Origin of the sequence: Nonomuraea spiralis (assembly GCF_014648435.1) — a bacterium.
GTDB classification, from domain to species: Bacteria; Actinomycetota; Actinomycetes; order Streptosporangiales; family Streptosporangiaceae; genus Nonomuraea; species Nonomuraea spiralis.
The window spans coordinates 1-57671 of the sequence record NZ_BMRC01000021.1; the positions used below are offsets into that span (position 1 = coordinate 1).

Below are 57671 nucleotides of genomic sequence, written 5' to 3' on the forward strand. Positions count from 1 at the left end.
TTGTCGACCTGGCTGGAGACGGCCTTGTCGGCGACTGCCGCGGCCAGGGAGGCGGGGTCTGCCGCCGCGCGGGGGGCGCCGGTGCCTTGCTGGGCCGGGGGGACGCCGGGTGGGGCGGCGCTCGCGGGTGAGGGCTGCAGCGTCAGGGTCGCGGCTGTGGCCAGGCCGGCGACCGCCGCGAGTAAGGCTGTGCGTTTCACGCTGTGGTGCTCCTTTCGGCGGGCTCCCTCGGGCCGTTGCCGCCTTTGGGCGGGTGTGGGCCACCACACGGTCAGGGGTCTCCTGGGTCGTGGGGTGTGAGGGAAATGTGGGGGGTGATAAAGGGTGACGGGAGAGCAAGCGGACCGTTTCGCCTTGTTGCCGCCAGACGCTAAGCGTTTGCTGACGGCTCGAAAATACGTATGTTCATCGGTAGGCATACCGACATTTCCGTTACGGCTGGTCACACCTCCGCACGTGCGGCGAGTACTCACGGTGTTGGACAATCGGACACGTGCAGTTCGGCATCCTGGGCCCGTTGGAGGTACGGCCGACCGGCGGCGACCCGATCGCCGTGGGCGGTCCCCGACCGCGTGCCCTGCTCGCCCTGCTGCTGCTGGAGGCCGGTCGTACGGTCGCCGTCGACCGGCTCATCGACGCCCAGTACGGCGAGAGCCCACCGGCGGGCGCGGCCAACGCCGTACAGGCGCAGATCTCCCGGCTGAGGCGCAACCTGCCCGACGGCCTGATCGAGTTCCACGGCGCGGGCTACCGGCTGGCGGTCCCGCCCGAGGACGTCGACGCCCACCGGTTCGAGCGGCTGGCCCGCGAGGGCCGGCGGCTGCTCGTGGCCGGCCGGCACGCGGCGGCGGCGGCCACGCTCGGTGAGTGCCTGGACCTGTGGCGCGGCCCGGCGCTCGCGGACGTGCGCGAGGCGGCGTACGCGCCCGGACAGGCCGACCGGCTGGAGGAGCTGCGCCTGGCCGCCCGCGAGGACCTGTACGAGGCCGACCTCCACCTGCCCGAGGCCGAGCCCGCGGCGGGGCTGCGCGAGCTGGTCGCCGCCCACCCGCTGCGGGAACGCCCGCGCGCGCTGCTGATGCGCGCCCTGCACGCGGCCGGGCGGCAGGCCGAGGCGCTGGCGGTCTACGACGAGGCGCGGCGGCTGCTCGCCGACGAGCTGGGGGCCGACCCCTCGCCCGAGTTGTCGGCACTGCACCTGGCGATCCTGCGGGGCGAGGAGCGGCGCGCGCACGCCACGCGGTCCGCGCCGCCGCCCCAGCTCACCACGTTCGTGGGCCGCGAGGAGGAGCTGGCCCGGCTGGCCGCGCTGCGCGAGGCGCGGCTGGTCACGATCACCGGGCCGGGCGGCACCGGCAAGACCCGCCTGGCCGTCGAGGCCGCCACCCGCGACGGGGGCACGCAGGTGTGCTTCGCGGACCTGTCACCGGCCGGCACGGAGGAGCAGGTGCCGCTGCTGGTGCTGGCCGCGCTCGGGCTGCGCGAGTCGGCGCTCGGCCCGTCCGTCCCCGGCCTGCCCGACTACACCGAACGGCTGGTCGCCGCCCTGGCCGAGCAGGACCTGCTGCTCGTCCTGGACAACTGCGAGCACGTCGTCGCCGAGGCCGCCACGCTGGCCCGCCGCCTCCTGGCCGGCTGTCCCGGCGTGCGTGTCCTGGCCACCAGCAGGGAGCCGCTGGGCATCACCGGCGAGCACCTGGTCCCGCTCCCGCCGCTCGCCACCCCGCCGCCGGGCACCGCCGCCGGCGACGCGCTCGCCTACCCGGCGGTCAGGCTGTTCGCCGATCGGGCCGCCGCCGTACGGCCGGGGCTGGAGCTCGACCTCGACGCGACGCTGAGCATCTGCGCGGCGCTCGACGGCCTGCCGCTGGCCATCGAGCTGGCCGCGGCCCGGGTGCGCACGTTCGCCGTCGCGGAGATCGCCGCGCGGCTGGCCGATCACGGCCGGTTCCGGCTGCTGTCGCGCGGCGACCGTACGGCGGCCGCCCGGCACCGGACGCTGCACGCGGTGGTGGAGTGGAGCTGGGACCTGCTGGACGCCGAGGAGCAGGTGCTGGCCAGGCGGTTCTCGGTGTTCGCGGGCGGCGCGCGCCTGGAGGCGGTCGAGCGGGTGTGCGGCGAGGACAGCGCGGTGCTCCTGGCCGACCTGGTGGACAAGTCGCTGGTCGAGACCGCCGGAGACCGCTACCGGATGCTCGACACCATCCGGCTGTTCTGCGCCGAGCGGCTGGCCGAGGCCGGCGAGGAGGAGCGGATGCGCGCCGCGCACGCCGCCTGGCACCTTGAGCACGCCCAGCGCGCCGAACCCCACCTCTACCGCGCCGAGCAACTCGAATGGCTGGCCCGCCTCGGGGCCGAGGACGCCGATCTCCAGGCCGCGCTGCGCTGGGACGTCGAGCACGACCCGCCGGCGGCGCTGCGGCTGATCTCCGCCCTGGCCATGTACTGGTACCTGAGCGGGCGCAGGGGTCAGGCCGTCCAGCCCGCCAGGCGGCTGCTCGACGCGATCGGCCACGAGCCGCCGCCGGACCTGACCGACGAGTACCTGCTCGCCGTCCTGCACGCCGTCCCCGGGACCGAGTCACCGCACTGGAGGCGGGCCGTCGAGATCACGACGGAGCCGGACCGGCCGGTACGGCACCCGTTCGCCGCCGCGCTGTGGGGCATGACGGCGGGCCCGCCCGAGCGGAGCGCGGACCGGCCGCGGCGACGCGAGCTCGGCGGCGACCCGTGGAGCCGGACGCTCGGCCGGCTCAGCGAGGCGCTGCTCGAGCTGCTGGACGGCGGGATCGTGACGGCCGAGCGGGAGCTGGAGATCGTGCTGGCGGAGTTCGGCGCGCTGGGCGAACGCTGGGGGAAGGCGCAGGGGCTCGACTGGCTGGCGGTGATCGCGGGCTGGCGCGGCGAGTGGGCGCGGGCGATGGAGTTGTGGGCGGAGGCGCTGGGACTGCTCGACGAGCTCGGGGCACTGGACGAGCTGGTGGACGTGCTGTTCCGGCGGGCCGACGCCCGGCTGCGCGCGGGCGACACGGCGGCGGCCAGGGCCGACTTCCTGCGCGCCCGCGAGCTGGCCCGCGAGCTGGGCCGTCCGGAGCTGACGGCGGCCGTGCTCGTACGGCTGGGTGACCTGGCCAGGATCGAGGGGGATCTCGGCGAGGCCGGCGAGCGGCTGCGGGACGCGCTGGCCGTCACCACCCAGGGCGCCCCGGCGGCCGGGGGCACGGGGGCGCAGCTGTCCACGGCGCTGGGCCGGCTGGCCCAGGCCAGGGGCGAGGCGGCCGAGGCCGCGGCCCTGCACCGGGATGCGGTGGCCGCCGTGCTGCACTCGCCGGTCAGCAGCGACCTCGCCGACGCCGTCGAGGGCCTGGCCGGGGCCGCCCTGCTCGACGACCCGCCGGAACGGGCGGCGCTGCTGCTCGGCATCGGGGTGGCGCTGCGCGGCATGGCGGTGACCGGCGACCGGGACGTCGCCGCGACGGCCGCCGCCGCCACGGCCGCGCTCGGCCCGGAGCGCTTCGCCGCCCTGTACGCCCGCGGCGCCGCGATGACCAGGGACGAGGCCCAGTCCACGCTCCTCACCTGACGGGCGTCCCGGGGACTGTCAGCCGGTCGTCGCCGGGTTGTCAGCGCTCCCGGCGAGGCTTGCCGGCATGAGAAGCACCCTGAAGAACAGCAACGTCCTCATCTCCGGCGCCAGCATCGGCGGCCCCGCGCTGGCCTACTGGCTCGCCCGCCACGGCTGCAACGTCACCGTCGTCGAGAAGGCGCCGGCCCTGCGCGAGGGCGGCCAGGCGGTGGACTTCAAGGGCGAGACCCACCACACGGTCCTGACCCGGATGGGCATCCTGGACGACGTGCGCCGCCTCCAGACCGGCGGCGCCGACCAGCAGTTCGTGGACGCCTCCGGCCGTACGCTCGCGGTCATGCCCGGCGAGTTCAGCGGCGGCGACATCGAGATCCGCCGCGGCGACCTGGCCCGGCTGCTGTACGAGCGCACCGCCTCCTCCTGCGAGTACGTCTTCGGCGACTCCATCACCTCGCTCACCGAGACCCCGGGCGGCGTGCACGTCACCTTCGAACGTTCGGCGCCCCGCACGTTCGACCTGGTCGTGGGCGCGGACGGGATCCACTCCAACGTCCGCAGGCTCGCCATCGGCCCCGAGTCCGACTGCGTGGACTTCCTCGGCCACTACTACGCGCTGGTGGAGCTGGACGCCGACTTCGGCCCCGACGGCCGGATCTACAACGAGCCCGGCAGGATGGTCGCGGTCGGCGGGCCGAAGGCGCCGGCGTTCTTCGTGTTCGCCTCCCCGCAGCTCGACTACGACCGCTACGACGTCGAGCAGCAGAAGGCGATCCTGACGCGGGCGTACGCCGGGATGGGCTGGCGCACGCCGCAGGTCCTCGACGCGGTGCGCGGCGCCAAGGACGTCTACCTCGACTCGATCAGCAGGGTGAGCATCGACCGGTACGCCCAGGGCCGAGTGGCGCTGCTGGGCGACGCGGCGTACGGCAACACGCTGGGCGGCTTCGGCACCGGGCTGGCGGTGGTGGGCGCGTACGTGCTGGCGGGCGAACTGGCCGCGGCGGGCGGCGACCACCGCGTGGCCTTCGCCGAGTACGAGCGCCAGATGCGCGGCTACGCCAAGGTCGCGAAGAGCGGCAACGCGGGCCCTTTCCTGGCTCCCAGCACCCCCGCCCGGATCCGCATGCGCAACTGGACCTTCAAGTTCGGCTTCCTGCTCAGCCTGATGTTGAAGCTGACCGACAGGTTCGCCACGGACATCAAGCTCAAGAACTACTGAACGGTCACCCGGCCCACACCCGCGTCGAGGCGGATCCGGGGCGGGCCGTCCACCAGGGGGATGTCGTCCCCGTCGCCGAGCCGCCAGTCCTGGACGGGCACCAGACCGGGCCCGATCAGCTCGAACCCCTCGAACAACCGCAACACCTCGCCATGGGGGCGGAACGCGCCCTGGGCGGGCGTGCCGGCCGTGGAGAGGGTGAGCTGGGCGATGGCCTCGGGAGAGCTCTCGGCCATCGCGTGGGAGAGCACCAGATGGCTGCCGGGCACCATGTGCTTCCTGAACGCGGCCACGATGCCGTGCGGGTCCTCGGCGTCCATGACGAAGTGCAGCACGCCGACCATCAGCACGCAGACCGGCTGCTCGAAGTCGATCAGGCCGGTCACGTGCGGGTCGGCGAGGATGTCGGCGGGCTTGCGCAGGTCGGCCTGGATGCTGGCGACGCCCGGCTGGTCGGCGAGCATCACCTGGGCGTGCAGGCGCACCACCGGGTCGTGGTCCACGTAGATCACCCGGCAGGCGGGGCTCACCCGGCGGACGGTCTTGTGGATGCTGGGCGAGGTGGGGATGCCGGTGCCGAGGTCGATGAACTGGCGCACGCCCTGGCGGGCGACGTGGCGCACCGCCTCGATCTGGAAACGACGGTTGGCCCTGGCGACGGCGCGGGCCTCGGGCGCTACGGCCAGCAGCTTCTCGGCGACCGCGCGATCGACGGCGACGTTGTCCTTGCCGCCGAGCAAGTAGTCGTACACCCGGGCGGAACTTGGGACATTTGGGTCTACTCCGGGAGGAACACGTTCTAGCTCAGACATGGCAACCCATTTCCTCGCCTACCGCTGTTCGCTGGTCATACTACTCGGTAACTTCCGGCGCGACCGGGAAGTTCCGGCGGTCCGACACAACAGAACGCGTTCTACTTCGCCGCGTAGCCGCATGAGCGGGGGTCTTCGAACTCGGGATCGAGCTCGATCCTGCTCAGGATGGTCGCGTCGTCGCGGACCTCGGCCCACTGGTTGGAGAACCCGGTGAGCTGGAGCACGAGGTTGGCCTCGCCGCGGTCGTGCACCCCCTCGGCCCCCCCGCGTCATCCAGCCCACCAGCGCGGCGCCCACCCCGGCGGCCAGCCACGGCTGCTCCCGTCCCCGGTTCAGTACGCGCCCGGCCGCGCCGGCGGTCTCCGGCCCGGCGGTCTCGGAGTGCGCGGCGGGCAACGTCTGAAATGTCATGGCACAAGAGGATGCATCAGGCCGGGAGCGGCGTCATCCGCCGGGCGGGGCGAAGCGGCCCAGCAGCGTGGCCGCCTCGGCGAAGCCGGCCACCACGTCGGCGGCCGTACGCCGCTCGCGCACCATCCCGACGGCCTCGCCCGCGTAGACGCAGGCGGTGTCGAAGTCGCCGTCGCGGCGGGCGGCGGCGATCAGCTCCGCGGCCTCCTCGTCGGCGGCCAGTTCCGCCTCGCGGCCGGCCCAGCGGTCGAAGAAGGTGTTGCGCAGCGCCCGGCCGCCGTACTCCGCGGGCCAGTCCAGGCGCTGGGCCACGTCGAAGACGCGGCCGTAGGCGGTGTCGGTCTCCGTCGCGGCCAGCACGCGGGCCGCCGCGGGGCCGGACAGCGCCGTCTCCGCGCACCCCATGAACGCCGTGCCGACCCACGCCCCCTCGGCCCCCGCCGCCAGCACGGCGGCCAGCCCGCGCGCGGTCGCGATGCCGCCCGCCGCCAGCACCGGGATCCGCACCGCGTCGAGCACGCTCTGGAGCAGCGGCAGCGTGCCCACCTCGGCGCGCCCGTGGCCGCCCGCCTCCGACCCGCGCGCGACGACCGCGTCCACGCCGGCCTGCTCGGCCGCGCGGGCCTCGTCCGTGGTGCCCGCCTGCGTGACGACCGTGACGCCGGCCTGCCGCAACTCCTCCACGTACCTCTGGTACGGCCCGAAGCTCACGGAGACCAGCGGCGGCCGGGCCGCGAGCACGGCCTCGAACTGGCCGGGATTGCCGGGCAGCGCCCAGGCCATGAGCCCGATCCCGTACGGCCGCCCGCCACGCGCGGCGACGGCGGCCTCGGCCTCGATCCAGGAGGCGGGGGTGGCCGAGGAGACCCCGATCATGCCGAGCGCGCCGGCCGCGGAGACGGCGGCGGCCAGCCGGCCCGCGCTCACTCCCGCCATGGGGGCACTCACCAGGGGCACCGTCAGCCCGAACCGCTCGGTCAGCCACGTACGCACGCCGCTCCCCTTCCGCCTCACCCGCTACGGCCAGTCTCGCACCACGACGTCCAAGAGCGTGGCGCGAGGGGGACAACGCAGGATCCGTACGAAAGTAGGGCCGGTTGACCGATGCGCCGGAGGCGGGTGCTTGTGCATCCTGGTGGGGACGGGTCCGGCGCGTGGCCTGTTGTGAACCTCGAAGGGAGTCACCAGCACATGGACAGCGCTGCAGCCCGCCCGACCGTGGTCCTGGACAACGGGGTCGTCGGCCGGATCATGCTGGCCCACCGGTCACGGCGCGATCTGGTGCTCGTGCTCGGCATGGACGGCACCCTGCTGAGCTGCGACCTCGACGGCATCGCCTGCGTGGTCGGCGGCAAGCCGCTGTGCCGCGACGGCTGACCTCCGCGCGGGAGGCGGGTGGTCAGGACCGGGCCACCAGGGCGGCCAGCTCGCCGACGGCGGTGAAGTCGTTGGTGAGCCGGTTCTTGGTGAGGGCGACGGCGGTGCCGGACGCGGTGTCGGCCCACGCGTAGCTGCCGCCCGCCCCGCCGACGCCGAACGCCGTCGCGCTCTCCTGCGGCGAGGCCCCGGGCAGCCCGATCGTGAAGCCGAGGCCCCATGTCGAGGGCATGCCGAAGACCTCGTCCGGGCCGCTGAAGGCCACCGCGGTCGCCTCACGCAGCCGTTCCGGGGAGATCAGCCGGACGCCGTCCACCTCGCCGAGCAGGGCCGCGTACATGCGGGCGATCGCCCTGGCCGAGGTCTTGCCGCCGGCCGGGATGTCGGCGGTCAGGTAGTCGGGCCGGCTGCCGAGCGCGGCGGTCGGCATCAGCTCCATCGGGCCGGCCTTGAACATCGGCAGGTCGGCCGGCATGTCGCCGAACGCCGACGGGTCCATGGGCACGTCCTCCAGCGTGGCCAGGCGGTGCTGCTCCTCCTGGGGCATGCCGAAGTAGAGCTCGCGGGCCACGCCCAGCGGGCCGGAGACCTCCTCCAGCAACACCTGCGAGATGCGCTTGCCGGTGGCCCTGCGGACGATCTCGCCGACCAGGAAGCCGAAGGTGTAGGCGTGGTAGCCCATCTTCGTGCCCGGCTCCCACCACAACTCGGCGTTCTCCAGCGCGGCGACCATCTTGTCCCAGTCGCAGACGTCCTCGGGCGTGGTGTCGAGCGGCACCCCGGGCACGCCGGCCGTGTGGCTCAGCACGTGGCGGACGGTCACGCCCTCCTTGCCGTTCCTCGCGAACTCCGGCCACAGCTCGGCGACGGGGGTGTCGTAGCCGTACAGGCCGCGCTCGGCCAGCAGGTGGGCGACGGCCGAGGTCGCGCCCTTGCCGATGGAGAAGTTGTAGAACGGCGTGTCGGAGGTGACCGGCCGGCCGGTCGCCGGGTCGGCCACGCCCGCCACCACATCCACGATCTGGACGCCGTCCCGGTAGACGGCCACCTGGAGCCCGCGCTCGGCGCCCGACTCGACGAGCCGGTCGGCGTTCTCCTGCACCTGCTTCTGAAGGTCACTCATGTCGAAACTCCTGCCCGGTTCTGGAACTGGACGGTACAGTACTCAGATCAGTACGGAACTGTCCAGTACTGTGGGAACAAGTGATCGAAAAGGTGGCGCCAATGGCGGCGGAAGAGGACGGGCGTACCGCACGCAAGCGCAGGCAGATCCTGGACGCGGCGCACGCGGTGTTCCTGCGCAACGGCTACGTGGGCGCCAGCATGGACGAGGTGGCCGCGATCGCCTCGGTCTCGAAGCAGACCGTCTACAAACACTTCAGTGACAAGGAACAACTCTTCACCACGATCATCCTCGACACGACCGACCAGATCGCGGGCCTGGCCAAGCTCGTCACCGCGTCCCTGGAGGACGGCCATGACCTGGACGAGGGCCTGCGCAAGCTCGCCCGCGCGTTCCTCGGCGCGATCATGCAGCCCGACGTGCTGCGGCTGCGGCGGCTGATCATCGCCGAGGCCGACCGTTTCCCCGACCTCGGCCGCACCTGGTACCAGCAGGGGTTCGAGCGGTCGCTCCAGACCCTGGCCACGGCCTTCGGGCGCCTGGCCGGGCACGGCCTGCGGCCCATGGACGACCCGCAGCTCGCCGCCGACCACTTCGTCGGGCTGCTGTTGTGGATCCCGGTGAACAAGGTCATGTTCTCGGGCGGCGGCGACCACTACACCGAGGCCGACCTCGGCCGGATCGCCGACACCGCGGCCGAGGCGTTCCTGCGGGCCTACGGCGGCTAACCGGCCAGATACTGCTTGAGCCCGGCGGCCAGCGAACCGGCCATGCGCTCGCGGAACTCGCCGTCGGACATCTTGGCGGCGTCCCCTGGGTTGGCCATGTTGCCGCACTCGATGAACACCGCCGGGCGGGTGGACAGGTTGAGCCCGCCCAGGTCGGTGCGGGTCTGCAGGCCCTGCTCGCCGACATAGGTGGCGTACGGCATGCCGGTGCCGTCGCGGAAGGCGTTCCGGACGGCCACGCCCAGCTTCCTGGACGGCTTGATGATCGCGTCGTTGTGACCGGGCACCAGCCCCGGCAGGATCACATGGAAGCCCCGGCCGCTCGGTGCCGCGCCGTCGGCGTGGATGGACAGGACGGCGTCCGCCCGCGCCTTGTTGCCGATGGCCGCCCGCACGTCGATGCAGGGGCCGACGCCGGTGTCGTCCGGCCTGGTCAGCACCACCTTGGCGCCCATGCCTTCGAGTATCGGCTTCAGGCGGCGCGCGACGTCCCAGGTGAAGGCGTGCTCCGGGTAGCCGGCGGCGGTCCGGGTGCCGGCGGTGTTGCAGGGCTTGCGCCCGGTGATGATGTCGACCGGGCGGCTGATCTCCTTGGGGTGGGAGGCGTTGCCCCCGTTGTGCCCCGGGTCGAGTACGACGATCTTCCCGGCCAGCGCGCGCGTCCCCTGCGACGGCGACAGGGAGGTCACGACCACCCCCTGGGTGGCCCGTACGCCGCCGCCGCCGCAGGCCGCCGACAACACGGCCAGGGCGGTCAGCGTCACGGGGACGACCAGGTGAACGCGCATGCGACCGACCGTAACCGGGACGGGCCCGGCGACCTCGCCACCCGCTCTGGCCTGCGAGAACAATGACCTGGATTTGGATCTCACCGGACGGGCGCCGCGCCGCCGGGCTCGGCTAGTCCCGGTCCCAGTCCGCGCCGGGCACCGGCGGCTCGTCCCGCTTGCGGATCAGGTACGGCGGCATGACCAGGGCGTGCAGGCCCGTCGAGAGCAGGGTGTCGATCGACTGCTCGGGCGTCTCGGTCAGCGGGTGGCCGGGGCCGTTGAGCGAGGTGTTGATCAGCGCCGGGGAGCCGGTGGTCTCGTGCCACCTGGTCAGCAGGGCGTGCAGGAACGGCGTGGCGGACTCCTCCACGGTCTGGAGCCTCGCCGTACCGTCCACGTGGGTCACGCCCGGCAGGCTCGAGCGGTGCTCGGGGCGCACGTCGGCGGAGTACTGCATGAACGGGGCCGGGCGGTCGATGTCGAACAGGCGCCCGGCGTGCTCGGCCAGCACCAGCGGGGCCAGCGGGCGGAACCACTCGCGGCCCTTGACCTCGAAGTTGACGTAGTCCTGCATGTCCGGCCTGGCCGGGTCGGCGATGATGCTGCGGTTGCCGAGCGCGCGCGGGCCCGACTCGCTGCGGCCCTGGTGCAGGGCCACGACCCGGCCGCTCTCCAGCAGCGACACCATCGCGCCGACCAGGTCGTCCGGCTGCTCGGCCACCAGGCCGTCGGGCAGGCTGCGGACGGCGGCGGTGATCTCGTTCTCGTCCGGGTCGGGGCCGAGGAAGTCGTCGGTCCAGCGGAAGCCGCTCTCGACGCCGAGGCATTCGATCAGGCCGTAGAGTGCGCAGCCCACGGCGGTGCCGCCGGCGTGCGGGCTGGGCGGGATGAACACCTCGCGGAACGGCGACTCGCGGACGATCCTGCCGTTGGCCGAGCAGTTGAGCGCGGCGCCGCCGGCGAAGGCCAGCCGGTCGAGGCCGGTCTGCCCGTGCAGCCAGGCGACGACCTGGGCGAGGGCGTTCTCGTAGACGCGCTGGCCGGCCGCCGCCAGGTCGGCCGCGCGGGCGAAGCGCTCGCCGCCCGGCTCGTAGAGGTAGGCGTCCCGCTGGGCGAACGTCTCGATCCACTCCTCGGGGATGAACACCTCGTGCCCGCGTACGTCGAGGTCGGGCAGGCCGTACACGTACGGGTCGCCGAAGGGGGCCAGGCCCGTCACCCTGCCCTCGTTGCCCTCGCCCTCGGGCCACAGCAGTTTGGTCAGCAGCGCGTAGAAGCAGCCGAGTCCGGCCGGGCGGGCCCAGTCGCCGTCCCAGAGCTGCTTGGCCAGGCACTCGATCTCGCCGCCGCGTTCGCACCGGTAGAAGGAGGCGACCTCCACCATGTCGTCCCTGGTGCCCTTCGGCAGCCGTACCGGCTCGGTGAAGTCCCGTACCCGGCTGCCCTGGGCGTCGATCACCAGGCCCGCCGCCCGCTCGAACGGCGAGGGCGGGAACGCGCTGTAGACGTGGCTGAGATGGTGCGAGACCTGGACGACGCGGGCGCCCTCCTTGAGGCTCAGGGTCTCGCGCAGCTCTTCCTCGTAGGCGTCCTTGTGCTCCATCTCGGTGTCGGAGGAGTATCCCTCCACCACGAGGTCCACGGGCTCCTTGAGCAGCGGCATCTCGGGCAGGTACAGGTCCGGCAGGTCACCGAGACGACCCCAGTGGTGCTTGCGCCGGCTGATGCGTTCCTTCTGCAGGCTGTACATGCCCGACACACCCGCAGCGACGGCAACAGAACCATCCTGAGTACGATTTATACCGACAACGATGGGAACGTCCGCCATTTCTGGTGCCTCCTGCGCTGTGATCATCGGCACCAGTACCCGGGCTTCGGACAAGACCATCCCTCAACCGCGTAACGGACACGTCAGCGGCAGAGCGTGTCCGTCGCCGGACGCCGGCCGGTGACCAGGAACTCCGTCACCGTCCTGTCGCCGCAGGCGTTGCCGTTGGCGAGGTAGCTGCCGTGGCCGCCGGCGTCCACGCTGACCATCCGCGCCCGGTCGCCGAAGGCGGCCCGCAGCTTCAGCGCGCCGCTGTGCGGCGTGGAGGGGTCACGCAGGTTCTGCACCAGCAGCACGTTGGACGGCCCCTTGGCGGTCACCCGTACGGGCCGCTCAGCCGGCCGGTACGGCCAGAAGGCGCACGGCCCGAGGTTGACCGGCATGCCCGCCGTGAGCGGGTAGTCCACCCGGTTCCGGTCCACCAGCCGCTGGTGCCGGACCGTCGAGGCGGGCCACTCCACGTCGTTGCACATGGTGGCCCCGGCCACTGCGGCGGTGTTCTGCAGCGCGGCGGGCGGCGGCGAGGTGGGGGCGGGCAGCGTCGCGCCGGTCAGCGCGGCCTTCATCAGGGCGGCCAGCCCCGGGAATCCGGCGTCGGAGTAGAACGCGGTGAGCATGGTCTCGCGCAGCGTGTTGCCGTCGAGCCGGGCGGGGTTGGCGCCGGGCCAGGGCAGCGGCTCGCGGTCCAGGCGGGCGGCCAGGTCCAGCACGGTACGCCGGACCTCGGCCGGGTCGGCGCCGAGCCCGTACTCGGCGTCGCGGCCGGCGGCGAAGCGGGCGAAGTCGGGGAACCTGTCCTCGACGCCGACCGCGTAGTTGGCCAGCCATCCCCTGGCGACCTTGGTGGGGTCGGGGTCGTCGTTGCTGTCCAGGACGACCCGGTCGGTGTGCTCGGGGAACATCGTGGCGTACGCGGCTCCGGCGTAGGTGCCGTACGAGACGCCCCAGTAGGAGAGCTTCTGCTCGCCGAGCGCGCGCCTGATGGCGTCGATGTCCCTGGCCGCGTTGCGGGTGGTGATGTGGCGCAGCATTGGGCCGCCGTTGCGCGCGCACGCCTCGGCGAGCCGGTGCGACCAGGCCACGTTCTCGCTGATGTCGCCGTCGGCCGCCGGGTAGGGCTTGAGCTTGGTGAGAGTGGTGTCGGCGTCGGTGAGCCCGCAGGTGACGGGGGCGCTGCGGCCGACGCCGCGCGGGTCGAAGCCGACGATGTCGTAGCGGTCGAGCACCTCGGCGGGCAGGCGGCTCACCATGGTGCTGGGACGCGACAGGCCGGGGCTGCCGGGGCCGCCGGGGATGAGCAGCAGCACACCCCTGCGCAGGCCGGGCCGCGCGGTGCGGATCCGGGAGACGGCCATGGAGAACGTGTCACCCGCCGGGGCGGCGTGGTCGACCGGGACCTGGAGGGTCGCGCACTCCTGCCGGGCGTCCAGGCCGGACATCCCGGCGCAGGTCCCCCATTCCACGGTCGGGGTGGGGGCCGCGGTCGGGGCGGTCGGGGCGGGGGTGAAGGTGAGCAGGGCGGCGAGCGCGAGGGCGGAGTTCATGGCGACAAGCCTGCCGTCCGGAGCGATCACCCCACCATGGACGTGATCATCGATCGACCGTGATCTCCTCATGAACCGGACAGAACTTGTGGGCCCGGCGAGCGGTCAAACCCTGTATGACGAAGCACACATTCGCGGCGGTGACCCTCGCGGCGGGCCTCACGCTGGCCGGGATCGCCTCCCCCGCGCTCGCCGCCCCCTCGTTCGGCCCCTACGGGTACGGCGGGATCACGCTGGGCATGAGCGCCAAGGCCGCCCAGGCCACCGGGAAGATCGTTCGCAAGCCCGCCCCCGGCTCGGACGCCTGCTCCGGCTGGGACCTCAAGGCCCACAGGACGAGCCGCGACGCGGTCGGCCTGTACATCTCCAAGAACGTCGGCGTCGCGATGATCTTCGCGCCGAAGGGCGTCAGGACTCCGGAGGGCATCGGCGTCGGCTCGACGCAGGCCCAGCTCAAGCAGGCGTACGCGAAGAAGCTGCGCACGTCGGCGAGCGGCTACCCGTACGCCGACGTGCCGGGCAACCCGAAGGCGTACTACTACTTCCTGCTCCGCCACGGCAAGATCTACGAGATGGGCCTGGCCCTGGACAAGCAGGACTGCGCGAACTGACGACCCGACCGAAATGCCGTAAGTGATCTTCCTCGCTCGGCTCACGGCGGCGGGCGCGCACCGGGTCCGGGTACGGGCGCGGCAGCTCTGTCATCAGGCGATCATCGGCTGATGGGCCCTCGATCGGGCGGCACCGGCTTCTCCGCGAAGCCGGTGTTTTTTTATTTCCTGATAAATAGGGTCTAGCCCGGAGATGTGGTTCTTGGTAGAAATTGCCGCTGGCAGCTACGCGCTGCTTCCTGAACCGGTCATCCACCAATTCCTATAGTGAGCGGGCCGATTTTAACGTGCTTGCCGATGATTTCTTCTTCGTCTCCTGGGACGCGACGGGCTCGGGCAAGCCTCGCCTGCATGCCCCGGGCGTGGCGCTCGGCCTGGCCGGGGCGCTGATCGCGGAACTGGTGCTGGAGCAGCGGATCGCCGTGGAAGGGGTCCGGCTGCGGGTGGTCGACGGGCGCAGGGTCCAGGACGAGCTGGCCGGAAAAGTGCTGACCGAAATCGGTAATTCCCCGCAGCACACCGATGTGCGAACCTGGCTGGCGTACCTGGCACAACGCTCGGTCACCGAGGTGACCGGGCGGTTGATGGCGAACGGCCTGCTCGAACGCGAATCCCCGAGGCTGCTCAAGCGTAAACAATTCCGCTATTTCTCGACCGACTTCAGCCGGGCCATGTGGCCCTCCGCACGGCTGAGGCTGGCGCTGGTCAAGTGGCAGCCGCTGACCCCGTACGACATGGCCCTGGCCGCCCTGGCCGAGGCCTGCGACCTGACCGACATCGTCGTCGAGGACCCGGCCGACCGGCGCGGCGCCCACCAGTACCTGACCACGGTGCTGGCCGCGATGCCCCAGCCGCTGAGCGACCTGGGCCGCCAGGTGGGCGCGGCCGTCGGCGACGCGGTCCTGACCTACCGCACCTGAACCCCCCAGAAAGGAATCCGATGCCTTCCGCGAGATCCGGCACCGGGCCCGACCCCATCGCGGGTGCCCTGGCCGCCGACCGCCTCGGCGCGCCCTCGGTCGTCTACTTCGTCCTGTCTGCCGCCGCGCCACTCACCGTCGTCGCCGGCGTGATCACCACCGGGTACGCCGTCACCGAGATCACCGGGCTGCCGATCGCGTTCCTGGTCGTCGGCGCGGTGCTGGCGGTGTTCGCGGTCGGGTACGTGGCCATGGCCCGCCACATGGCCAACGCCGGGGCGTTCTACACCTACATCAGCCGCGGCCTCGGCCGTCCCGCGGGCATCGCGGCGGCGTGGGTGGCGCTGATCGCCTACAACGCCCTCCAGGTGGGCCTGTACGGCGCCTTCGGCACGGCGGCGACCCCACTGCTCGAACGGTGGTTCGGCGGCGCGCCGCCCTGGTGGGTGATCTCGCTGGTCGCCTGGGCGCTGGTGGGCGTGCTCGGCCTGATGCGGGTGGACGTCAACGGGCGACTGCTGGCCGTCCTGCTCACCGCCGAGGTGGCGGTCATCCTGCTGTTCGACGTGGCCGACCTGGCCAACCCGGCGCCGTCCGGGTTCTCCGCCGAGACGTTGTCGCCCGCGGCGCTGTTCGTGCCGGGGGTGGGGGCGCTGCTGGTCATCGCGACACTCGGGTTCGTCGGGTTCGAGTCCTCCGTGGTGTTCTCGGAGGAGAGCCGGGACCCGCGGCGTACCGTGCCGCTGGCCACGTACGCGTCGGTGGCGATCATCGCGGGGCTCTACTCCCTGTCGTCGTGGGCGATGACGGTCGCCACCGGTCCGGCGAACATCGTGGCCGCCGCACAACGCGACCAGGCCGAGACGATCTTCAACATCGCCGGCCAGCACCTCGGCGGGACGGTCGTGGACATCGCCCGGGTGCTCTTCGTCACGAGCGTGTTCGCCGCCATGATCTCCTTCCACAACACCACCGCCCGGTACTTCTTCGCCCTCGGACGCGAGCGGGTGCTGCCCGCCTTCTTCGGCCGTACCCGGCCGCGCAGCGGCGCGCCCCGCTCGGGCTCGATCGCGCAGACCGTGCTCGGGCTGGTCGTCATCGTGGTCTACGCGGTCCTGGGGCTCGACCCGCTGGTGCAGCTCTTCTTCTACGGTGGCTCGTTCGGCGGGTTCGGGGTGTTGCTGCTGGTGTTCGTGACCTCGGTCGCGATCGTCGTCTTCTTCGTCCGGCAGCCGAGCGGGGAGGCGCTCTCGCGGCGGATCCTGGCGCCCGTGCCCGCCGCGCTGGCGCTGGCGGTGATGGTGTGGCTGGCGCTGGACAACTTCTCGACGCTGCTCGGGGTGCCGGCGGGCGACCCGCTCGCGTGGATCCTGCCGGTCGTGTACGCGGTCGCGGCCCTGCTCGGCGTGGGCTGGGCGCTGGTCCTGCGCAGCGGGCAGCCGGGCGTGTACTCGCTGGTGGGCATGGGCGCCAAGGCCGCCGCCACGCCGGAGGCGGTCCGTTGACGCGGTCGCGGGAGGTCGTCGCGCGGGACGTGCGCCGGGCGTCCGCCGGGGACGCCGGCGCGGTCGCCGAACTCGTGGCGACCGCGTTCGCGCCGCTGCCCGCGGTGTCGTACCTGGTGCCCGAGCCGGCCGGGCGGCACGAGATCATGGTGGCCGACTTCCTGATCCTCGTCTCGCACGCCATCGAGCACGGCGAGGTCGACCTGGTCGGCGACGGGCGGGCAGTCGCGGTCTGGTTGCCGCACACCGCCGAGGCGCCGCCGCCCGAGCCGCCCGACTACGACCGCCGCCTCGCCGCCGCCACCGGCCGGTGGGCCGACCGGTTCCGGCTGCTGGACGAGCTGTTCGAACGCCACCACCCGGAGCCGCCGTACCACCACCTGGCGCTCCTGGCCGTGCACCCGGACGATCAGGGCGCCGGCCTGGGCACGGCACTGCTGCGCCGCCACCACGCCCTGCTGGACGGCGCGCCCGCGTACCTGGAGGCCAGCAGCGCCCGCAGCCGCGACCTGTACGCCCGCCACGGCTACCGGGCCGAGGAGCCGTTCGCGCTGCCGAACGGCGCCCAGTTCTGGCCTATGTGGCGGCCCGGCGTCAGTCCGTGACCGGCGTCAGCTCGCGACGCACGGGCCGTCGCAGACGTCGGCGACCACGCCGGTCTTGAGGAACACCGACTTCTGGAGCTGGGCGGCCGGGGTCCTGCGGGGCTTCTCGTGGGGGTCCTCGCCCTGCGTGGGCGGTGTGTTGGTGAGCGGCGGCGCGGGGGCGCCGCTGTCCCACATCACCAGGGCCGAGCCCGGGTAGGCCCGGCCGCGGATCTCCGGGATGCCCCAGAACGGCACGGCGTCCGGGCTGCGTCCCGGGGCGAGGGCCGGGGTCAGCAGCCGGGCCCCGGCGGTACGGGCCTCGACCTCGGCGGTGACCGTGGCCACCTGGTGGTCGCCGAAGGCCACGTGCATGAGCACCCAGTGCCGCGGCGTGCCCGGGTAGGGCTGGTCGGTCAGGTGGGCGGCGTAGCCGCCGGCCTCGCCGCGGTCCCACAACATCTGCATGAGGGCCAGGATGAGCTGCTGGTCCAGCTTGTCGGGGTACGCGCGGTCGAGGGCGGCCTGGAAGGGGGCCGCGTCGGCGCTGCGGTTGAACAGCGTGCTGTAGTTCATGCCGGTCACGCCGAGCACGCCGCGCTCGATGTCCTTCGACAACGCGACCAGCGCGCCGCCCAGGATGCCGCCCTGGCTGTTGCCGTCGTACACGAGGCCCTTGCGGGTGTCGATCAGGGGACGGCCGCGGGCGGTGCGGAAGGCCGGGTGGGCGGCGAAGCCGTCGGGGGCGGTCATGGCGCGGCCCAGGAACATGAAGTTCAGGAATCCCTGGAGGGTGCGGTCGGGGATCGTGCCGAAGCGCGAGATGTCGGTGAAGACGGTGACGACGTGGGGGATGTCCTCGTCGGCCATGCCGATCCACTTGGTGGCGCAGAAGAGGAAGCCGTGCTCCTGGGCCATGGTCTTCACGTTCGAGGCGCCGACCTCCGAATGCCTGCCGAGCAGGCCGTGGCCGTACAGGGAGGGGCGGGCGGGGCGGTCGAAGGCGACGCGGGGGATCTCGCAGCGGAAGGGCGCGACCTGCTCGTTGCCGGGCAGGCGGGCGGGCAGGCCGTCGGGGCCGCGGTTGAGCGCCGAGCCGGGCGGGCCACCCGGCCGGTCGAGGTAGCTCGGCACGCGGACGGTGCCCTCGACCCGGCGGGCGATCTGGGCGTCCTGCTCAGGGGTGAGGTCGGTGACCGCCGTGACCTCGAACGCGGGCGCGTGGCCGCGCAGCGCGCGCAGGGCGTCGTCGCGCATGGCCAGCGCCGGACCGGCCAGGCTGCGGGCGCTGGCGACGGTGAAGTCCCAGGCCAGGTAGAGGCCGCTGGTGCCGACGCCGGCCCGGCGCAGCGCGGACAGCGTGGGCTGGAGGGCGCGGCGGCGGTCGTACAGGTCGTGGCCCGGGGGCAGGGGCGGGCCGACCACGGCGGCGAAGGCGGCGTTCGGCGGGATCGGGGCGCCGGCGGCGTCGCGCAGGTCACGCAGGGCGACGGCGTACCGGTGGCCCTCACGCAGGTTGCGGGCCGGACGGACGATCAGCGCCTGGCGGTCGGCGGGCGCGTTCGCGTCCAGCTCGGCCCAGTACGGCCAGCGCTCCCCCGTCGCGGTGTCCAGCAACACGATGGGCGCGTTCCGGTCCAGCGACCGGCCGATGTCGGTGATCGGCGCGGCCCCGGTCCTGGCCAGGTCGAGCCCCGGCACCCTGGCCAGCAACATCGAGCCGGGCGAGAAGCCGTCGTTCCTGTTCCACTCGCCGGGCGCGATCGGCACGCCCGCGGCGGAGACCGGCGTCGAACCGGCCGACAAGGCCACCCTGCGGCCCGTGGCGGTGCCCCGGTCGGCGACGGTGAACCAGTCGTTCGGGAACGGGAGCAGGCAGGCGGCCGGGTCGATGGGATCGCAGCCGGACGGTTCCGGGGCCGCCGACGCCGGTGACGCGGGTGGCGTCGTGAGCGTCGCGCAGGCCAGGGCGAGGACGGTGAGAAGACGGGGAAGGACGCGCACGGGCACCTCGGGAAGCTGATCGAGGCCGGGGGTTCGGGCCATGGTGGATCGTGCTCGCGCCGCCGTCAATGGCTTCACGGAATGCCGTTCAGATTTGTGAGGCGTCACAGATTTGACCGCGCGGATTTACCGCCGTGTCCAGTTCACAGAAGGACGAGCAGGGCTCATCGTCATGTCTGCGAATTCAAACGACATCGAACGACGCGAGCCACGTGGAGTGATGATGCGCCGTCGTACCTTCATCAGGACCGTCTCCGCGGCGGTCGCGTTCTCCGGGGCGATGTGGCACGATGCCGTCGCCTCCGCGGCGGGGGCGGGCGTGAGCCCGTACGGGCCGCTCGGCGCCCCGGACGTCAACGGCATGGCGCTGCCCGCCGGATTCACCAGCCGGGTGGTGGCCAGGTCGGGCCGGGTCGTCGGCGGCACGCTGTGGCACCCCGCTCCTGACGGCGGCGCGTGCTTCGCCGACGGCTCCGGCTGGATCTACGTGTCCAACTCCGAGGTGCCGCTCGTGGGCGGGACCTCGGCGATCAAGTTCAGGGCCGACGGCTCGATCGACCGGGCGTACCGGATCCTGAGCGGCACGAACCTCAACTGCGCGGGCGGCGCGACCCCGTGGGGCACCTGGCTGTCCTGCGAGGAGATCTTCCGCGGCAAGGTCTACGAGACCGACCCGTACGGCAACCGAGGGGCCCAGCAGCGCCCCGAGATGGGCAAGTTCAAGCACGAGGCGGCGGCCTGCGACCCCGACCACCGGGTGGTCTACCTGACCGAGGACGAGAGCGACGGCTGCTTCTACCGCTTCACCCCCACCACCTGGGGCGACCTGTCCAGTGGCCGGCTCGACGTGCTGTGCGGGCTCGGCGGCGACAACGTCGAGTGGCGGCCCGTGCCCGACGCGACGCCCGGCGTCTTCGACACGCAGACCCGCAACCAGGTCTCCGCGGCCCGCCGCTTCGGCGGCGGCGAGGGTTGCCACTACGCCGCCGGGATCTGCTACTTCACCGCGAAGGGCGACCGAAAGGTCTGGGCCTACGACACCGCCCGGCAGACGGTCACCGCCGTCTACGAGGGCGGCGGCACCCTCGACGGCGTCGACAACATCACCGGCCGCCCGTCCGGCGACCTGTACGTGGCCGAGGACGGCGGCAACATGGAGATCAACATCATCACGCCCGACCGCGTGGTCGCCCCCGTCATGCGCCTGGACGGCCAGGCCAAGTCGGAGATCACCGGGCCTGCGTTCTCCCCCGACGGCACCCGGCTCTACTTCTCCTCCCAGCGCGGCACCAGCGGCGAGACCGCCGGGACGGGCGGGATCACGTACGAGGTGACCGGGCCCTTCCGCCGCTGACCAGCACGGCTTCCGCACCCCCCATCCCTGCCGGAAGGAGTCCTCATGGTCCGACGGTTGCTCGTCCTGCTCTCCGCGACCGCCCTGGTACTCGGCGTCGCGGTCCCCGTCCACGCCGCCCGGAGCGAGGTGTACGTGGCGCTCGGCGACTCCGCGGCCTCCGGCCCCCTGGTGCCCAACCAGGTGGTGCCCGACCTCGGCTGCTGGCGTTCCGACCGCAACTACGCCCACCTGACCGCCCAGGCCATCGGCGCCGCCACGTTCAGGGACGTCACCTGCTCCGGCGCCAAGACCCGCGACATGTACAACTCCCAGGGCACCGACCTCGGCAGCGTGGCGCCCCAGCTCGACGCGCTCAGCTCGGACACGACCCTGGTCACGGTGCAGATCGGCGCCAACGACGTGGGCCTGACCGGCTTCATCGAGGACTGCCTGAACCTGCTGCCCCCGCCCGTCGGCGACGCCTGCAACGACGACTACGTCGTCGACGGCCAGGACTCCTGGCGGGTCAAGACCGACGCCCTGCGTCCCAAGCTGACCACGCTGGTGAACGACATCCGCGCCCGCTCCCCGCGTGCCCGGATCTTCGTGGTCGGCTACGCCACGTACGCGCCGCCGAACGGCTGCTACCCGACCGTCCCGATCATCAAGGCCGACGCCAACTACATCCGGGCCACGCTCCAGTACTTCAACCGGATGCTGGCCGAGCAGGCCGCCGCCGCCGGGGTGGCGTTCGTCGACCTGCAGACGCCGAGCGTGGGCCACGACCCGTGCAAGGCCCCGGGCGTGCGCTGGATCGAGCCGTACGTGCCGGCCTCGCCCGCGGCGCCGTTCCACCCCAACGGTCTCGGGATGCGGAACTTCGCGACCGTGGTGACCGCCGCGGTGTCCGGGGCTCTCTGAGCGGCGCCGGGACCCGGCTCACCTGCCGTGCTGGCGCCTGGCCGCGAGGGCCGCGCCGATGCGCTGGAGGTGGGCCGGGTCCACGGGGTCCAGGCCGGTCAGGCTGACGGCCCTGCGCAGGCGGTAGTCGACCGTGTTGGGGTGCACGTGCAGCAGTTCGGCCGTGCGCCGCCGGTCGAGGCCGTTGTCCAGGTAGACCGTGAGCGTCCTGAGCAGGTCGGGGTTGTCGAGCAGCGGGTCGAGCAGGCCGGCGAGCACGGCGGTGGCCTGGCTCGGCCGGGTGAGCTGGTACTCCAGCAGCACGTCGGCCAGCCGGTAGGCGCCGGGCGGCTGCTCGAAGACCCGTACCACCTCCAGGACCTCCTCGGCCAGCTTGACGGCCTCCGGAACACCGTCCGGCGGGGCGATCTCGGCCGCCGCCCACACGGGCACCCCGGCCGCCTTGCCCATCCCGGCGGCCGTCTCGCCGACCTCGTACCAGTCGGGGTCCTCGCCGGTGATCGGCACGAACACCAGGCCGCCCGTGGTGTCCAGCACCGACAACACCGGCTCGGCGGCGCCCCGCCGGAGCGCCGTCCTGATCCGGTGGAGCTTGCGGCGGCCCGCGATCGAGCCGCCCGGCTCGTCCCGCTCCTCGTCGGGATGCCGGCCGACCGCGAGCGCCAGCACCAGGTAGCGCGGCGCCAGCCGCACCCCGGCGAGCGCCTCCCGGTCGCCGCCGAGCAGCGCCGACACCGCGGCGTGCATCGCGTGCTGCTCGTGGCTGAGCATGCCCTCGCGCTCCTCCAGGTACGCCGTGCACACGGCGGCCGTCACCGACTCGGTGTAGAGGAGGATGAGCCGGTTGGCCGCCAGCACGTCCTCGAAGTCGGCGGGCGTGGCCGTGGCGAACAGGTGCTCCCACACCTTGCGCGCGCCCAGGTGGTAGGCGGCCAGCAGGGCCTCCAGCGGCACGCCCTCCTGGGCGCGGCGGGCCGCCGACGAGCGCAGCGGCGCCAGCTCGGCCCTGGTGGGCGGGCGGCGGTCGCGGAACATGCGGGCGATCAGGCGCAGGTTGTGCTCGGTGATGCCGGTGATCTCGCCGTCGAGCTCCTCCTTCGGCAGCCGCCGGTAGAGGGGGATCTCCTCGGCGAAGCCGCGTACGAGCTGCCTGGCCAGCTTGGCGGTCTGGCGTTCGAGCAACTCGTGCGCGACACACCCGGCCAGGGTGAGGGCACGGACCACGTTCCGAACCCTTCCAGAACATCCGTCTTCAGTGAAGGCCCCGCCGACGCGCGGCGGGGCCTTGGCTGATCCGGTCGCCGGTCAGGTCACTGCCTGGTCAGCTTGAGCTGGACCGTGTAGGAGTAGTCCGTCTCGTCGTGGCCCTGGACGAGGCTCATCTCGGTCGTGTCCGCGCCGACGGCCAAGCCCGCGCAGACCGAGCCGTGGGCGGTGGCCTTGCCCAGGCTGTCGCCCTGGCCGACGGCCGGCGGGGTTACCTCGCGCAGGTCGAACTTGACGTCCCCGCTGCCCACGAGCAGCGTGGAGGGGAACTCGAAGTCGGCCGGGTCGCCGTCGCCGCCGGTCTTCATCGAGAAGTAGTTCGCGTTGAACTTGGGGAACAGGTTGCCGTCGACCAGGAAGCGGAGCTCGTCCTTGCCGTCGCGTTCCGCCACGTTGTTGGCGTCGAGGTCGTACAGGGTGACGACACACGAGGCGGTCGTGGCGGCGGCGGGGCCGGCGGCCAGGGCCACCGGAGCAACGACGCCGGCGGCCAGGGCGAACGTGGTGATCAGTCGGTGAGCGTGCATGCTGTCGTGTCCTTCGGTCCGCGTACGCTTCGCGGCTGTCGCGAAGCTCGGCATCAGAGTGCGGAGGGCATCGTGAGCACATCGTGAGAGCTCAGGTCAGTGGCGCGGGACACGCCCTTTCTGTGGCTTTTGACACAGCCGGTCCGGGTTCGCGCGCCTACTGTCGTCGGGCATGGGAGACTCGCTGACCCTGCTCCTGCTGGGGCCGCCCGACCTGGCCGTCGGGGGCGCGCCGGTGGGCATCCGTTCGGCCAAGTCCAAGGCCCTGCTCTGCTATCTCGCCACCACGACCGGGCCGCGCCCGCGCTCGGAGCTGGCCGCGCTGCTGTGGGGGGAGCGTCCCGACGCCAACGCGCGCGGCAGCCTGCGGCTGGCCCTGTCGGAGCTGCGCAGGGAGGTCGGCGGGTGGCTCGACATCGGCCGCGAGCACGTGTGCTTCCGCGGCGGCGACGGCTGTTTCGTGGACCACCGGCAGCTCGTCGGCGGCTCGACGGTCGCGCAGGCGCTGCGGTTGTGGCGCGGGGAGTTCCTGGACGGCGTCTGCATCGGCGACGCCCCCGCCTTCGCGGGCTGGCTGGAGGACGAGCGCCGGCGGGTGCGCACGCTGCTGCGCGAGCTGCTGGTGGAGGCCGGGGCCGACGGTTCCGCGCAGGTGGTGCGGCTGGCGCGGATCGTGGCCGGGCTGGACCCGTTCGACGAGGAGGCGCACCGGCTGCTGATGACGTCCCTGGCCAGGGCGGGGAACCGGGCGGCGGCGCTGGCCTGCTACGACGGCCTGCGCCGCCGGTTGGCCGCCGAGCTGGGCGTCGCGCCTGCGCCGGAGACGCAGGCCGTCCGTCGCGATCTGGTCCCGTACGCGGTCGCGCCTTCGCGGCTCTCTCTGCCCGTTCCGGGCTCCGAGCTGGTCGGACGTGAGGAAGAGGTGCGGCGGGTGCGGGAGCTGACGGCGCGGCGGCGGCTGGTGACGCTGGTCGGGCCCGGCGGGGTCGGCAAGACCAGGCTGGCCGTCGCCGCCGCCGCTGAGGAGCGGGAGGTGGCGTTCGTCTCGTTCGTGGGCGTACGTCCAGAGGCGGCCGTCACGACGCTGGCCCGCCGCCTCGGTGTGGACCTCTCGCCCCCGCGTCCCGCCCTCGACCTCCTGCTGTCCGCGCTCGTCGGCCGCCGGCTCCTCCTCGTGCTGGACAACCTGGAACACCTTCCCGGCTTCGACCCGGTCGTCGGCGAGATCCTGCGGGCGGCCCCCCGCGTACGGGTCCTGGCGACCAGCAGGCGGCGTCCGGACCTGCCCGGCCAGGTGGCCGTCGAGGTGGCGGGGTTGCCTGGGCCGGCCGCCGAGGCGCTGTTCGCGGCCAGGGCGATCAGGGCGCAGCCGTCGTTCGACCCCGATGGGGAGGCCGCCCTGGTGGCCGCGATCTGCGCCGCCACCTGCGGTTTCCCGCTGGCCATCGAGCTGGCGGCCGGGTTGCTGCGCGCCGTGCCGTGCGCCGAGCTGGCCCGGCGGCTGGGCGTGGACCTGGGGCTCCTGTCCGCCGCGGGCCCCGCCGTACGGCCGCGGCACGCGTGCATGGGCACGGTCTTCGAGACGTCCTGGAGCCTGCTCGGGCCGCCGGAGCGGGCGGCGCTGGCCGCGTTGTCGGTGTTCGGGGGCGGCTGCACGCTGGCCCACGCCCTGGAGGTCACCGGTACGACCCCGCAGGTCCTGGTCCGCCTGGTCGACCACAGCATGCTCCACCTCACCCCGTCCGGCCGGTACGCGGTCCACCCGCTCGTCCAGCAGTTCGCCGCCGCCCGCCTGGCCGAGGACCCGGCGGCCCAGGAGGCGGCGCGGAGCCGGCACGCGGCCTGCTTCGCCCGCCTGCTCGACCGGCACGCCACCGCCCTCCAGGACGCGGCCGACACCGAGGCTCCCCGGGTGCTCGGCGCCGACCTGGACAACATCAGGACGGCCTCGGCCTGCTCGGACGACCCCGCCTTCCTCGACCGCTACTGGACGTTGTGCCTGCGGTTACGCCTGTACGAGGAGTCGGCGGCCATCGTGCGCCACCGGCTGGACGAGACCGTCCACGTGCCGTACCTGCGGGCGCGGTGGCTCCGGATGGCGGGGGTCAGCGCGTACCAGCTGGCCAGGGAAGGGGAGGCGGCCCGCCTGGCCAGGGCGGCGCTGGACGCCCTCGGCGAGCCGCTGCCCGCCCGTCCCCTCGCCTGCGCGCCGGCCGCCGCCGCCCGGCAGGTCGTCCACCGGCTCAGGCCGCCCCGGCGGACGGACGCGGCGGGCCCCGAGGCCGCCGAGGCGCTCTCACTGCTGGCCCGGCTCGCCTACCACCAGCAGGACCTGCCCACGATGCTGGCGGCCTCGCTGCGCCAGCTCAACGCCGCAGAACGCGCGGCCGACCCCGCGCTGCGGGCCGAGGCGTACGCGAACTTCGCCACGATCGCGCGGATCGCCGGGCGCGGCCGCCTCGCCGGACGCTACGGCGAGCTGGCCGACCGGGCCCTCGCCGCCGTCCCGCACCCGACGGAGGCGGCGAACCGGGCCCGGCTGGCACGCGGGCTGGACCAGCTCCACTCGGGCGCGTTCGGGGCGGCCCGGCGCTCGTTCGCCGAGGGCCGGGCACGGACGCTGGACCCGAGGATGGCGGAGAACTGCGCGGGCATGCTGGCCGAGACCGCGCTCTGGCAGGGGGAGTTCGCCGAGGCGGTGGCGCTGTTCGCGGAGACCGAGGAGCTGTCGGTCAGGCGGGTGGGCGGCGACGACATCGGCCGCCACTGGTGCCTGGCGGGCCGCGCCGAGGCGCTGCTGCGGCTCGACGGCGTGCCCGCCGAGCGGATCGGGGAGGCGGTGACGGCCGCCCGCGCGTCCACGGACCGCAGGCGGGCGCTCGCGGACCGGCTCGGGCTCCGCGACGGCCCGGTCCTGCGCACGATCCAGGAGATGCGCCTCCTGACCGCCTCCGCCCGCCTCACCCTCCGTCCCGCCCTGGAGGTACGGGGAGCCTCCCTCGTGGAGGTGCGGGGAGCGCTGGTCAGGGTGCTCGCGCTGGCGGACGGCCTGCCCTCGGCCCAGCCCGGCATGCTGGAGTGCTGGTCCGGCCTGGCGGAGCTGCTGTGGCACGTACGCGACCACGTGGACCGCGCGACCGCCCGCCGCCTCCACGCCTTCCTGACCGCCTACCTGGGCCGCAACCCCGGCGCCGCCGCCAGGATCGGATGGGCCCGCGCCCTGACGCTGGCCGCCGCGGGCAGGAGGGGAGCCGCCGTACGGGCCGCCGGGCAGGCGATGACGGCCGCCGCCCGCCTGGCCTCGCCCTATGACCGGCGAAGGGCGGCGGATCTGCTCCGGCGCCTGGACCGGGCGTGAAAGTTTCACCGTCTTCGAGCGCCGATGCCATGCACCCGTTGACGGGGCACCGGCGGCCAAGGAGGATCGGGATCGCTCCATTGGGAGCGCTCCCAACCCCCCGAAGGACCTCCATGACCCGATGCCGGGCCGCGCTGCTGGCCCTCCTCACCATGGTCGCCCTGTCCCCCGCCGCGTTCGCCCGCGCCGCCGACGAGGGACCCGAGCAGATCGTGAACGGCACCTTCGACGCCGGAACCGCCCCCTGGTGGAGCACCGGCAACACCGCGCTGACCGTCGAGGGCGGCAGGCTGTGCGCCGACATCCCCGGCGGCACCGCCAACCCCTGGGACGTCATCATCGGCCAGGACGGCGTCCCGCTGGTCGCCGGCGACACCTACGCGTACCGGTTCGCCGCCTCCGCCACCCCCGCCAGGGTCGGCAAGGCCCTGATCCAGCTCCCCGTGGACCCGTGGACGCAGTACCTGTCGGCCTCCCCGGAACTCAGCGTCTCGGGGAACGACTACTCCTACACCTTCACCGCCCCGGTCTCGCTGCCGAACGCCCAGGTCGCGTTCCAGCTGGGCGGCAGCGCCGAGCCCTGGAGGTTCTGCATGGACGACGTGTCGCTCAAGGGCGGCGCCGAACCCGAGGTCTATGAGCCGGACACGGGCCCGCGCGTCCGCGTGAACATGGTCGGCTACCTCCCCTCGGGCCCGAAGAAGGCCACCCTGGTCACCGAGGCCACCACGCCGCTGGACTGGGAACTGCGGAACGCGGCCGGGGAGACGGCCGCGACCGGGCGTACCAGCCCCAAGGGCACGGACGTCAGCTCCGGCCAGAACGTGCACACGATCGACTTCGGCGCGTACGCCAAGCCCGGCACGGGCTACACCCTGACCGCCGACGGCGAGACGAGCCGGCCGTTCGAGATCGGCGCGGGCGTCTACGACTCCCTCCCCACCGACGCGCTGAAGTTCTACTACACCCAGCGCAGCGGCATCGAGATCCTCGACAGCCTGCGTCCCGGCTACGGAAGGCCCGCCGGCCACGCGGGCACCGCCCCGAACCAGGGCGACACGGACGTGCCGTGCCAACCGGGCGTCTGCGACTACACGCTGAACGTCAAGGGCGGCTGGTACGACGCCGGCGACCACGGCAAGTACGTGGTCAACGGCGGCATCTCGGTCCACCAGCTCATGGCGGCCTACGAGCGCGACCGGGCCGCCTTCACCGACGGGCAGCTCAGCATCCCCGAGAGCGGCAACGGCGTGCCCGACGTGCTGGACGAGGCCCGCTGGGAGCAGGAGTTCATCCTGAGCATGCAGGTGCCGGACGGCAGGCCGTACGCGGGGATGGCGCATCACAAGGTGCACGACCAGAACTGGACCGGCCTGCCGCTGCTGCCGCACCTCGACCCGCAGAAGCGCGAGCTGCACGCGCCGTCCACGGCCGCCACGCTCAACCTGGCGGCGACGGCGGCGCAGGCGGCCCGGCTGTTCGCGCCCCACGACGCGGCGTTCGCGGCCAGGAACCTCAAGGCGGCGCGCAAGGCGTGGGCGGCGGCGAAGGCCAACCCCGAAAGGTATGCCGACCCGGCCGACGGCGTGGGCGGCGGCGCCTACGACGACGCCGACGTGAGCGACGAGTTCTACTGGGCGGCGGCCGAGCTGTACCTCACCACGGGTGAGAAGGAGTTCAGGGACTTCGTGCTGGCCTCGCCGCACCACACCGGCGACGTCTGGCGCGAGCGCGGGTTCGACTGGGGCAACACCGCCCAGCTCGGCCGCCTCGACCTGGCCACCGTGCCCAACGCGCTGCCGGGCCGGGACGAGGTGCGCCGGTCCGTGGTCGCGGGGGCGGAGAAGTACCTGGCGATCCAGCGGGCGCACCCGTACGGGCTGCCGTACGCGCCGGCGGACTTCGACTGGGGCTCCAACAACCTGATACTCAACAACCTGGTCGTCCTTGCCGCCGCGTACGACCTGACCGGCCAGGAGAAGTACCGGGCCGCCGTGCGGGAGGGCATGGACTACCTGCTCGGCCGCAACGCGCTCAACCGCTCGTACGTCACCGGCTACGGGGAGGTCTCCGCCCAGAACCAGCACAGCCGCTGGTACGCCTACCAGCTCGACCACTCGCTGCCCCACCCGCCGCGCGGCTCGCTGGCCGGCGGCCCCAACTCCGCGATCCAGGACCCGGTCGCCCAGCGGCTGCTGCGCGGCTGCAAGCCGCAGTTCTGCTACATCGACGACATCGAGTCCTGGTCCACCAACGAGCTGACCATCAACTGGAACTCGCCGCTGGCGTGGGTGTCGGCGTTCCTGGCAGACAAGGGCGAGCAGTCGGCCTGCCGGGTCCGCTACTCGGCGCACGGCTCGTGGCCCGGCGGGTTCACCAGCCAGATCGTGATCGAGAACACCGGCAGGGAGAGCGTGGACGGCTGGACCCTGAGCTGGTCGTTCCCCGGCGGCCAGCGGATCAGGCAGGGCTGGGAGGCGGAGTTCGCCCAGTCCGGCGCGGTGGTGACGGCCACGAGCCTCGGCCACAACGACCGGATCAGGCCCGGCGGGTCCGTGACGTTCGGCTTCGTCGGCACGCACACCTCGGGGCCGAACCCCGCCCCCGAGACCTTCCGCCTCAACGGCGACCGCTGCCGGTGACGCGCGGCGCGGGCGGCCCGCACGTCCGGTGAGACGCGACGCGGGCGGTCCTTCCGGTCCGGTGGCCGTCCGCGTTGCCCACACTTCGTTGAACGGAATAATGTCTCCCCCATGCCCAGGGGAACCTCAGAAGTCAGCGAGCCGATGTACTTCGTGCTCGCCGCGCTGCGTGCCGGCCCGCTGCACGGCCACGCGATCAGCAAGTCGGTCAAGGAGCTGTCCGGCGGCCGGGTCCAGCCCTCCGTCGGCACGCTCTACGGCATCCTGGAACGCCTGAACGAGCGCGGCGTCATCACCGTCGACCGCGAGGAGACGGTCAACGGGCGCAACCGGCGCTACTTCCGCATCACCGACGAGGGCCAGGCGCTGGTGGAGGCCGAGGCCAGACGTATGCAGGCGGCCGCCTCGCTCGTCCTGCGGCCGTCGGCCGGATGACGGCCCTCGGGTCGGCGCCGGCCGCGACCCCGCTCGAACGGCGCTACCGCAAGCTCATGCTCGCCTACCCCAGGCCCTACCGCGCGGCCCACGGCGACGAGCTGCTCGACGTGCTCCTCGAATCGGCCGCCCCGGGACGCCGGATCCCGGTGCCGCGCGAGGCGTGGGGGCTGCTCACGGGCGGCGTGCGCAGCCGGATCGTCCACCTGGCGAGCGGCAGCCCCTGGCGGGACGGCGTGCACCTCGCCGTCACCGCCGTCGCGGCGGCGAACCTGGCCGCGCTGCTGCCCTACGCCGGCACGCTGCCGTTGTGGACGCTGCTGTCGGCGCTCACGCTGCTGGCGACCGTACGGGGATGGCTGCGTACGGCGGCCGTGCTGACGCTCCTCACCGGGGTCAAGGCGGTGGCGCTGGCCGGCGGGTGGCAGCCGTTCGACGCGACCCTGTTGCCGGTCTATCCGACGTTCCTGCAGGACCGGCCGCTGTTCATGGACAGCGACCCCTACCTGGTCGCGGGCGGTTACGCGGTGGCGCTGGCCGGGCTGCTCGTGCTGCGGCGGGCGCCGCGCAGGAGGTCGTGGTGGTGGTGGGCGGCGGTCGTGGCGGCGGCGTGGGCGGGTCCCGAGTGGATGGAGGGCGGCGGCACGTTCCCGATCAGCCTGAGCAGGATGGCCGTGGAGGTGCTGGCGTTGGGGCTGGCGGCGGGGAGCGCCTACCTGGCCCGCGACCATCGCTGGACGCTCGCGGCGGGGATCTACATGACGATGGCGTCCGGCGGGCTGGCGCTGCACTCCGATGTGCTGACCAGGCAACACCTGGCCTACTGGGGGGTGCTCGTGCTGTTGCTCGTGGGGGCCGCGTTCGCACCCTTCCGCCAGCGGCGGCACTGCCTGGATTGACCATGCTTCGTTAAACGGAGTATGGTCTGCCGCCATGATGAGGAAGACACTGCCCGTCGCGCTGCTCGCGCTCGCCGTCCTCTGCGGCTGCGGGGGCGCCACCGAGAGCGCCGCGCCCTCGGCCGGCTCGACCGCCGAGGGCAAGGAGGTTCAGCTCGAGGCGGCCAAGGCGGACTGCATGAAGCAGAAGGGCTTCAAGTACGTCGCGTACGTGACGCCGCACAAGCCGGGCACCGAGGACGACAAGAGCCGCATGCGCGGCAATTACCCGGCGATGAAGAAATATCGCGAAAAATACGGCTTCGGGGTCTTCGCCCAGCACGTCTATCCCAAGGAGATGGGAAGCACGACCAGCCTCGACAACGAGCCCAACCCCAATATGAAGATCCAGTCCGCGCTCTCCAAGGCGCAGATGCAGGCGTACCGGAAGGCGCTGGACGCCTGCCAGGTCTCGGCGGCCAACAAGGTCCTCGGCCTGAAGCTGAAGTCGGCGGAAGACTTCTACGACGCGCAGTTCAAGGCCTCCGTCCGGGCCCGCAAGGGCAAGCTGAACACCGACCCCGAGCTGGTCGAGCTGGCCACGGCCATGGCCACCTGCCTGAAGGGCAAGGGCTACGCCGTCGGCGACACCGCGCCGGTCGCCATGGCCGAGCTGGGGCAGAAGACGTGGCTCGGCAACGAGGACAAGCTGGGCCGCGAGCAGATGGACGATGTGCCCGACGTGGCTCCCCCCGCCACGGACGACAAGATGCCGATGTACTATGCGCCGACGCTCACTCCCGAGCAGGCCAAGCCATATCTGGCCAAGGAGATCAGGGCGGCGCTCGACGACCTGGAGTGCGGCAAGGACTTCTACCCGGCCTTCCTGCCGAAGGAGCAGGCGGTCCAGGGGCAGGTCAGCGCCCAGTTCGGCATGTGACCACCTCATGAAGTCACCGCGCAAGCTCCTCGCCGGCATCGTCGCCGGAGTGGTGATCATCGCGGGCGCCGGCTGGGCCGTGGGCTCCCGGCTGCGCTCCCCCGCCGACGAGGCGGCGCGCCGCGCCGCGCCGCGGGCCTCGCTCGTCACCGCCGCCGTCGAGCGCCGCAAACTCGTCAGCACCGTCGTGGTCAGCGGCACGCTGGAGTACGGCTCGCCCCTGCCGGTCAGCCTGGCCGGGGCGGTCGGCGGCACGGCCGAGCAGCAGCGGGCCACCCGGGCGCCGCGCCAGGGCCGGCTCACGGAGGGCGCGGTCTTCCTGGAGGTAAACGGCCGCCCGGTGTTCGCGCTGCGCGGGTCCGTGCCGATGCACCGCACGATCGCCCCCGGCGGCAAGGGGGACGACGTCAAGCAGCTCCAGCGGGCGCTGCGCAGGCTGGGGTACGGCGGTCCCGTCTCCGGCGTGTTCGACCAGGCCACGATCGCCGCCGTCACCCGCATGTACACGAAGAAGGGGTACGAGGTGCAGCAGCCGACGCTGACCGACCGGCAGGCGTACGACACGCTGCGCAAGGCCGTACAGACTGCCCAGGAGACCCTCGCCGCCGAGAAGAAGGCGCTGGACCAGGGGCGCGACGTGCTGCCGCTCAAGATGAGGCTGGCCAACGCCAAGGCGGACCTGAAGACGGCGGAGCGCGCCCTCCAGGAGGCCGAGGCCCGGGTGGTGACGCCGGAGGACGAGACCAGGATGGCGACGACGGAGGCGGCCGTGCGCGCGGCGCAGGAGAAGCTGGCTGAGGCCGAGCAGGCGCTGGCCGAGGCCAGGAAACAGCCCACGCCGGCGGCCACCGCCACCCCGCAGCCCACGGCCTCGACCGACACGAGCCTGCTGGAGCTGCGGGTCCGGAACGCCCAGGCCGATCTGGCGGCGGCTCTGGAGGCGCGCGAGCGGGTCGCGGACGAGGCGCGGCAGGCCAGGGAGAAGAGCCTGGTGGAGCTGCGCAAGGCCGTACGGACCGCGAAGGAGGCCAAGGCCACCGCCGAGCAGGCGCTGCGCCAGGCCAGGCAGCTCTCCCCGACCAAGCTCAAGGTGACCAACGCCGGTAAGGACGTGGCGGCGGCCAAGGGGATGCTGGCGGAGTTCGTGCGTACGTACGGGACCTCCATCCCGCCCGGCGAGGTGGTGTTCCTGCCGAAGCTGCCCGCCCGGGTGCGCAAGGTCTCGGTCAAGCAGGGGCAGCAGGTCGAGAAGGAGGTCGCCACGGTGACCAGCTCGGCGCTCACGGTGACGGGGTCGGTGGAGGCGACGGAGGCCGAGCTGCTGCGCACGGGCATGGAGGCGGCCATCGAGCTCGACACGGGCAAGACGTACGAAGCGCGCCTCACCGCGGTCGGCGACCAGGCCAAGGTGCCCGGCGCCGAGGAGGCCAAGGACGGGTCGGAGCCCGTCCTGATCACGCCCGCCTCGATGAAGGGGCTCAAGCCGGGGACCGCCGTCACGGCGCGGGTGACGGTGGGGGAGACCAAGGAGCCGGTGCTGGTCGTGCCGGTGGCGGCCGTGATCACGGGGGCCGACGGGAGGGCCCGGGTGCGGGTCGAGTACGCCACGGACCAGACCAGGGACGTCGAGGTGCGTACGGGCCTGACCGCCGACGGGAACGTCCAGGTCGCCGGGGCGCTCAAGGAGGGCGACCGGGTGGTGGTCAGCGGTGCCTGAGCCGGTGATCTCGCTGGCGGAGGTCAGCAGGGAGTTCGCCGCCGAACCGCCGGTCCGGGCGCTCGACCGCGTCACGCTCCGGGTGGACAGGGGCGACTACCTGGCCATCGTCGGCCCGTCGGGCTCGGGCAAGTCGACCCTCCTGAACGTGCTCGGCCTGCTCGACCGCCCCAGCTCGGGCAGCTACCGCCTCGACGGCACGGAGACCACCACCCTGCGCGACGGGGCCAGGACCAGGTTGCGCGGCGACCGGATCGGCTTCGTCTTCCAGTCCTTCCACCTGCTCTCCCACCGCAGCGTGGTCGAGAACGTCATGCTCGCCGAAACCTACGGCGGGCAGGCGCGTAAGGGCAGGCGGGAGCGGGCCCTGGCGGCGTTGGAACGAGTCGGCCTCGGCCACCGGACCGGGTTCGCGCCCGACCGGCTGTCCGGGGGCGAGCGCCAGCGTACGGCCATCGCCAGGGCCCTCATGGGCGCGCCGTCCCTGCTGCTGTGCGACGAGCCCACGGGCAACCTCGACAGCCGCAACACCGAATCGGTGCTCGGCCTGTTCGACGAGCTGCGGGGGCAGGGGATGACGCTCGTGGTCATCACCCACGAGCAGGAGGTCAGCAAGCGGGCCGGGCGCCGGGTGCGGATCACCGACGGCATCCTGGTGGAGGAGGAGTGATGCACGTACGCGACCTGTTCGGCGAGGCCATGGCCGGCATGCTCGCCCGGCCGGTGCGCTCGGCGCTCACCACGCTCGGGACCGTGCTCGGCATCACCACGCTGGTCATCACGCTCGGCGTGGCCGCCACCGCGGGCAACCAGATCGTCGGCCGCTTCGACGCGCTGGTGGCCACGGCCATCACGGTGGAGGTGCCGGAGTCGCCGAACACGCCGCTCGTGGAGTGGGACTCGATCGACCGGCTGACCAGGCTGCGCGGCGTCGAGTCCGCCGCCGCGCTGGCCGAGTCGGAGGACAGCGCGAACCTGTCCGTGCGCTCCAACGACATCGTGGACCCCACCAGGGTCACCGCGCAGTCGTTGACCGTGCTGGCGGCGACGACCGGGCTGCCCGAGGCGGCGCGCGGCAGGATGGTGCAGGGCAGGTTCTTCGACCGAGGGCACATCGAGCGGCGCGACCGGGTGGCGGTGATCGGCGACCAGGCGGCCAAGCTGCTCGGCGTCGGCCGCCTCGACCGGGCGCCGGCCATCTTCATCGGCAAGCACGCGTACACGGTCATCGGCATCCTGGGCAACCTGCGCCGCGAGCGGAACCTGAGCACCGCCGTGTTCGTGCCGCCCACGGTGGGCAGGCAGTTCGGGCTGCGGGACGTCACCAGGGTGCTGGTCAACACGAGTCTGGGCGCGGCGGACCTGGTGGCCCGGCAGGCGCCCACCGCGCTCAGCCCGGGGAACGGCGACATGCTGCAGGTGATGGCCCCGCCCAGCCCCACCAGGGCGCGCGACCAGGCGCAGGACGACGTCAACGCGCTCTTCCTGATCCTCGGCCTGGTCTCGCTCGTGGTCGGCGCGGTCGGCATCGCGAACGTCACGCTCGTCACCGTGATGGAACGCGTGCCGGAGATCGGCCTGCGCCGCTCGCTCGGGGCGGCCAGGCGGCACATCGCCGCCCAGTTCCTGCTGGAGTCGACGCTGGTCGGGCTGGCGGGAGGCGTGATCGGCACGAGCCTCGGGGTGGTCACCGTCGTCGCCGTCTCGGCCGCCCGGGAGTGGACGCCGCTGCTCGACGTGCAGCTCGCGCTGGCCGCACCGGTGGCCGGGGCGGTGGTGGGTCTGCTGGCCGGGCTCTACCCCGCGCTGCGGGCGGCGAAAATGCAGCCGGTGGACGCTCTGCGATAAGGGTCCCGCCACTTTATGATGTGCCGGACATATGGGGAAAAACGTCCGGCTGGTGCTGCTCAGGGCGGCCAGACCGCTGCTCGTCAAGGCCGCGGTCCTGTCCGGGCTGCGCGGACGCGAGCGGACCCTCGTCCTGCTCAACCGCGCCCTGGTCTACCTCGGGCTGACCGCCGTGGTCGGCGCCGTCTACTTCGGGGTCGGCGCGCTCGACGGCCTGCTCGGCTCGTGGTCCGACCTGATCGCCGCGCTGGCCGCCGGCGCGCTCTTCCAGCCCGTACGGGTGCGGCTGCAGAGCGCGGTGGACCGGCTGTTCAAGTGGGAGCGGGATCCGTACCGGCTGGCCGACCGGGTGAGCCGGAGTGTGCAGGAGGCCAGCGGGCCGGCCGAGGCCCTGGCGTCGGCGGCCCACGCGGTGCGGCTGGCCCTGGGGGCACACGGCGTCGCGGTCGAGGTGGTGCTGCCCGGCGGCCGGGTACGCAGCGTGGCCGCGGGCGAGGTGGGCCCCGCCCCGACGGTCGAACGCCTGGTGTGGCAGGGCAAGTCGATGGGCTGGTTGTCGATCGCCGGCGAACCGCGCGACCGGGCGCTGCTGGACATGCTGGCGAGGCAGCTCGCCGAGGTCGCGCACGCCGTACGGCTCAGTGCCGACCTCCAGCGCTCGCGCGAACGCATGATGTCCACCCGCGAGGAGGAACGCCACAAACTCCGCCGCAACCTGCACGACGGCCTCGGGCCCACGCTGACCAACCTGGCGATGAGCGTCGACCAGGCCCGGCTGAGCCTGGCCAGCGACCCCGGCTCGGTCGAACCGCTGCTCAGCACGGCACGCAGGCAGATGACCGAGGCCATCGTGGACGTCCGCGACCTGGTGTACGGCCTGCGCCCGCCCGCGCTCGACGGCGCCGGCCTGGACGAGCTCGGCCTGGAGAGCGCCCTGCGGCTGCTCGCCGACGCGCCCGGCCCGAGGGTGGACGTGGTGGTGTCGGGGTCGCTGGCCGACCTGCCGGCGGCGGTGGAGGTGGCGGCGTACAAGATCGCGCATGAGGCGGTGGCGAACGTGCGCCGGCACGCCCGCGCCACCACCGCCCTGATCAGGGTGGAACGGCGGGACGCGCTCTGGCTGACCGTGTCGGACGACGGGATCGGGCTGCCCGAGCAGCGCCGCCAGGGCGCGGCCCTGATGCGCGGGCGGGCGGAGGAGGTGGGCGGCGTGTGCGACCTGGACGTACGGCCCGGCGGCGGCACCGAGGTCGCCGCGCGACTCCCCCTCAGGGAGCCACGATGACCCCCCGGAACGGTCCCACCCCCACGAACCCCGGCCCCGGGAACGGTCCCGGCCCCACGCCCCCCGCCCCCGGTCCCGCGCAAGGGGCTGCGGGCGGTGCGGACGGGCGGTCCCGTGCGAGGGTGTGGCGGCGGCGGGCCGTGCTGGCCGGAGTGTGGACCCTGGCCGTGGTGTCGCTGGTTGCCGTGCTGGTGGCGGCGGCGCTGGCCGCGCAGGTCGAAGGGCTGGCCGACACACAGGGACTCGACCCGATCGGGCTGATGTTCCCGCTCGCTGGCGCGTTCCTGATCTCCAAGCGGCCCCGGCTGCCGTTCCCGTGGCTCATGTGGGGCGTCGGCGTCATCTGGTCGGCGTACTCGCTGCTGTTCGGCCTGACCGGCTGGATGTACGTGCACGCGCCCGGCCCGCTCCTGCCCTACGTCGCCTGGCCGGCCATCTGGTTGTGGTTGCTGGCGGTGCCCACGTTCACGGGGATCATGCCGCTGCTCTTCCCCGACGGGCGGCTGCCGTCCAGGCGCTGGCGGCCGGTGCTCTACGGGAACGTGACGCTCATGGTCGGGCATTCGCTGCTGCTCGGCCTGTCCCCCGACCCGTCGTTCGAGCTGGGCGTGCCGGTGGGCAACCCGTTCGGGGTGGCGGCGCTGGGCAGGGTCCCCGAGGTCGTGGAGTCGTGGATCGGGCCCCCGATGATCCTGCTGTGCCTGCTCGGCGTGGTCTCGCTCGGCTTCAGGTACCGGGCATCGACCCCCGAGGTACGCCGCCAGATCGTCTGGTACTTCTACGCCATGGCGATCTTCGTCGTCTACTGGATCGTCAGCGCGGGCAACCAGGACACCTTCATCGTCGGCGTGCGGATCTTCCTGGCCGCGGGCATCCCCATCTCGCTCATCGCCACCGTGCTGCGCCACCAGCTCTACGGCATCCGGCTCATCCTCAACCGCACTCTCGTGTACGGCACGCTCGCGGTCGGCGCCGGTCTCACGTACTCGGTGCTCATCTGGGCGGCCAACAGCGTGGCAGGCGACTACGGCGCGGTGGCCGGGCTCGCCTCCGCGATGGTCACCGGCGCGGCCTTCCATCCCGTACGCCTGCGGCTCCAGCGCTCGGTGGACCGGCTGTTCAACGTGGAACGCGACCCGTACCGGGCGGCCGACCTGCTCAGCCGTACCGTGCAGCGGGCCGGTGGCCCGGCGGGGGCGCTGGCCGAGGCCATCTCCGTCGTGCGTACGTCGCTGGCCGCCCGCGGGGTGGGCGTGGAGGTGGCGGGCGAGCCCGCGTTGTCGTTCGTGGACGGCGAGCTGGGCGCCCGGCCGCGGACCGTCGAGCTGACCTGGCACGGCGAGCCCGCCGGGTGGCTGCGGATCGCCGGGGCGCGGCCGGGCCGCGAGCCGCTGGCCGTCATGGCCAAGCACCTGGCCGAGCTGGCGCACGCCGTACGGCTCAGCACCGACCTGCGGGACTCGCACGAGCGGATCAGCGCGACCCGCGACGAGGAGCGGCGCCGGCTGGGCAGGGAGCTGCACGACGGGCTCGGCCCGACGCTGACCAGCGTGACGATGACCTTGGACGAGGCACGGCGGCGGCTGGAGCGTGACCCGGAGTCGGTGGAGGAGCTGCTGGTCCGGGTGCGCGAGGAGATGACCAGCACGCTCATGTCGGTGCGCGAGCTGGTGGACGGGCTCCGGCCGCCGGCGCTGGACGAGCTGGGCCTCGCGGGCGCACTCCGCGCCTTCGGCCAGGCCCCCGGCCCGCACGTCGAGATCGTCGTCCCCCCGGCCCCCGACGGGTCCGAGGGGGTGCTCGACGGGTTGCCGGCGGCGGTGGAGACGGCCGCGTACCGGATCGTGCAGGAGGCGCTGACGAACGCGCGCCGCCACGCCCAGGCCACGTCGGTGCTGGTCACGTTGCGGCGGGAGGACGAGGCGCTGCGGGTGTCGGTCGCCGACGACGGGACCGGGCTGCCCGACGAGCCGTCGCCGGGCGTGGGACTGACGTCGATGCGGGAACGGGCCGCCGAGATCGGCGGTACGTGCGCGATCGGCCCCCGTACGGGCGGCGGCACCGAGGTGACCGCCGTCCTGCCGCTCACCCCGGACTAGGCGCCGCCTCCCGGAAGCCGGTCGTACGGGACGGCATGACAGGTACGGCCGCCGACGCCTGTCGTGGTCGTCGCCATGAACAGGGAGTTGAGCAGCGCCTCCTCGACCGAGTCCATGACCGCGGCGAACACGGGGTTCAGCGCGGCGTCGGGCACGGCCGTGAGCCGCGGTGGCGCGGTGGTGAAGGCGATGGCGTAGTCGCCGCTTCCGTGGGAGTACGACGCCCCCACGCGGCCCATCGCGAAGATCGCCCGGCGGGCCAGGCGGGCGAGTTGACGTGCGTCGAGTGGCGCGTCGGTGGCCACCACGATCATGCAGGAGTTGCCGGCGGGCTCTTCGTTGGCCTCTCCCGGGATGAGTTCTTCGACCGGCATCGGGATGCCGCGCACGGTCAGCACGCCGCCGAAGTTCGACTGGACGAGCGCTCCGACCGTGACCGGAGCACCGTCCACCACCAGCTGCCGGGACGAGGTGCCGATGCCCGCCTTGAACCCCAGTGCGGTGGTCCCGGTGCCCGCCCCCACGCATCCCTCGGCGGGCAGTCCGCCGGAGGCCCCTTCCAGCGCTTCGAGCACGTGCCGTTCGGTGATCGGGCGGCGCCGGATGTCGGACAGGAAACCGTCGTTGGTCTCCCCCACGACCGGGTTGAAGGAGATGCCCTCCGGGTCGCCGTCCATGAGATGAGTGACCAGGGCGTCCGCCGCCCGGAACGCCGACAGGGTGGCGGTCAGGACGACGGGTGACTCCAGCACGCCGAGTTCGTCGATCTGAGTCGAGCCGACCAGCTTGCCGTATCCGTTGCCGGCGTACACGGCCGCGGGCAGGCCGCGCCGTTCGGCGGTCAACTGCCGCGGGACGATGGCGGTGACCCCGGTGTGCAGATCGGCGCCGTCGTCGATGGTGGTGTGGCCCACCAGGACGCCTTCGACATCGGTGATCGCGTTCAACGGCCCGGTCGGCAGGGTGCCGATGACGACGCCCAGGTCGCGCGCCCGCGCACGCGCGGTGAGTTGTTTGTCCATGATGATCCGATTATCGGTGCTGCGCTCCGCCGATGTTCGCGCGGCGTCGCGCCATTCGGTGCCAGTGGCACGTCCTCTGTGCGGTCAGTCGGTCAGCCCGGGACGCAGCGCGAGGAGGGCGCCGAGGGTGGCGTATCCGATGACCAGGTGGAAGCCGCCGACCCAGTTCGAGACCGAGTCGCCGAACAGCACGTACGTCGGCACCGTCACCACGGCCCAGCTCTCGGCGACGAGCGGCCACCACCGCAGGGCCCCGCGCCAGCGCCCGGCCAGGGCGACCTTGATGCCGATGGCCATCATGCCCAGCATGGACACCGGCCAGAACACGTCGAGCGCCTGCATCACCGGCCCGTCCTGGAGCCCGTCGGGCAGGACGCCGTGCAGCAGGGACCAGACGGCGGCCAGCCCGAGCAGGACCAGCTCGACCTTGAGCATGACCCTGGCGAAGCGGGAGATGCCCGTCGCCCGGGTCCGGATCTGCACGGCGAGCAGGGCGAAGATGCCGAGCTGGAAGAGCAGCCCGGTCAGGTCGCCGACCCGCTCGCCGAAGCCCTGGGCCTGGCTGCCGTAGACGAAGATGCTGGCGGCCCAGCTGAGGGTGCCGGCGCTGAGCGCGAGGCCGAGCTTGCGCACGGCGGCCGGGCTGATGGCGGGACCGGTGGCCGGACCGGTGCCGGGACCGGTGTCGGGCTCCGAGGGGGTGCCGGAGGGCGGCGGCGTGGTGGGCACGTCGGTGCGGGCCCTCGCGGGGGTGGTGCTGATCTTGGCGTCCACGGGACGGTCCTTCTCCTTCAGGGGATGTCGTGCCTCCAGGTTTCCGGCGGGCCGCCCCGGGCGGGCAGAGCCGCCGGTCCCGGCTTCGGCGGGACTCCTGTCCCGGGACGCGGGGACACGGCGTCGGGTGTAATACATGCCGTGCCAGAAAACGCACGTCTCCCCCTTGCCACGGCGGCCCCGGACACCGCCGCGTCCGAGCCGCCCGCCGCCCGTGACCGGGCCGCCGCCGGGACGGCCGTCCTCGGAGCGGCCGTACTCGGGGTGGCCGTACTCGGGGTCGGGATCGCGGTCGCGACGGTCGTGCTGGACGTCGTGGCCCGCGATGTGCGGTTGCCGGCCGCGTCGGAGCTGGAGGCCGGGTGGCCGGCCGCGCTGACCGGGCTCGCGCAGCTCGTGCCAGGTGTGCTGCTGCTGCGCCGCCTGCCGCGGCATCCGGTGGCCTGGGTCCTGGTCGTGTTCGGGCTGCTGTGGCTGCTGGACGGCCTCACGGGAAGCTGGGCGACGTACGCCGCCTACGTCTCGCCCGGCCTGCCGGGGGCCGCGGCGGCGTACTGGTCCTACTCGCGGTTCGGGGCGTCGTTGCTGCTCGGGCTGCCGCTGCTGATCCTGCTGTTCCCCGACGGCCGGCTCCCGGCTGGACGGGTGTGGCGGGCGTTGTCGGTGACCAGCCTCGTCCTGACCGGGCTGCTCACGGCCCTGCTGGTGACCGCGCCGACGGCGGTGATGGAGCGTTACCACGACCGGACGATGCCGCCGGAGATCGCCCGGCTCGGCCTCGACTTCCTGTCCGTGGACCTGCCGTACGCGTTCTGGGAGCCGGCGCTGGCGCTGGCGTACGCGTCGGTCCTGGTGAGCCTGGTGGTGCCGTTCGCGTCGATGGTACGCAGGTACGTACGGGCCGACGCCGAGCGGCGGGCCCAGATCCGGTGGCTCATGTGGGCCGCGCTGATCGACATGATCGTGCTCCTGCTGCCGCTGTCGTTGTCGCCGCAGATCCCGGCGGTGCTGCTGACGCTGGCCATCGGGCTCACCGCGGCGGCCGTGGTGGTGGCGGTGACCAAGTACCGGCTGTACGACATCGACAGGCTGCTGTCGGCCACCGTCGCCTACGGCCTGCTCGCCGCGCTCGTCGTACTCGTGGACGTGGTGGTGTTCACGCTGGTGGGCAGCGTGCTCGGCGAGCGGGACTCGGCGCTGGCCGCCATCGCGATCGTCGCCGTCCTGTACGCGCCGCTGCGCACCTGGTTGTGGCGGGCGGTGCGCAGGCTCGTACGCGGCTCCAGGGACGACCCGTACGCCGCGGTCTCGACCCTGGCCGAACGGCTGGAGCTGGCCACGGACCCGGACGAGCAGCTGGTCGCGGTGGCGACGACGCTGGCGGAGGCGTTCCGGCTGGCCTACGTGCGGGTGGAGATCGAGCGGCCGGGCGGCGAACGTTCCGTGGTCGAGCACGGGTCGCCGCGCGGGCCGTCGGTGTCGCTGCCGGTGGCCTACCGGGGCGAGACGGTGGGGCGGCTCGTGTTGTGCCGTACCGATCTGACCGAGCGGGACCAGCGCCTGCTCGGCGACCTCGTACGCCAGGCCGCCGCGGCGGCGCGGGCCGTCGAGCTGAGCGCGGACCTCCAGCGCATCCGCGCCCGGCTCGTCCTGGCCCGCGAGGAGGAACGCCGCAGACTCCGCCGCGACCTGCACGACGGGCTCGGTCCCAGCCTGGGCGCGGTGGCGCTGCGCATCGAGGCGGCCCGCAACCTGGCCGGCAGCGCGCCCGAGCAGGCCGACCGCATCCTGGAGCAGACGGCCGCCGAGGTCGGCGGGGTGCTGGCGGACGTACGAAGGCTGGTGCACGACCTGCGCCCGCCCGCGCTCGACGAGCTGGGCGTGCTGCGCGCGATCGAGCAGCAGGCCGGCCGGTTCCGCCCGGCCGGGCTGGACGTGCGCGTCACCGGCGAGGGCCCGCTGGACGCGCTGCCCGCCGCGGTGGAGGTGGCGGCCTACCGTATCGTGTCCGAAGCGCTGGCCAACGTGGCCAGGCACGCGGGCGCGACACACTGCGACATCACGCTGACCGCGCGGGAGGGGACTCTGGTGGTGGCGGTGCACGACGACGGCACGGGCATCGGCCCCGACGTGGCGGCGGGTGTGGGCATGCTCTCGCTGCGCGAGCGCGCGGCCGAGCTGGGCGGCGACTGCCGGGTGACCTGCCCGCCCGGCGGCGGCACCCTCGTCACGGCCCGGCTCCCGATGTCCCCGCCGGAGAACCCCGATGCCTAACCAGGAGCCCGCGTCCGGCGGAGTGCCTGGGGTGCCCTTGTCAGGGGGCGAGCCGATCAGGGTTCTGCTGGCCGACGATCACCCGGTCTACCGGGACGGGCTCGCGCTGCTGCTGGGCTCGATCCCGGGCATCGAGGTGGCCGGGACCGCCGCCGACGGCCCAGAGGCGGTCGAGCGCGCCGCCGACCTGCAGCCCGACGTCGTGGTGATGGACGTCCGCATGCCGGGGCTCGACGGCATCGAGGCCACCAGGCGCATCGTGGCCGACAGCCCGCACGTCGCCGTCGTCGTGCTGACGATGTCGGAGGAGGACGCCACCCTGTTCGCGGCGATGCGCGCGGGGGCCCGGGGCTACCTGCTCAAGGGCGCGGGCCAGGGCGAGATCGTACGCGCGATCACCGCGGTCGCGCACGGGGAGGCGATCTTCGGCCCGGCGGTCGCGCTCCGGGTCGCCGAGTTCTTCCAGGGGGCCGCCGCGGCTCCGGACGGCCCGGCCTTCCCGCAGCTCACGCCACGCGAACGGGAGATCCTCTCGCTGGTGGCGGCCGGACGTTCGAACGCGCAGATCGCCTCGGCCCTGTTCCTGTCGCCGAAGACCGTGCGCAACAACGTCTCCAACATCTTCGCCAAGCTCCACGTCGCCGACCGCGCCGAAGCCATCGTCCGCGCGAGAGACGCCGGCCTCGGCAAATGAGCCGTTCGGGGCTGCGGCACGTCGAAGCCCCCGACCACCAGGGCCATCGTCCGGACACTTCGGAAATGAGCCGTTCGAGGCTGCGGCACGTCATAAGGGTATGAAGAACTGGCGAATCGTGCTCCTGCCGGCGCTCGCGCTGGCCGCCACGGTGTCCGCGGTGCCCGCCGAAGCGGTGACCGCGCAGAAGAAGGTGCTGGTCGAGCTGCGTGAGGAAGGCGGCTACGCGGGGTTGCAGAACCGCGTGACGGTCTACACCGACGGCTGCGTACGGCTCGGCCGCCGTACCGGGCCGGTGGTGGCCAAGTGCCTCATGGGCAAGGAGCAGCGGCAACTGCGCGGCTACCTGAAGGAACTGAAGATCGGCCGGTCCGAACGCCCGCCGCAGGGCGCGGACTTCCTCAGCTACACGCTGGCGTACAAGGGCCACCGTGCCACCCGCTACAACCTGCCCCGGACCTGGAAGCCCGTTGTGGCGCACCTGGACAAGATCCTCGTCAAGTACTGGGCGGCGGACTGAGCAAAGCCCTCCATCAAACGATTGACCAAGAGGGGCGGGCGGAACTACCGTCGGTCGTATGACACCTGCCGACGGCGGACAGCCGGCCGTGATCCTCAAGGCGGCCACCCAGCTCTTCGCCGCGCTCGGCTACGACGGCACCTCCACGCGCCAGATCGCCGACGCGGCGGGGCTGAACATCGCCACCGTCAACTACCACGTGGGCGGCAAGCGCGAGCTCTACCTGACCGTCATGGAACGGGCACACCGGGCGGAGAAGGCGGCGCTGGACCAGGCGCTCGCCCGGCTGCCCGGTGACGACCCGGTCGCCTCCATCCACCGCCTTGTGGACGACTACCTCGACTTCTGCGTGGACAACCCCGAGATCCCCGCGTTGTGGATGCACCGCTGGCTCTCCGACGCCAGTGACATCACCGAGCTGGAACGCCAGTACGTCCAGCCCCTGGTCTCCGCCGTGACCGGCGCGCTACGCCCGGCGGTCGAGGCCGGCGTGATCGACGCCTCGGTCGATCTGGAGTACGCCATGTGGACGGTCATCTGGTCGGTGCACGGCTTCGCCAAGGGCGGCGTCCTGGACGCCGACGGCCGCCGCCGGGGCGCGGGCGACCGGGCCGCGCTGCGTCGCTTCCGCGCCCACCTGCACCTCACCCTCCACCGCACGCTCGCCCTGCCCGGCGACCCGCGATGACCGTCGCCCGGCGGCCCGCGACGCCCCCGACGGGCGCCGACCGGCTCGGCCGCGACCGGCTGCTGGGGTACGGCGTCGGCTCGGTCGGCACCGGCGTCTTCTCCGCCGTGCCCGGCCTGCTGCTGCTCTACTACCTGACCGACATGCTCGGCGTGCCCGCCGCCGTCGCGGGCGCCGTACTGGTCGCGCCGAAGATCTGGGACGTGCTGCTCAACCCGCTCGTCGGCGCCGCCAGCGACCGCGAGGCCGTGCGCACCGGCCGCCGGACGCGGCTGCTGGCGGTGGGCGCGGCCACGTTGCCGGTGGCGTTCGCGCTGATGTTCGCCGTGCCCGGCGGCATCTCCGGCGGCACGGCGGGGGCCGTGTGGTCAGGGGTGGCGTTCCTGCTGGCCGCGACCGCGTTCGCAGGCTTCCAGGTGCCGTACGTGGCGCTGCCCGCGGAGATGTCGGCGAGCCCGGCCGAGCGGACGAGGATCATGTCCTGGCGGGTGGTCTGCCTGACCGTCGGCATCCTGGTCGCCGGCGGCCTCGCCCCCGCCGTGGTGGACCTGGCGGGCGGCGGCAGGCCGGGGTACGCGGTCATGGGCGTCGCGATCGGCGCGGTCATGGCCGCCGCGCTCGTGGCCGCCACGCTGGGCACACGCTGGGTGTCGTCGCGTCCCGGGCCCCGCCAGCTCGGTCCGGTGGCGGCCTTCCGCATGGCCCGGGGCAACCGGCCGTTCTTCGCGCTGCTGGCGGCGTTCGTGACGCAGGCGCTCGGGGTGGCGGTGATGCTGGCGGGCGCGCCGTACGTGGCGTCGTACCGGCTGGGCGACTACGGGCTGACCTCGGTGATGTTCGTCTGCCTGGTGGGCCCGAGCATGCTCGCCGTACCCGTCTGGGCCAGGCTGGCCCGCGCCTATGGGACCGTACGCTGCTATCTGGCCGCCTCGGCCGGGTTCACCGCCGTGGCGCTCGCCCTGGTCCCGGCCATCGCGGCGGGCAGCCTGACCGCCACGCTCGCGCTGACGGCGCTGGCCGGGGTCTGCTACGCCGCGCTGCAACTGCTGCCGCTGTCGCTGCTGCCGGACACCGTGCACGCCGACGCCGTCCGTACCGGCCACGCCCAGGCCGGCGCGTTCACCGGGCTGTGGACGGCGGGCGAGACCGCCGGGCTCGCCCTCGGCCCCGGCCTGTTCGCGCTGGTCCTGGCCGTCTCGGGGTTCGTCTCCGCACCCGTGGAGTCGCCCGTCGCCCAGCCGCCCGGCGCGCTGACCGGGCTGCTTCTCGGCTTCACCGCACTGCCCGCCCTGCTCATGCTGATCAGCCTGCCGTTCGTCATCAGGTACGGCCGGCTCGCCCTCGCCAAGGAGACCGTGTGACCCTCCCCCCGACCGGAAGAACCGTCGAGGACCTGCTGGCCGAGGTGGCCAGCATGAAGCAGCACGACCTGCCGGTACGGGGCGGGCAGGTGACCGCGTACGTCTACGACACCGGCCGGCCCGAGGTGCACGAGGCGGCGGCCCGCGCCTACTTCGAGATGCTGGAGGTCAACTGCCTGGACCCGACGGCCTTCCCCAGCATCGTCGAGATGGAGAAGCAGGTCGTGGGCGCGGTCGCCGACCTGCTCGGCGGCGGCCACGGCGTCTTCACCAGCGGCGGCACCGAGTCGATCATGCTGGCCGTCAAGGCGGCCAGGGACGCGGCCGGACGGGCCGCGCCCAACCTCGTGCTGCCCGTGACCGCGCATCCGGCCTTCCACAAGGCGGCCCACTACCTGGGCCTGCGGGTCAAGGCCGTGCCGGTGGACCTGGAGACGTACAAGTTGCGGGTGGAGGACGTCGCGGCGGCGATCGACGAGGACACGGTCCTGGTGGTGGTCTCGGCGCCGTCGTACCCGCAGGGCGTGATCGACCCGGTCGCGGAGGTCGCCGCCGTGGCGGCCGAGGCGGGCGTGGCCTGCCATGTGGACGCGTGCGTGGGCGGCTGGCTGCTGCCGTGGCTGCGGGAGGCGGGGGCGGACGTGCCGCCGTTCGACCTGTCGGTGCCCGGGGTGACGTCCCTGTCCTGCGACCTGCACAAGTTCGGCTACGCGCCGAAGGGCGCCTCGGTGGTGCTGTTCGCCGACCCGGCGACGCGGCGCAGGGCGTACTTCGCGTCGGCGGCCTGGCCGGGCTACACGATCATCAACGCCACCGTGCAGAGCTCCAGGTCGGCCGGGCCGCTCGGCGGCGCGTGGGCCACCCTCCAGGCACTCGGCCGGGAGGGGTACGTCGAGCTCGGCCGCGCCACGCTGAAGGCGGCGTCCAGGCTCCGGGAGGGCATCGCCGCGATCCCCGGACTGCGGGTCCTGGGCGAGCCCGAGTCCTCGCTGGTGGCCTTCGCCGGCGACGGGATCGACGTGTTCGTCCTGGCCGACGCGGCCCGCGAGCGCGGCTGGTTCCTGCAACCGCAGCTCTCGTACGCCGGGATCCCGGCGAACCTGCACATCACGGTCACCGGCGTGACGCTGGCCGGGGTGGAGGCGATGCTCAAGGTGATCGCCGACTCGGCGGAGACGGCCCGGCGGCGCGGCCCCGCCGCGGTGCCGGACGGCCTGGTCGAACTGATCGCCGACCTCGACCTGGACGCCCTGGACGACGCGACGTTCGCCGAACTGGCCGCCTCGGTGGGCGTGGACCTGCGCCCCGGCGCCGGCCAGCCGGGCATGGCAGTGGTCAACGCCGTCCTGGACGCCCTCCCGGCCGAAACCAGAGAAGCCATCCTCCTCCGCTTCCTGGCAGTCATCTACGGCTCCTGACCGGGTGGTGCGGGGTTTCGATACTTGGGTTGCGAAATAGGCTCGCCTCTGATTACGCTACTCAGGTAGCGAAAAGGAGGCGGGCATGGTGGGACGGCCGCGCAGGAGTGATGTCGACGAGAGCGTGATCAAGGCGGCCACCGAGCTGCTGCTCACCCGCGGCTACGCCGGCCTGTCCCCCGACGAGGTCGCCGAGCGGGCCGGCATCGCCAAGACCACGCTCTACCGCCGCTGGCCGACCAAGGACCACCTGGCCGTGGCGATCGTCAACCGGCTCCAGGACCATGACGAGATCACCGACACCGGTGACATCCGCCGCGACCTGCCGGCGTACCTGGAGAAGATCGCGGCCGGGCTCAACCGGATGCGCGCGGCGGGCCGCGCGCCCGGCGACGACGACCCGTCGGCGGGCACGGTGGCCGAGCTGGTGGCCGCCGCCGCCCGTCACCCCGACGTCGGCGAGCTGGAACGCCAGATGTACGCCCGCCGCAACACCATGGCCCGCGCCCTGCTCGAACGGGCCAGGGACCGCGGCCAGCTACGCGCCGACCTCGACATCGAGGCCCTGTTCGACCAGCTCGCCGGGGCCCTGTACTACCGCGTCCTGATCACCGGCTCCCCCGTGGACCGCGCCTACGCCGAACGCCTCGTGGACACCGCCCTGCGCGGCGCCACCCCCGAGAACGGATAACACCATGTCGCTCATCGACCCCCGCACCACCGCCGTCATCCGCTCCGTGGACGCCGAGATCATCGGCGGCCCGCCCAGCACGGGCCGCATGCTGCTCGACTCCAGCGCGACCGGCGGCGCCCTGAGCACCATGCGCATCACCCTCGGCGAGGGCGCCGACGGCGCGGTCCCGCACACCCACACCACCGCGTCCGAGATGTTCTACGTCCTGGACGGCCGGGTGCAGGTGTTGTCCGGCGACGAGGTGATCACCCTTGAGCAGGGCGACGTCGCCGTCGTGCCGCCGGACGTCGCCCACGCCTTCGGCGCGGCCCCCGGCGCCGAGGCCGACCTGCTGATCGTCATCACGCCGGGCGTCGAGCGGTTCGAGTACTTCCGCCTGCTGGCCCGGCTCAAGACCGGCGAGGCCACGCTCGAAGAGCTGCTGGCCTCGCAGGACCGCTTCGACAACCACTTCCTCGACAGCCCCGCCTGGACGAAGGCCCGCTCGTGAGGGTCAGACCTTGGTGATACGCACGGCGTCGGCGATCACGTAGCCGGTCGCCGAGGTCCACCGGCTCACCCCGACCACGTTGTACGTCCCCGCCGCCAGCGTGTACGTCCCCAGCACCCGCCACGCCCCGCCGCCCGTGCGCTGGTCCACGTTGACGGTCTGGTTGCCGCCCGAGGCCGCCACGATGTGCGGCGCGGAGCCGTTGTACCCCGCGTTGGCCGGATACCAGACCTCCACGCGGTAGCTGCCCGCGCTCGGGATCGCCGCCCGGAACCAGGCCGGGTCGCTGGCCGCGACCGGGTCGGCGAAGCGGTAGTCGGCGCCGTGCGCCTGGGTGGAGTAGGACGAGGTGCCCCAGGACGCGGAGGCCGTGAAACTGGCGTCGGCGTTGTCGATCACGACGCTGAAGCCGCCCGTGCCGCCCGACGCCCGGCCCGCGCTCGGCGCGCTCTCCTGGTGGGTCCTGCTCAGCGCGGTCACGTAGTAGGTGGACGCGCCGCCGCCCGGGTCGGTGTAGGAGGTCTGCCTGGTGGTGGCGATCAGGTTGCGGGCGTCGGCGAAGAAGCACGGATCGGCCGAGGGCGGCGTGCCGGCCACGCGGTAGACCGCGTACGCGGTGCCGGAGCCGGTCCAGGTGAGCTGGACGCCGTTCGAGCCCGCGGTGGCCGAGGTGATCGAGGGCGCGGCGGGCGCGGCCCCCGAGCCACGGGAGGGCAGCAGGGCGGGCTTGGCGTAGTGGTCGGTGACGAGCTTCGTGATCGCCCCGATCCGGTCGGCCTTGACGTCCTTGGCGCTGAAGTAGACGTCACCGGCGATCTCAGGATGTTTCCTGTTGTCGTACAGGTGGTCGCTCAGCTCGGCCGGGTCCTGCCAGGCGGCCTCCTGGCCGGAGGCGCCCGCCCGGTAGGCGGCCTGCCCCACGACGAGCTGCACGCCGGTGCCGCGTACGACGTCCGACCACCACGCGGTCAGCACCTCGTAGGCGGCCGTGGAGAACCCGATGTGCCAGTAGATCTGCGGCGCCAGGTAGTCGATCCAGCCCTGCTTGACCCATTGGCGGCTGTCGGCGTAGATCGCGTCGAAGGACTGCAGGCCGGACGTGCGCGAGCCGAGCGGGTCGGTCGAGGAGTTGCGCCAGATCCCGAACGGGCTGATCCCGAACGACACCCACGACTTGGCGGTGTGGATGCGCTGGCCGAGCTCGCGGACGAGCAGGTTGACGTTGTCGCGCCGCCAGTCGGCGATGTTGGGGAACGCGCCGCCGTACTGGGCGTAGGCGGCCGAGTCCGGGATGGCCTGGCCGCTGACCGGATAGGGGTAGAAGTAGTCGTCGAGGTGCACGCCGTCCACGTCGTAGCGGGTGACGGCGTCCATGATCGCGTCCTCGATGAAGTCGCGTACCGCCGGGATGCCGGGGTTGTAGTAGAGCTTCCCGCCGTAGGCGAAACGCCAGTCGGGGTGCTGCCGCGCGGGATGCGTGGAGACCAGCTTGGACGGGTCGTCGTTGTTGGCCACCCGGTACGGGTTGAACCAGGCGTGGAACTCCAGGTTCCGCGCGTGGGCCTCGCTGACCATGAACGCCAGCGGGTCGTAGCCCGGGTTGGTCCCCTGGGTGCCGGTCAGCCACTGCGACCACGGCTCGTACGGGGAGGGCCAGAACGCGTCGGCCGTCGGCCTGACCTGCACGATCACGGCGTTCATGCGCTTGGCGACGGCCAGGTCGAGCCAGGCCCGGAACTCGGCCTGCTGGGCGGAGACGCTGAGCCCGGTACGGCTCGGCCAGTCGATGTTGGCGACCGACGAGATCCACATGGCCCGGAGCTGCCGCTTGGGCGTCGCGGGGTCGGTCGCGCAGGCGACTGCGGAGGTTGTGGAGGCGGGGGCTGCGGAGGCGGGGGCGGGGGCCACGGCGGTGACGACGGCGGTGACGACAACGGCGGTGAGCGCCGCCAGGACGGTACGCAGGAGCGCGGTCACGAAGGGAAGTTTCAGCCCCTTGACTGCAAAGCGCAATAGTTTTCAGGGGCCCAACTTTCAGGCCACCTGTTCGCCAACGGGCGGAAAGTTTCACCTAACACGTCTGTAATGTCAATTATCGACATTGTGTCAGGGGTGACGTACGTTGGGCCGCATTCGGCGGCCAAACGCGGGTCGGGCTTCCGCGCCCGCGTTCCATCCGTCACCCCCCAACGAGGAGCATCCCCATGATTCTCGCCCGCACGCGATTAGCTGCCCTCGCCACCTCCGCCCTCACCGTCGCCCTGATCACCGCGGGCCAGCCTGCCGCCCAGGCCGCCAGGGAGCCCGCCCTTCCCGCGGCGTTCGCCAAGGCCGCCGCGGCCAGCGACGTGCCCCGCGACCTGCTGGTCGCCCTCGCCTACGCCGAGACCCACCTCGACGACCACCAGGGCAAGCCGAGCGCCAGCGGCGGCTACGGCCTGATGCACCTCGTCAGCAACCCCACGAACCACGCGCTGGAGAAGGCCGCCGAGCTGACCAGCCTGCCGGTCGAGAAGCTGCGCTCCGACAACGAGTCCAACATCGTCGGCGGCGCGGCCGTGCTCCGCTCGTACGCCGACGAACTGGGCCTGGACGACGCCGCCCGCAAGGACGCCGGCCGCTGGTACCAGGCCGTCGCCAAGTACGGCAACGCCTCCTCGCCGGAGACCGCCCGCCTGTACGCCGACTCGGTCTACGAGCAGCTCGGCCTGGGCATCAAGGCCAGGGGTGTGACCGTCAAGCCCCAGGAGGTCACCGCCGACCGCGGCGAGTACGCCAACGCCCCCGACCTGAACGCGCGCTCCGACGTCGGCGTGCTCAGCACCGACTACGGCCCGGCCGCCTGGGTCCCGGCCAGTTCCAGCAACTACACCGCCTCCAGCAGGCCGTCGAGCTACGCCATCGACCGCGTGGTCATCCACGTGACGCAGGGCTCGTACGCCGGGACGATCTCCTGGTTCCAGAACTCCGCCGCGCAGGTCTCGGCGCACTACGTCGTCAAGTCCTCCAACGGCGCCATAACCCAGATGGTGCGCGAGAAGGACGTCGCCTGGCACGCCGGCAACTGGACGTACAACACCAGGTCCATCGGCATCGAGCACGAGGGCTACGTCAGCGATGCCTCGTGGTTCACCGACGCCATGTACCGCGCGTCGGCGGCCCTGACCAAGGCCATCTGCGACAAGTACGGCATCCCGAAGGACCGCGCCCACATCATCGGGCACAACGAGGTCCCCGGCGCCGACCACACCGACCCCGGGTCGTACTGGAACTGGACCACGTACATGAACTACGTGACCGGTGGCGGCACGCCTTCGTGGTCGGCCACGGTGGACAACACCACCTCCGGCAAGTTCACCGCCAGCGCCAACTGGGGCACCTCCGCCTACTCCAGCCAGCGTTACGGCGCCGACTACCGCTTCGCCGACCCGGTCGCCTCCAGCGACCCCGCCTGGTACCAGGCCGCGATCCCCAGCGCGGGCACGTACAAGGTGGAGGTCTGGTACCCGGCCGATCCGGGTTACAACAGCTCGGCGCCGTACATCGTGGCGGCCTCGGGCGGTAACCAGACCGTCTACGTCGACCAACGGTCGGGCGGCGGGAGCTGGCGCAGCATCGGCACCTTCTCGTTGAACGCCGGCACCTACAACGTCGTCGGCATCAGCCGGTGGACCGCCGGCACCGGCCTCGTCATCGCCGACGCGGTCCGGATCAGCAAGGTCTGAGCAGGCCGGACCACCCGAAAGCCGGCTCACACCCTCGCCCCCGGGGGTGTGAGCCATTTCACTTTGCCAATCATGTAATCGATTTCATAAGCTGCCGTGTAATCGATTACACGGAGGAACGATGGCAAGGATCAAAGATGTCGCCGCGCAGGCCGGTGTCTCCGTCGCCACGGTCTCCCGCGTGCTCAACGAGAACCCCTCGGTCAACGAGGAGACCCGGCGCCGAGTCTACGACGCGATGAACCAGCTCAACTACGTGCCCAACGCCGTCGCCCGCTCCCTGCGCACGACCGCGACGAGGACCATCGGGCTGATCATCGGCGACGTCCTCAACCCGTTCTTCACCGAGCTGGCCAGGAGCGTCGAGGACGAGGCCAGGCGCGAGGGCTTCACGGTCGTCATGGGCAACGCCGACGAGCGCGCCGACCAGCAGGACCACTACGTGCGCACGCTGCTGGAGCAACAGGTCGACGGCCTGCTGATCTGCCCGACCGCCGAGGTCACGCCGCTGGTGCAGCAGCTCGCCGAGGCGGGCCGGCCGGTGGTGTTCCTCGACCGTACGATCTCCGGCCTCGACGTGCCCTCCGTACGCTCCGACGGCTCGGCCGCGATCGGCGAGCTGGTCCGCCACCTGCGCGAGCAGGGCCACCGCCGGATCGCCCTGGCCTCCGGCCCCGCCACCCTGTCCACCGGACGGGAGCGCACGGCCGCCTTCGCCGCCGCGATGACCGCCGAGGGCCTGGAGGTACGCCCCGAGTACGTGCGCCCCGGCGACTTCCGCGAGGGCAGCGGCCGGCGCATCACCGCCGAGCTGCTCGACCTGCCCGAGCCGCCCGAGGCCATCTTCTTCGGCGACAACCTGATGACGCTCGGCGGGCTGGAGGAGATCCAGTCCAGGGGCCTGCGCATCCCCGCCGACGTGGCCGTGGCCTCCTTCGACGACGTGACCTGGTTCAAGCACACCGCGCCGCCGATCACCGCCATCGCCCAGCCCACCGCCGAGATGGGACGCCTGGCCGTGCGGCTCGTGATCGGCCGCATCCAGCGCGGCCAGGCGGCCGACTCGCACGTCCTGCCTGCGCACCTGGTGATTCGCCGATCATGCGAGCGGAAAGGGATCATGGAGTGAGCGCGGAGATACTCAAGGCCGAGGGCCTGCGCAAGGTCTTCCCCGGTGTGGTGGCCCTCGACGGCGTCGACCTGAGCCTGCGCCCCGGCGAGGTGCACGTCCTGCTGGGCGAGAACGGCGCGGGCAAGAGCACGCTGATCAAGATCCTGTCCGGCGCGTACCGGCCGGACGGCGGGCGGGTCAGCGTGGACGGGCAGCCGGTGGACATCCGCGCGGCGGGCGACGCCCAGCGGCTCGGCATCGCCACCATCTACCAGGAGTTCAACCTGGTCCCGCAGCTCACCGTGGCCGAGAACCTGGCGCTCGGCCGGCCGCCGCGCCGGTTCGGCCTCGTGGACAAGAAGCGTATGGAACGGCAGGCCAAGGCGCTGCTCGACCGCGTCGGCGTGGATGTCGACCCGGCGACCCCGGTCTCCCGGCTCGGCATCGCCCGCATGCAGATGGTGGAGATCGCCAAGGCGCTCGCGCTCGACGCCCGCGTGCTCATCATGGACGAGCCCACCGCCGTGCTCACCACGGGCGAGGTGGCCAAGCTGTTCACGATCGTCCGCCAGCTCCGCGACGAGGGCGTGTCGATCGTGTTCATCACCCACCATCTGGAGGAGATCGCCGAGATCGGCGACCGCGTGACCGTGCTGCGCGACGGCAGGTCGGTCACCGAGGTCCCCGCCGACACCCCGCAGGACGAGCTGGTCAGGCTCATGGTGGGCCGCCCGATCGACCAGCAGTTCCCGCGCCAGACCACCGAACGCGGCGAGGCGCTGCTCAAGGTGTCCGGCCTCGGCCGCAGGGGCGTCTTCGACGACGTGACGTTCGAGGTGCGCGCGGGCGAGGTGGTCGGGGTCGCCGGGCTGGTCGGCGCGGGCCGCACCGAGGTCGCGCGGGCCGTCTTCGGCGCCGACCGCTACGACGCCGGCGAGGTCGTCGTCCGCGGCAACCGTCTGGCGCCCGGTGACGTGCACGCCGCCATGGAGGCCGGGCTCGGGCTGGTCCCGGAGGACCGCAAGGGCCAGGGCCTCGTGCTCGGCGCGGACGTGGCCGAGAACCTGGGCCTGGTCACCATGCGCGCCGCCACGCGCGCCGGCTTCGTCGACCGCGCCGGTCAGCGAAGGGCCGCGGCGAAGGTGGCCGAGCAGCTCGGCATCCGGATGACCGGCCTGGACCAGGAGGTCCGCACGCTGTCCGGCGGCAACCAGCAGAAGGTCGTCATCGGCAAGTGGCTGGTCGCCGACGCGGGCGTGCTCATCCTCGACGAGCCGACCCGCGGCATCGACGTCGGGGCCAAGGTCGAGATCTACCAGCTCATCAACGCGCTCACCGCCTCCGGGCACGCCGTGCTCATGATCTCCAGCGATCTGCCGGAGGTGCTCGGCATGAGCGACCGCATTCTGGTCATGGCCCGCGGCAGGCTCGTCGGCGAGCTGCCCGCGGCCGGGACCACGCAAGACGACGTCATGGCCCTCGCGGTCACGGATGTGGAGGGTCCCCGTGCCAAGTAGCACCGTTCCGAACAAGCTCACCGGGCGCCGGTCGCCCGCGGCGGCCTGGTTCGCCGAGAACGGCGCGCTCGCCGCGCTCGTCGTGCTGGTCGTGGCGCTGTCGTTGTTGTCGTCCGACTTCCTCAGCGTGACGAACCTGCTCAACGTCGGCGTCCAGGCGGCCGTGACCGCGATCCTGGCCTTCGGCGCCACGTTCGTGATCGTCACCGGCGGCATCGACCTGTCCGTCGGCTCGGTCGCCGCGCTGTCGGCGATCGTGCTGGCCTGGACGGCCACCAGCGCCGGGCTGCCGTGGCCGGTCGCCGTCGTGGTCTCGCTGGCCGTCGGCGTCGTGTGCGGCCTGGTCAACGCGGCCCTGATCGCGTACGGCAAGCTGCCGCCGTTCATCGCCACGCTGGCCATGCTCGGCATCGCCCGCGGCCTGGCCCTGGTGATCTCGCAGGGCAGCCCGATCGCGATGCCCGACGCGGTGTCCCACCTGGGCGACACGCTCGGCGACTACCTGCCGATCCCGGTGCTGGTGATGCTGGTCATGGGCGTGATCGCGGCCGTCGTGCTCAACCGCACGTACCCGGGCCGGGCCATGTACGCCATCGGCGGCAACGAGGAGGCCGCCCGGCTGTCCGGCATCAAGGTCAACCGGCAGAAGCTCATCACGTACGCGCTGTCCGGCGTGTTCGCGGCGGTGGCCGGGATCGTCCTGGCCAGCCGCCTGGCCTCGGCGCAGCCCCAGGCCGCCGCCGGCTACGAACTGGACGCGATCGCAGCCGTCGTCATCGGCGGCGCGAGCCTGTCCGGTGGCAAGGGCAGGGCGCTCGGCACCTTCGTCGGCGCGCTCATCCTCGCCGTCCTGCGCAACGGGCTGAACCTGCTGTCCGTCTCGGCGTTCTGGCAGCAGGTCGTGATCGGCGTGGTGATCGCGCTGGCGGTCCTCGTCGACACCCTGCGGCGCAGGGGAACGAACTAGGAAAAGGAAGTAAAGATCATGCGGATTCCCGCGATTGTCATGGCCGGCGCCGCGCTCACGCTCGGTCTGGCCGCCTGCGGCTCCTCCGGCGACGGCGGATCCGGCAGCACGTCCTCGGGGGGCGGGGACATCAAGATCGGCATGTCGGTGTCGACGCTGAACAACCCCTACTTCGTCCAGCTGCGCGACGGCGCTGAGGCCGAGGCGAAGAAGGAGGGCGTCACGCTGACCGTCACCGACGCCCAGAACGACGCCTCCCAGCAGGTGAACCAGGTCCAGAACTTCACCAGCCAGAGCATGAAGGCGATCATCGTCAACCCGGTCGACTCCGACGCGGCGGCCCCGGCGGTCAAGGCGGCGGACCGGGTCAAGATCCCGGTGATCGCGGCCGACCGCGGCGTCAACGGCGCGGAGGTGGCCCAGACCGTGGCCTCCGACAACGTGGCCGGCGGCAAGCTGGCCGCGCAGGAGCTGGCCAAGCAGCTCGGCGAGAAGGGCAACGTGGTCGTGCTGCAGGGCACGGCGGGCACGTCCGCCTCGCGCGACCGGGGGCAGGGCTTCGCCGAGGGCATCGCCGCGTACCCGAACATCAAGGTCGTGGCCAAGCAGCCGGCCGACTTCGACCGCACCAAGGGCCTGGACGTCATGACCAACATGCTCCAGTCGAACCCCGACATCACCGGCGTCTTCGCCGAGAACGACGAGATGGCGCTCGGCGCGATCAAGGCCGTGGGCGCCAAGGCGGGCCAGCAGGTCAAGATCGTCGGCTTCGACGGCACCCCCGACGGCCTGAAGGCCGTGCAGGCGGGCACGCTGGCCGCCACCGTCGCGCAGCAGCCGAAGCTGCTCGGACAGCAGGCCGTGCAGGCGGCGGTCAAGGCCGCCAAGGGTGAGGACATCGCCAAGACGGTGGCGGTGCCGGTCAAGGTGGCGACCAAGGAGAACGCCGCGGACTTCCAGTGAAACGCGCGGGGATTCTGAACGCCGGGCTGGCGGGGGCCATGGCCCGGCTCGGCCACACCGACCAGGTGCTGGTCTGTGACAGCGGGATGCCCGTGCCGCCCGGCGTGCGGGTGGTCGACCTGGCCTTCCTGCCGGGCATCCCGGCCTTCGCCGACGTGCTCGACGGCCTGCTGGCCGAGTTGGTCGTCGAGGGGGCGACGGTGGCCGAGGAGGTGCGCGCGGGCAATCCCGGCTGCGCGGACCTGCTCGCGGCCCGCCTGCCGGAGCTGGCGTACGTGCCGCACGAGGAGCTGAAGCGGCTGTCGGCCGGGGCGCGGCTGATCGTCCGTACGGGGGAGGCCACGCCGTACTCGAACGTGATCCTGCGCTGCGGGGTGGCGTTCTAGGTACGCCGATAGGGTGATCGCGCACAGAACGGGAGCGTTGATTGTCGCGATTATCCCTGCTGGCCTGGGCCACCGCCCTGGCCTCGGCCGCCTTCTCCACCGGGGAGATCTGGGACCTCCGGCAGCAGCCGCCGGCGGAGATGCACGGCGGCATGTGCCCGGCCTCCGGGCCCGCCGGCGGGCTCCCGTACCTGTCCCGGCTCCTCACCCCGCTGGTGGGAGACGCCTCGGCGCTGGCGGACCTGGCGGTGCTCTACGCCGTTCCCGCGGTCCTCGTCGTCGCGGGCTTCCTGACGGCCGGATCCCGCCCACGCGCGCCCCGGGCGGGACGCCGGGTCGCGGGGCTGCTCACGCTGATCGCCCTGGCCTCTCCGCTCGGCGCCCAGTACTTCGACTTCGAGACGTGCCAGGTCGCCGCGGTGTTGTCCTGGCGGTGGTTCACGGAGGTCGTGGCCGCCTGGGGCGCCGCGGAGCTGCTGCTCCTCGTGGCCGCGGCGCTGGTGCTGCTCGTGACGCAGGACGACGCGGAGCCCGCGCCGGCGGACCTGGGCGCGCGCCGGTCGGCGGCCTTCGTGATCGACTACCTGATCGTCGTCACCCTCACGAACCTCGCCGGGCTCCCGGCCTCCGAGTGCGGCCCCCTGAGCTCCGACGCCCTCTCGTGCCTGCTGCTCCTGCCCGTCGCGGTCACGTACGCGCTGTCCGGCCGGACGTTCGGCAAGCGGATCGCGCGGATCGAGGTGGTGTCCGCGACGACCGGCGGCCCGCCGCGGTGGCGCGGGGCCGCCGT

General features: G+C 72.8%; 49 protein-coding genes (1 of these 49 running past the window's edge). 35 read left to right on the forward strand and 14 right to left on the reverse strand.

From position 1 onward, the window contains the following. The coding region (locus tag IEZ27_RS37555; protein ID WP_229824571.1) for a hypothetical protein at positions 1-200 on the reverse strand (200 nt) is incomplete at its 3' end. Between the two features lie 293 nt (positions 201-493). On the opposite strand from IEZ27_RS37555, the gene IEZ27_RS37560 reads away from it, so the two are divergent. Then, positions 494-3583, forward strand: a complete 3090-nt coding sequence (locus tag IEZ27_RS37560) for a BTAD domain-containing putative transcriptional regulator (RefSeq protein ID WP_189651630.1) — start codon at positions 494-496, stop codon at positions 3581-3583. Positions 3584-3650: 67 nt separating this feature from the next. After that, entirely contained in the window at positions 3651-4805 is a 1155-nt protein-coding gene (locus IEZ27_RS37565) for an FAD-dependent monooxygenase (RefSeq protein WP_229824710.1), read from the forward strand. Here the strand turns inward: IEZ27_RS37565 and IEZ27_RS37570 are convergent. The 3 genes from IEZ27_RS37570 to IEZ27_RS37580 form a co-directional block, all read right to left on the reverse strand. Next, positions 4799-5617 carry an SAM-dependent methyltransferase gene (locus IEZ27_RS37570; protein ID WP_189651631.1) on the reverse strand — a complete coding sequence of 273 codons (819 nt, stop codon included), beginning with the start codon at positions 5615-5617 and terminating at the stop codon, positions 4799-4801. The two genes, IEZ27_RS37565 and IEZ27_RS37570, sit on opposite strands and share 7 nt — an antisense overlap. Positions 5618-5718: 101 nt before the next feature. Then, on the reverse strand, positions 5719-5871 hold the full coding sequence (locus IEZ27_RS37575) for a hypothetical protein (RefSeq protein ID WP_189651632.1): 153 nt from the start codon (positions 5869-5871) through the stop codon (positions 5719-5721). Positions 5872-6064: 193 nt separating this feature from the next. Beyond that, positions 6065-7024: an NAD(P)H-dependent flavin oxidoreductase gene (locus IEZ27_RS37580; protein ID WP_189651633.1), complete on the reverse strand. Its 960-nt coding sequence runs from the start codon at positions 7022-7024 to the stop codon at positions 6065-6067. A 198-nt stretch (positions 7025-7222) separates the two neighbouring features. Between IEZ27_RS37580 and IEZ27_RS37585 the strand changes: the two genes are divergently transcribed. Then, complete coding sequence (locus IEZ27_RS37585; protein ID WP_125641270.1) at positions 7223-7408, forward strand: hypothetical protein; 186 nt, start codon at positions 7223-7225, stop codon at positions 7406-7408. A gap of 22 nt (positions 7409-7430) precedes the next feature. Here IEZ27_RS37585 and IEZ27_RS37590 read toward each other — a convergent pair whose 3' ends face one another. Beyond that, positions 7431-8531, reverse strand: coding sequence for a serine hydrolase domain-containing protein (locus IEZ27_RS37590; RefSeq protein WP_189651634.1), 1101 nt, complete (start codon positions 8529-8531; stop codon positions 7431-7433). A 101-nt stretch (positions 8532-8632) separates the two neighbouring features. Between IEZ27_RS37590 and IEZ27_RS37595 the strand changes: the two genes are divergently transcribed. Further along, a complete protein-coding gene (locus IEZ27_RS37595; RefSeq protein ID WP_189651635.1) occupies positions 8633-9259 on the forward strand; it encodes a TetR/AcrR family transcriptional regulator in 627 nt (208 codons plus the stop codon). Here IEZ27_RS37595 and IEZ27_RS37600 read toward each other — a convergent pair. The 3 genes from IEZ27_RS37600 to IEZ27_RS37610 all read right to left on the reverse strand — a co-directional run bounded on the left by IEZ27_RS37600 (position 9256) and on the right by IEZ27_RS37610 (position 13401). Beyond that, positions 9256-10047, reverse strand: a complete 792-nt coding sequence (locus IEZ27_RS37600; RefSeq protein ID WP_189651636.1) for an N-acetylmuramoyl-L-alanine amidase — start codon at positions 10045-10047, stop codon at positions 9256-9258. The two genes, IEZ27_RS37595 and IEZ27_RS37600, sit on opposite strands and share 4 nt — an antisense overlap. 112 nt (positions 10048-10159) lie before the next feature. Beyond that, on the reverse strand, positions 10160-11779 hold the full coding sequence (locus IEZ27_RS37605; protein ID WP_229824712.1) for a carbamoyltransferase C-terminal domain-containing protein: 1620 nt from the start codon (positions 11777-11779) through the stop codon (positions 10160-10162). Between the two features lie 161 nt (positions 11780-11940). Continuing rightward, a complete protein-coding gene (locus tag IEZ27_RS37610) occupies positions 11941-13401 on the reverse strand; it encodes an alpha/beta hydrolase (RefSeq protein WP_189651638.1) in 1461 nt (486 codons plus the stop codon). Between the two features lie 116 nt (positions 13402-13517). On the opposite strand from IEZ27_RS37610, the gene IEZ27_RS37615 reads away from it, so the two are divergent. The 4 genes from IEZ27_RS37615 (at position 13518) to IEZ27_RS37630 (ending at position 17042) form a co-directional block, all read left to right on the forward strand. Then, entirely contained in the window at positions 13518-14012 is a 495-nt protein-coding gene (locus IEZ27_RS37615; RefSeq protein WP_189651639.1) for a hypothetical protein, read from the forward strand. Between the two features lie 287 nt (positions 14013-14299). After that, positions 14300-14932, forward strand: a complete 633-nt coding sequence (locus tag IEZ27_RS37620; protein WP_185844999.1) for a GOLPH3/VPS74 family protein — start codon at positions 14300-14302, stop codon at positions 14930-14932. Between the two features lie 20 nt (positions 14933-14952). Next, entirely contained in the window at positions 14953-16437 is a 1485-nt protein-coding gene (locus tag IEZ27_RS37625; protein ID WP_189651640.1) for an APC family permease, read from the forward strand. Continuing rightward, entirely contained in the window at positions 16434-17042 is a 609-nt protein-coding gene (locus tag IEZ27_RS37630; protein WP_229824713.1) for a GNAT family N-acetyltransferase, read from the forward strand. Before IEZ27_RS37625 ends, IEZ27_RS37630 begins: the two co-directional genes overlap by 4 nt. A gap of 6 nt (positions 17043-17048) precedes the next feature. Here the strand turns inward: IEZ27_RS37630 and IEZ27_RS37635 are convergent, their stop codons facing one another. Beyond that, the gene (locus tag IEZ27_RS37635) at positions 17049-19067 is read right to left on the reverse strand and encodes a hypothetical protein (protein WP_189651641.1); all 2019 of its coding nucleotides are present in this window, start codon (positions 19065-19067) and stop codon (positions 17049-17051) included. 181 nt (positions 19068-19248) lie between these two features. On the opposite strand from IEZ27_RS37635, the gene IEZ27_RS37640 reads away from it, so the two are divergent. Together IEZ27_RS37640 and IEZ27_RS37645 are read left to right on the forward strand one after the other, a co-directional pair. Beyond that, positions 19249-20379, forward strand: coding sequence for an alkaline phosphatase PhoX (locus IEZ27_RS37640; protein ID WP_189651642.1), 1131 nt, complete (start codon positions 19249-19251; stop codon positions 20377-20379). A gap of 45 nt (positions 20380-20424) precedes the next feature. Next, complete coding sequence (locus IEZ27_RS37645) at positions 20425-21282, forward strand: SGNH/GDSL hydrolase family protein (RefSeq protein WP_189651643.1); 858 nt, start codon at positions 20425-20427, stop codon at positions 21280-21282. A gap of 18 nt (positions 21283-21300) precedes the next feature. On the opposite strand, the gene IEZ27_RS37650 is transcribed toward IEZ27_RS37645, so the two are convergent. Both IEZ27_RS37650 and IEZ27_RS37655 read right to left on the reverse strand, forming a co-directional pair. Continuing rightward, a complete protein-coding gene (locus IEZ27_RS37650) occupies positions 21301-22506 on the reverse strand; it encodes a PucR family transcriptional regulator (protein ID WP_189651644.1) in 1206 nt (401 codons plus the stop codon). Positions 22507-22592: 86 nt separating this feature from the next. Further along, the gene (locus IEZ27_RS37655) at positions 22593-23075 is read right to left on the reverse strand and encodes a hypothetical protein (RefSeq protein ID WP_189651645.1); all 483 of its coding nucleotides are present in this window, start codon (positions 23073-23075) and stop codon (positions 22593-22595) included. 172 nt (positions 23076-23247) lie between these two features. Between IEZ27_RS37655 and IEZ27_RS37660 the strand changes: the two genes are divergently transcribed. From IEZ27_RS37660 to IEZ27_RS37705, 10 genes are all read left to right on the forward strand, one after another. Continuing rightward, positions 23248-26433, forward strand: coding sequence for an AfsR/SARP family transcriptional regulator (locus IEZ27_RS37660; protein ID WP_189651646.1), 3186 nt, complete (start codon positions 23248-23250; stop codon positions 26431-26433). 113 nt (positions 26434-26546) lie between these two features. After that, positions 26547-29075, forward strand: coding sequence for a glycoside hydrolase family 9 protein (locus IEZ27_RS37665; RefSeq protein ID WP_189651647.1), 2529 nt, complete (start codon positions 26547-26549; stop codon positions 29073-29075). A gap of 111 nt (positions 29076-29186) precedes the next feature. Further along, a complete protein-coding gene (locus IEZ27_RS37670; protein WP_189651648.1) occupies positions 29187-29510 on the forward strand; it encodes a PadR family transcriptional regulator in 324 nt (107 codons plus the stop codon). Next, positions 29507-30409, forward strand: coding sequence for a hypothetical protein (locus IEZ27_RS37675; protein ID WP_189651649.1), 903 nt, complete (start codon positions 29507-29509; stop codon positions 30407-30409). The genes IEZ27_RS37670 and IEZ27_RS37675 overlap by 4 nt, the downstream gene beginning before the upstream one ends. A 34-nt stretch (positions 30410-30443) precedes the next feature. Further along, positions 30444-31328: a hypothetical protein gene (locus tag IEZ27_RS37680; RefSeq protein ID WP_189651650.1), complete on the forward strand. Its 885-nt coding sequence runs from the start codon at positions 30444-30446 to the stop codon at positions 31326-31328. Positions 31329-31335: 7 nt separating this feature from the next. Then, on the forward strand, positions 31336-33045 hold the full coding sequence (locus tag IEZ27_RS37685) for a peptidoglycan-binding domain-containing protein (protein ID WP_189651651.1): 1710 nt from the start codon (positions 31336-31338) through the stop codon (positions 33043-33045). Continuing rightward, positions 33038-33715 (forward strand): ABC transporter ATP-binding protein, encoded by a 678-nt coding sequence (locus IEZ27_RS37690; protein ID WP_125641323.1) that lies wholly within the window; start codon positions 33038-33040, stop codon positions 33713-33715. Before IEZ27_RS37685 ends, IEZ27_RS37690 begins: the two co-directional genes overlap by 8 nt. After that, on the forward strand, positions 33715-34893 hold the full coding sequence (locus tag IEZ27_RS37695; RefSeq protein WP_189651652.1) for an ABC transporter permease: 1179 nt from the start codon (positions 33715-33717) through the stop codon (positions 34891-34893). The genes IEZ27_RS37690 and IEZ27_RS37695 overlap by 1 nt, the downstream gene beginning before the upstream one ends. A 31-nt stretch (positions 34894-34924) precedes the next feature. Further along, positions 34925-36178 (forward strand): sensor histidine kinase, encoded by a 1254-nt coding sequence (locus IEZ27_RS37700; protein WP_189651653.1) that lies wholly within the window; start codon positions 34925-34927, stop codon positions 36176-36178. A 122-nt stretch (positions 36179-36300) separates the two neighbouring features. After that, complete coding sequence (locus tag IEZ27_RS37705; protein WP_189651654.1) at positions 36301-38277, forward strand: sensor histidine kinase; 1977 nt, start codon at positions 36301-36303, stop codon at positions 38275-38277. Here the strand turns inward: IEZ27_RS37705 and IEZ27_RS37710 are convergent. After that, entirely contained in the window at positions 38274-39299 is a 1026-nt protein-coding gene (locus IEZ27_RS37710; RefSeq protein ID WP_189651655.1) for a P1 family peptidase, read from the reverse strand. The genes IEZ27_RS37705 and IEZ27_RS37710 overlap by 4 nt on opposite strands. Positions 39300-39383: 84 nt before the next feature. Further along, on the reverse strand, positions 39384-40073 hold the full coding sequence (locus tag IEZ27_RS37715; protein WP_189651656.1) for a hypothetical protein: 690 nt from the start codon (positions 40071-40073) through the stop codon (positions 39384-39386). A gap of 141 nt (positions 40074-40214) precedes the next feature. Here IEZ27_RS37715 and IEZ27_RS37720 point away from each other — a divergent pair, with 141 nt between their 5' ends. The 8 genes from IEZ27_RS37720 (at position 40215) to IEZ27_RS37755 (ending at position 48212) form a co-directional block, all read left to right on the forward strand. Then, positions 40215-42347 carry a sensor histidine kinase gene (locus tag IEZ27_RS37720; RefSeq protein WP_189651657.1) on the forward strand — a complete coding sequence of 711 codons (2133 nt, stop codon included), beginning with the start codon at positions 40215-40217 and terminating at the stop codon, positions 42345-42347. Positions 42348-42378: 31 nt separating this feature from the next. Continuing rightward, complete coding sequence (locus IEZ27_RS37725; protein WP_229824714.1) at positions 42379-43041, forward strand: response regulator transcription factor; 663 nt, start codon at positions 42379-42381, stop codon at positions 43039-43041. Between the two features lie 100 nt (positions 43042-43141). Then, complete coding sequence (locus IEZ27_RS37730; RefSeq protein ID WP_189651659.1) at positions 43142-43561, forward strand: hypothetical protein; 420 nt, start codon at positions 43142-43144, stop codon at positions 43559-43561. A gap of 58 nt (positions 43562-43619) precedes the next feature. Next, positions 43620-44249: a TetR/AcrR family transcriptional regulator gene (locus tag IEZ27_RS37735; RefSeq protein ID WP_189651660.1), complete on the forward strand. Its 630-nt coding sequence runs from the start codon at positions 43620-43622 to the stop codon at positions 44247-44249. Further along, complete coding sequence (locus tag IEZ27_RS37740; RefSeq protein WP_189651661.1) at positions 44246-45610, forward strand: MFS transporter; 1365 nt, start codon at positions 44246-44248, stop codon at positions 45608-45610. Before IEZ27_RS37735 ends, IEZ27_RS37740 begins: the two co-directional genes overlap by 4 nt. Next, a complete protein-coding gene (locus tag IEZ27_RS37745; RefSeq protein ID WP_229824715.1) occupies positions 45607-47028 on the forward strand; it encodes a pyridoxal phosphate-dependent decarboxylase family protein in 1422 nt (473 codons plus the stop codon). Before IEZ27_RS37740 ends, IEZ27_RS37745 begins: the two co-directional genes overlap by 4 nt. A gap of 85 nt (positions 47029-47113) precedes the next feature. Continuing rightward, a complete protein-coding gene (locus tag IEZ27_RS37750) occupies positions 47114-47719 on the forward strand; it encodes a TetR/AcrR family transcriptional regulator (RefSeq protein ID WP_189651662.1) in 606 nt (201 codons plus the stop codon). Positions 47720-47723: 4 nt separating this feature from the next. Further along, entirely contained in the window at positions 47724-48212 is a 489-nt protein-coding gene (locus IEZ27_RS37755) for a cupin domain-containing protein (RefSeq protein WP_189651663.1), read from the forward strand. A gap of 3 nt (positions 48213-48215) precedes the next feature. Here the strand turns inward: IEZ27_RS37755 and IEZ27_RS37760 are convergent, their stop codons facing one another. Beyond that, complete coding sequence (locus IEZ27_RS37760; RefSeq protein WP_189651664.1) at positions 48216-50189, reverse strand: family 10 glycosylhydrolase; 1974 nt, start codon at positions 50187-50189, stop codon at positions 48216-48218. Positions 50190-50416: 227 nt separating this feature from the next. Between IEZ27_RS37760 and IEZ27_RS37765 the strand changes: the two genes are divergently transcribed. From IEZ27_RS37765 to IEZ27_RS37795, 7 genes are all read left to right on the forward strand, one after another. Beyond that, positions 50417-51937, forward strand: a complete 1521-nt coding sequence (locus tag IEZ27_RS37765; protein ID WP_189651665.1) for a golvesin C-terminal-like domain-containing protein — start codon at positions 50417-50419, stop codon at positions 51935-51937. Between the two features lie 121 nt (positions 51938-52058). Further along, entirely contained in the window at positions 52059-53066 is a 1008-nt protein-coding gene (locus tag IEZ27_RS37770) for a LacI family DNA-binding transcriptional regulator (protein WP_189651666.1), read from the forward strand. After that, positions 53039-54565 carry a sugar ABC transporter ATP-binding protein gene (locus IEZ27_RS37775; protein WP_189651667.1) on the forward strand — a complete coding sequence of 509 codons (1527 nt, stop codon included), beginning with the start codon at positions 53039-53041 and terminating at the stop codon, positions 54563-54565. The genes IEZ27_RS37770 and IEZ27_RS37775 overlap by 28 nt, the downstream gene beginning before the upstream one ends. Further along, positions 54555-55532 (forward strand): ABC transporter permease, encoded by a 978-nt coding sequence (locus tag IEZ27_RS55370; protein WP_308427334.1) that lies wholly within the window; start codon positions 54555-54557, stop codon positions 55530-55532. Before IEZ27_RS37775 ends, IEZ27_RS55370 begins: the two co-directional genes overlap by 11 nt. An 18-nt stretch (positions 55533-55550) precedes the next feature. After that, positions 55551-56495, forward strand: coding sequence for a substrate-binding domain-containing protein (locus IEZ27_RS55375; RefSeq protein ID WP_189651668.1), 945 nt, complete (start codon positions 55551-55553; stop codon positions 56493-56495). Continuing rightward, positions 56492-56881: a D-ribose pyranase gene (rbsD, locus tag IEZ27_RS37790; RefSeq protein WP_189651669.1), complete on the forward strand. Its 390-nt coding sequence runs from the start codon at positions 56492-56494 to the stop codon at positions 56879-56881. The genes IEZ27_RS55375 and rbsD overlap by 4 nt, the downstream gene beginning before the upstream one ends. A gap of 41 nt (positions 56882-56922) precedes the next feature. Further along, a protein-coding gene (locus tag IEZ27_RS37795) for an RDD family protein (RefSeq protein WP_189651670.1) crosses the window boundary here: on the forward strand, positions 56923-57671 show its 5' portion. 160 nt of this gene lie beyond the right edge of the window; 749 of the gene's 909 nt are visible here — the first part of the coding sequence; its start codon is at positions 56923-56925; its stop codon lies off the right edge, out of view.

Coding starts and splice junctions, on each gene's coding strand:
- IEZ27_RS37615 (WP_189651639.1), top strand. CDS start 13,518: ATGACGAAGCACACATTCGCGGCGGTGACCCTCGCGGCGGGCCTCACG.
- IEZ27_RS37660 (WP_189651646.1), top strand. CDS start 23,248: ATGGGAGACTCGCTGACCCTGCTCCTGCTGGGGCCGCCCGACCTGGCC.
- IEZ27_RS37670 (WP_189651648.1), top strand. CDS start 29,187: ATGCCCAGGGGAACCTCAGAAGTCAGCGAGCCGATGTACTTCGTGCTC.
- IEZ27_RS37755 (WP_189651663.1), top strand. CDS start 47,724: ATGTCGCTCATCGACCCCCGCACCACCGCCGTCATCCGCTCCGTGGAC.
- IEZ27_RS37605 (WP_229824712.1), bottom strand. CDS start 11,779: ATGTACAGCCTGCAGAAGGAACGCATCAGCCGGCGCAAGCACCACTGG.
- IEZ27_RS37655 (WP_189651645.1), bottom strand. CDS start 23,075: ATGCACGCTCACCGACTGATCACCACGTTCGCCCTGGCCGCCGGCGTC.
- IEZ27_RS37710 (WP_189651655.1), bottom strand. CDS start 39,299: ATGGACAAACAACTCACCGCGCGTGCGCGGGCGCGCGACCTGGGCGTC.
- IEZ27_RS37585 (WP_125641270.1), top strand. CDS start 7,223: ATGGACAGCGCTGCAGCCCGCCCGACCGTGGTCCTGGACAACGGGGTC.
- IEZ27_RS37595 (WP_189651635.1), top strand. CDS start 8,633: ATGGCGGCGGAAGAGGACGGGCGTACCGCACGCAAGCGCAGGCAGATC.
- IEZ27_RS37590 (WP_189651634.1), bottom strand. CDS start 8,531: ATGAGTGACCTTCAGAAGCAGGTGCAGGAGAACGCCGACCGGCTCGTC.
- IEZ27_RS37695 (WP_189651652.1), top strand. CDS start 33,715: ATGCACGTACGCGACCTGTTCGGCGAGGCCATGGCCGGCATGCTCGCC.
- IEZ27_RS37640 (WP_189651642.1), top strand. CDS start 19,249: ATGCGCCGTCGTACCTTCATCAGGACCGTCTCCGCGGCGGTCGCGTTC.
- IEZ27_RS37750 (WP_189651662.1), top strand. CDS start 47,114: ATGGTGGGACGGCCGCGCAGGAGTGATGTCGACGAGAGCGTGATCAAG.
- IEZ27_RS37610 (WP_189651638.1), bottom strand. CDS start 13,401: ATGAACTCCGCCCTCGCGCTCGCCGCCCTGCTCACCTTCACCCCCGCC.
- IEZ27_RS37730 (WP_189651659.1), top strand. CDS start 43,142: ATGAAGAACTGGCGAATCGTGCTCCTGCCGGCGCTCGCGCTGGCCGCC.
- IEZ27_RS55375 (WP_189651668.1), top strand. CDS start 55,551: ATGCGGATTCCCGCGATTGTCATGGCCGGCGCCGCGCTCACGCTCGGT.
- IEZ27_RS37740 (WP_189651661.1), top strand. CDS start 44,246: ATGACCGTCGCCCGGCGGCCCGCGACGCCCCCGACGGGCGCCGACCGG.
- IEZ27_RS37775 (WP_189651667.1), top strand. CDS start 53,039: ATGCGAGCGGAAAGGGATCATGGAGTGAGCGCGGAGATACTCAAGGCC.
- IEZ27_RS37680 (WP_189651650.1), top strand. CDS start 30,444: ATGATGAGGAAGACACTGCCCGTCGCGCTGCTCGCGCTCGCCGTCCTC.
- IEZ27_RS37600 (WP_189651636.1), bottom strand. CDS start 10,047: ATGCGCGTTCACCTGGTCGTCCCCGTGACGCTGACCGCCCTGGCCGTG.
- IEZ27_RS37685 (WP_189651651.1), top strand. CDS start 31,336: ATGAAGTCACCGCGCAAGCTCCTCGCCGGCATCGTCGCCGGAGTGGTG.
- IEZ27_RS37625 (WP_189651640.1), top strand. CDS start 14,953: ATGCCTTCCGCGAGATCCGGCACCGGGCCCGACCCCATCGCGGGTGCC.
- IEZ27_RS37675 (WP_189651649.1), top strand. CDS start 29,507: ATGACGGCCCTCGGGTCGGCGCCGGCCGCGACCCCGCTCGAACGGCGC.
- IEZ27_RS37570 (WP_189651631.1), bottom strand. CDS start 5,617: ATGTCTGAGCTAGAACGTGTTCCTCCCGGAGTAGACCCAAATGTCCCA.
- IEZ27_RS37770 (WP_189651666.1), top strand. CDS start 52,059: ATGGCAAGGATCAAAGATGTCGCCGCGCAGGCCGGTGTCTCCGTCGCC.
- IEZ27_RS37565 (WP_229824710.1), top strand. CDS start 3,651: ATGAGAAGCACCCTGAAGAACAGCAACGTCCTCATCTCCGGCGCCAGC.
- IEZ27_RS37700 (WP_189651653.1), top strand. CDS start 34,925: ATGGGGAAAAACGTCCGGCTGGTGCTGCTCAGGGCGGCCAGACCGCTG.
- IEZ27_RS37735 (WP_189651660.1), top strand. CDS start 43,620: ATGACACCTGCCGACGGCGGACAGCCGGCCGTGATCCTCAAGGCGGCC.
- IEZ27_RS37635 (WP_189651641.1), bottom strand. CDS start 19,067: ATGGCCCGAACCCCCGGCCTCGATCAGCTTCCCGAGGTGCCCGTGCGC.
- IEZ27_RS37645 (WP_189651643.1), top strand. CDS start 20,425: ATGGTCCGACGGTTGCTCGTCCTGCTCTCCGCGACCGCCCTGGTACTC.
- IEZ27_RS37665 (WP_189651647.1), top strand. CDS start 26,547: ATGACCCGATGCCGGGCCGCGCTGCTGGCCCTCCTCACCATGGTCGCC.
- IEZ27_RS37765 (WP_189651665.1), top strand. CDS start 50,417: ATGATTCTCGCCCGCACGCGATTAGCTGCCCTCGCCACCTCCGCCCTC.